Source organism: Vibrio breoganii (genome assembly GCF_024346795.1).
Lineage (GTDB): Bacteria > Pseudomonadota > Gammaproteobacteria > Enterobacterales > Vibrionaceae > Vibrio > Vibrio breoganii.
This window is the reverse complement of sequence record NZ_AP024864.1, coordinates 2647678-2705348: the sequence shown is the minus strand read 5'-3', so window position 1 is coordinate 2705348 and position 57671 is coordinate 2647678. Positions and strand designations below refer to the sequence as shown.

Here is a 57671-nt window from a genome sequence, read left to right as displayed (position 1 = left end):
AGATATGGGTATAGAACCCTTTCTTATCTCCTCATCATTGCTCGGTATCTTAGCTCAGCGTTTGGTACGTACTTTGTGCCAACAGTGTAAGCAACCCTTCCAAGCCGATGCTGAGCAAAAGAAACTGTTTAATCTGCAACCTGATGATGATCTGGTTTTGCATAGACCCAATGGCTGTGAGCACTGTAATCATAAGGGCTACAAAGGCCGAACAGGTATCCATGAGCTGCTAGTTGTGGATGAAAAAGTACAAGAGCTGATCCATGGCGAGCAAAGCGAACAAGAGATAGAACTGGCTATTCGTGCGTCTACCCCAAGTATCCGTCAAGATGGTCTGGATAAGGTGAGAGCCGGCAAGACCACCCTTGAAGAAGTAATGCGAGTGACTAGGGAAGAGTAATGGCGGCATTTGAATACAAGGCACTGGATGTCAAAGGACGCCAGAAAAAAGGTGTTATCGAAGGTGATAATGCCCGTCAGGTAAGACACCGCCTGAAAGAGCAGGGTTTGATGCCGGTTGAAATAACCGAAACCAAAGCCAAGCAAGAAGCGGCTAAGTCGAAAGGCTTTCAGCGTGGAATAAGCACCCCTGATCTTGCTTTGTTAACTCGCCAATTGTCCACCTTAGTGCAGGCAGGAATGCCACTTGAGGAGTGCCTCAGAGCGGTCGCTGAGCAATCAGAAAAAGCGCGTATTAGCAGCATGTTGGTGAGCGTCCGCTCTAAGGTTGTTGAAGGCTACACTCTTGCTGACAGCATGCGTGAGTACCCTGCCATTTTTGATGATCTCTTTTGTGCCATGGTTGCGGCTGGTGAAAAATCCGGACACCTAGATGCGGTATTAGAGCGTCTGGCGGATTATGCAGAGAAGCGTCAACAGCTTCGTTCTAAGCTTCAACAAGCCATGATTTACCCGATCATGCTGACCCTAATTGCAGTAGGTGTTATCGGCTTTTTGCTGGCGACAGTGGTCCCTAAGATCGTTGACCAATTTATCCAGATGGGGCAGGAACTACCTACCTCCACTCAAATTCTGATTAACGCCAGTGACTTTGTCCAAGACTATGGCGTGTTGCTGGTTGGGAGTATCTTAGCCTTAATTGTGGGTACTAAGATTTTGTTAAGAAAGCCCACGCTTAGGTTAAGCTGGGATCACAAAGTGCTCAAGGTACCGGTTATCGGCCGAGTGGCTAGAGGTCTCAATACCTCTCGCTTTGCTCGTACTCTCGCGATTTGTTCCGCTAGTGCTATTCCATTGCTGGATGGCATGCGAGTTGCCGCCGAGGTAATGGGTAATAAATTCTTTAAGAAGCAGGTTTATGAGGCATCTGATAAGGTGCGAGAAGGGGCAAGCCTTCGACATTCTCTGCAGCAAAGTAAGCTATTCCCACCGATGATGCTGCATATGATTGCCAGTGGTGAACAGTCTGGTGAGTTAGAGCAAATGCTGACTCGCGCGGCAGATAACCAAGACCAAGACTTCGAATCGCAAGTGAACCTGGCTTTGGGTATCTTTGAGCCATTACTGATCGTATTTATGGCAGGGATTGTATTGTTTATTGTGGTGGCGACTATGATGCCGCTACTTGAGTTGAATAATTTGGTTTCGGGCGCCTAATGTTTTTGCCCGAGTGTATGGAGAAAAAAATGAAATATAATAAGAAACAACAAGGCTTTACCTTGCTAGAGGTTATGGTTGTTGTCGTTATTCTAGGTATCTTGGCAAGCTTCGTTGTGCCTAACCTTTTGGGTAACAAAGAGAAGGCCGACCAACAAAAAGCGATTACCGATATCGTAGCGTTAGAAAATGCTCTTGATATGTACAAGCTAGACAATAGTGTCTACCCAACGACAGACCAAGGCCTAGACGCATTGGTAAGTCGTCCAACGGGGTCTCCTGAGCCGCGTAACTACCGTGGTGATGGTTACATTCGTCGTCTTCCAAACGACCCATGGGGTAACGAATACCAATACCTGAGCCCAGGCGATAACGGTAACATCGATATCTTTACTCTAGGTGCTGACGGTCAAGAGGGTGGCGAGGGAGCTGCTGCTGATATCGGCAACTGGAATCTACAAGATTTCCAATAATTCGTAACTATAGTGAGACGTGATAAACGACAGCGCGGCTTTACCCTCCTAGAGATCATGCTAGTCATGGTCTTGGTGTCGGTTAGCGCCATAGCGGTAGTGGTTAATTTACCCACTAGCAGTTCAGATGCCGCAGAGACTCGCGCGCAACAGCTTTATCAACGTCTCAACCTATTGCATCAAGACGCAATATTGAACGGTTGGGATCTGGGTATTCGCTTTGATCCCGCAGGAAATAAGTATCGACTTTTGCAACTGACTCGAGAGGGTTGGCAGGCACTAGAGCATCGCAGAATCCCTGCAGATACCGAGCTTGAAGATGGCCTAACACTCGCCTGGGAGCTGGGTGATGGTGTTTGGGGCAAAAAAGACAGCTTGTTTGAAGAGGGATCGCTGTTTGATGAGGAAATGTTTGCAGAGGAAGAAAACAAAGACAAAGAGGCGCCGCCTCAGGTCTTTATTTTGTCCAGTGGTGAACTGACACCCTTTGAGGTCTACATCCACCCAAGCTCAGAAGCACAAGGCGAGCAAAACTGGCGCGTGATGGCGCTAGAAAACGGTAGCTTTCGATTGCTGAAACCTGGTGAGGAGTTCGACGATGAAGTCCTCTAGAGGCATGACCTTGCTAGAGGTTTTGATTGCTCTGGCTATCTTTGCAACGGCTTCTATTAGTGTGGTTAGGGCTATTACTCAGCACATTAATAGTATCGGCTACCTTGAGCAAAAGACCTTTGCTGGCATGGTAGTGGACAATCAAATGGCATTGATGATGCTAGCCGAGCCTCCTAAGACAGCACGTAAAGGCACCTCTGAATTAGCCGGTTATACCTGGTATTGGTCTATTACACCAATATCAACAAGCACCGCTTATTTGCGAGCGGTTGATGTCAGTGTGGCCCTAGATGAAAAAATGGATAGCCCCCTAGTTACGGTAAGAAGTTATGTACCGTTATAAAAAGGCGAAAGGTTTTACCCTGATTGAGGTGCTGGTGGCGATTGCCGTGTTTGCTAGCCTCAGTATGGCAGCGTATCAGGTGGTATTTCAGACTCAGCTGAGCAATCAGCAGTCTCAAGAGAAATTAGGGCGCTTGCAGCAGTTGCAGGCAACCCTAGTCTATCTAGATAGTGATTTTCGTCAGATAGCGATTCGTCGTTTTCGTAATGACGGACAAGAAGCGGGTGAGTCGCTCATTTATTGGCAAGATAACCTGCTTGATTCCGATGAAAAAGGTGTGCTGTTTACTCGTTTAGGCTGGATTAATCCACAGCAGCAGTTCCCTCGCGGAGAAGTCACCAAAGTAGGCTATCGAATTCGAGATCATAAGCTTGAGCGAGTTTGGTGGCGATACCCAGACACTCCGGTTGGACAGCAAGGTATCGTGACCCCGCTTCTTGATAAGGTCGAGGAGTTTGATATTCGTTTTTATAACGGAGAAAGCTGGCTAGAAGAATGGGAAGACAATGGTTCATTGCCTAAGGCTGTGGCCGTGCATTTAACCCTAGAAGATTATGGCAAGCTTGAGCGTATCTACCTAACGGCTGATGGTCAGCTAGAGAGGATTAATGAAGATACGCCTCAGTAATTCGCAAAAAATGAAAGGACAAAGCAAGCAACAAGGCGTTGCCTTGCTAGTGGTATTGCTTCTGTTGGCTATTATGACCGCCATCGCCGCCACCATGTCAGAACGATTGGTTCTGGGGGTGGATAGGGCAAGCAGTCAGGTGGATAACCAACAAGCCTATTGGTATGCCATCGGCGTCGAGGCATTAGCCAAATACGGCATCGAGGAGAGCTTAGAAGACGGTGATACGGTCAATCTAAGTCAGCCATGGGCGTTAGAGGAGCAATCCTACCCATTGGATTACGGTGAGGCGAGAGGCGTAGTTAGGGATATGCAGGCGTGTTTTAACGTTAACTCACTGGCCGCAGTCACTATCGACCCTACTTCCAGTTCTCGTCCATACTTGTTGCAGGTGTGGCGAACCTTGCTAGAAGAGGTGGGACTCGACAGCTATCAAGCTGAGGTCGTTGCCGACTCCACATGGGAATACCTAGATAAAGACGATGGTGTGATGACTCAGGCAGGTGTGGAAGATGCCACTTATGAGGGATTGTCTCCATCCTATATGGCTGCCAATGGCCTGATTGCTGATTTGAGTGAGCTACGCAGTGTATATCAGATGGATGGCCCATCAATGAGACGCATCTCATGGTTAGCGTGCGCGCTGCCTACCGATGACTTGCGCATCAATGTGAATACACTTAGGCCATGGCAATCTAAGCTATTGGTCGCACTGTTTGAGCCAGCCTTGAGTGAAGATCAGGCCAAGCAGGTTATTGAAGATCGCCCATATGATGGGTGGGAGAGCACTGATGATTTCTTGGCTGAAGGCAATATCGCCGGTATCAGTGCCGAAATAAAAAACAAGGCGAAGGAATATCTATCTGTAGATAGCCGTTATTTTGAATTAGATGCAGAAGTATTTGTGCAGGATGCCCGAGTTCGCTTGAGGAGCCTGCTTTATAGTGAAAATCAAGACGAATCGCGAGTAGTACGCCGACGATTTGGAGGAATTAGTGAGCGAAATCCTGACAGTTCGGCTCAGTAGGCAGAATTTAAAAACAATTCCATGGTTGGTTTGGTCATCGACAGAGAACGAGATCATTGCCAGTGGTGAACTCGGTGGCTTAGAGGAATTAGAAGAACTCACCTCCTATGCGACCGAGCGAAGCGTTGCCCTATTATTAGATGGCCAAGATGTGGCTTTACGAGAAGTCGGAGTGCCTGCTGGTGCTTCACGCCAGTTCTCAACCATGTTGCCATTCCTCTTGGAAGAAGAGCTGGCTCAAGACATTGATGAATTGCACTTCTCGATACTCAAGCAAACAAGCGATAAGGCATGGGTAGCTGCAGTCGATAAAGATTATCTTCAGCAATGCATTGAACGTTTCCTCGAGGCGGGCATTGAACTTCATCGCGTCTTGCCTGATGTATTATCTTTGCCTTTGGATGGCAGCACTATCCCTATGCTTCCTTGGCAAGGCTACTGCTTGATTCGCCAAGATATCTATCAAGGCATAGTGCTACCAGAAGCGCTAGTGCCGTATGCATTGGCTCGCCCTCCTTTTACGGTGGATATCGAAGACGAGGAAGAGTCACCTTCTGAAGAACCTGTTCATATTCAATGTTTTGGTTCTATTCCTGAGTCATTACCTAGCATTGAAAATCCAAAGATTGAGGCCTTACCTGCAGAGTTACCTATGGCTCTACTGGCTAAGAATGCGCAGCTTTCGACGATCAACTTATTATCGGGCGAGTTCAAGCGACAGTCATCGTGGCTTAAAAACATCAAGCTTTGGCAAGCTCCGGCTATTGCCGCATTAGTGCTATTGGTTATTTTTGGTATTAATACCTATACCCAAGTCAGCCAAATAGAGACTCAGGCGACGGCGTATCGAGCCGAGAGTGAACGAATTTTTAGAGCGGTCTTTCCTGATAAAAATCGTATCCCAACAGTAAGCTACCTTAAGCGTCAAATGAGTGATGAAAAAACGCGCTTGAGCGGTGGAACTGTGGATGCGCCCTTAATGGTTTGGCTACTTGACGTGCAAGTTGCCCTTAAAGATAGCGATAAAGTTCAAATACAGAGCCTCAAGTTCGATAGTGATCGCGAAGAGTTGCGAATCCAAGCGCAAGCGAGTGACTTCCAAACCTTTGAGCAACTGAGAGTGGCCTTTTCTGAGAAGTTTTTGGTAGACCAAGGGCAGATCAACCGTAATGGTGATTTGGTCAGCAGCAGTTACGTATTGAAGGTGAAGTAATGCGAGGATTACAACAAGCTATCCTAGGATATTGGAGCAGTATTAGCCTTCGTGAACAGCGTATGTTGATTATCGCGATTGGCTTTGGTGTTGCAGGTTTGCTGTATTGGGGCGGCTTTGCGCCACTTAAGCAGAAGAACGAATTGGCACAGGCCCGCTTAATCAGTGAAACACAACTTTTGAGTTGGGTACAAAAAGAAGCAAACGCGATTACTGAGTTGCGTAAAACCAGTGGCGCACCTTCTATCTCCAATGAACCTCTAAACCAACTGCTGTCGACGTCTACAGGGCGATTTAATATCGAACTGATTCGCCTGCAACCTCGTGACGATATGGTTCAGGTGTGGGTTCAGCCAGTGGCGTTTAATCGTCTAATGAATTGGTTACTGTATTTGCGCCAAGAAAAAGGGGTAGACGTCGCCTTTTTTGATATCAACGAAACCGAAAAGAAAGGGGTCGTAGAGGTGAAAAGATTGCAGTTTAAAAGAGCAGGTAGTTAATGTTTGGTGTCAGTCTAAAGAAGATTTTTGCATACGGCTTTCTACTGTTAGCCGTATTCTTGTGTAGCGTTATCGTTCACCTGCCTGCCAAGTTTGCAATAGAGCAGTTGCCTCGAATCAATGGCCTGAGTATCTCTGGTATTAGTGGTACCTTGTGGCAGGGAAGAGCAAAAAGCGTTTCCTGGCAGCAGTATGGTTTTGGTGAGGTAAACTGGGATCTACAAGCTTGGAAACTGATTCAGGGAAAGGCCGAGCTTAATATCCGATTTGGTCGCAATAGTGAGTTGGGTTTAACAGGCAGAGGAACCGTAGGCTATGGCTTTAGCGGCCCTTACGCCAATAACTTGATGGCCTCTATACCTGCAGATCAAGCACTGAAGTACGTGAATATCCCAGCTCCTGTTACCGCTGACGGGCAGTTTGAACTCATCGTTAAAGATTATAAGTATGCGTCGCCTTGGTGTGAAACGGGCGAAGCGAATCTAGTATGGAATCAAAGTGTGGTTTCATCGCCATTGGGTAATCTAGATCTAGGGACTATTATTTCTGATATTAGTTGTACAGACAGTCAGCTGGCAGCGAAGGGCAATCAAGAAACCGCTCAGGTTTCTGGTGCGTTTACCGCTTCTCTACAGCCTAATATGACCTACGACTTGGATGCATGGTTCAAGCCGGGTGCAGAGTTTCCACAAAGACTGGGTGAGCAATTAAAATGGTTAGGTGAACCCAATGGACAAGGGCAGTACCCTTTTGTCTATTCAGGTAAGCTCTAACCAACTTATCATGTAGGAATGTTTAGCAGTTTTCATTGCGGGCTTTTTTCCATATAGTGGTTGAGGCTTATACAAATGAATGATTGAAGAGGCTAACTAGGATGGCAGGCGAGAAAAAGCCAAAGATTTTAAACAAAACCGAGGTTGCGCGTTCGCGCTTGTTTAGCATCGAGGCTTTGGATTTAGAGTTTTCTAATGGAGAACTTAGAACCTATGAGCGAATGCGCCCTAGTGGTCGCGATGCGGTTATGGTGGTTCCGCTCACAGCCGAGGGGGATCTTCTGCTGGTTCGAGAATACGCTGCAGGCACTGAAAGCTACGAACTAGGGTTTCCCAAAGGGCTTATTGATGCTGGCGAAACTCCAGTTGAGGCTGCCAATCGTGAATTAAAAGAAGAGATCGGTTTTGGTGCCAATCTCTTTGTCCCTTTAAAGCAAGTCGTTCTGGCTCCTTCTTATTTTTCCAGCAAGATGACTCTGTTTGTTGCTGAAGACCTCTATCCTGAAACCTTAGTGGGTGATGAGCCTGAACCTCTTACCTTGGTTCGTTGGCCTCTTGCTCAAGCAGACGAACTGTTAACGCATATGGACTTTTGTGAGGCTCGCAGTATCAGTGCCTTAATGTTGGCGCAGCGCTACTTCTCTCAGCAAAAGGGTGATTAATAATGAGACAAGACCTTTCCCACTTATTACCTAATGTTATAGAGATTGCCCGCTCTGCAGGCCAGCTTATTCTCGATATCTATCAAAAGCGAAACTACGAAGAGTTTACTAAGTCAGATGATACTCCGGTCACCAGTGCTGACTTGGCTGCACATAAACTGATTATGGAGCGCCTGCCTGAGCTCACGCCTGATATTCCTGTCTTATCTGAAGAAGACGCGGACATCAGTCTTGCTGAGCGTGAGCAGTGGGAGCGTTACTGGCTGGTGGATCCCCTAGATGGCACCCAAGAGTTTATTGCTCGCAGTGGCGACTTTGCGACCATAATTGCGCTTGTTGAACATAACAAACCCGTTATGGGGGTTGTGTATGCACCAGTGTCTGGGGTGGTTTATTACGCCTATCATGGAAAAGGCGCGTGGAAGATTCCCGATATGGATGAGAGCATTCGTATCAATACCCACACCCATGAATTGATCAAACAAAACGTTACCATCGCGATAAGCCGACGTCAGGATATCAACCGCATTACTGAATGTATGAGTAATGAATGGAATTACGAATTGATCCCGTTAGGCTCAGCGGCCTTAAAAGCTTGCTTGGTCGCGGAAGGAAGCGCTGACTGCTATCTGCGCCTGGGACCAACAGGTGAGTGGGATACAGCGGCCACACAATGTATTGTTGAAGAAGCCGGTGGCACTATCTTGGATACCAGACTTGAGCCACTTTCATACAATTTGCGTGAAACCTTAGAAAACCCTAACTTTATTGTCATAGGCGATCGCGACCTTCCTTGGAATAAGATCCTGACTCAGGATTAACCCCATTTAAAGCTGCTTTATCAAATCACAAAAGGCCTGTTTCTCGCTCATAAACGGAGCATGGGAAGAGGCCTTAAATATATGTGAACTCGTCTCTAACTCTTTATCCAACACTGATGCCACCTTAACTGGTACTAGACCGTCAAGACGTCCATAGAGGCGATGGATAGGCATAGTTAGGGTATTAAGGTATTCGCGGTAATCAATGGTAGCTAATAGTTCAAGACCAAGATGAAGAGCGTTTGGGTTCGGCATAGGGCGCGATAGCACGGCACTTTTCAATTGTTTTACATCTTGCCTCGCCGATGGGCTTCCCATTGCTTGTAAGGCCATGAAGCGCTCAATGGTGCCTTGGAAGTCTTCGGTGAGTTGCGAGGTAAAGTCATTAAGTACACTAGGCGCGATGCCTCTCCATGTGCGACCTTCAGCGGAGAAGCGTGGTGAGCTCGCTAGGGTTACCAGCTTTGTAACGCGCTCAGCTTGGTGCATAGCAACATGCGTTGCGATAAGGCCACCAAGAGACCAACCGAGCCATATGGCTTTCTCTGGCGCATCTTGCAGGACTCTATCGGCGATGTCAGCGATAGATTGGCTATGTACTTGATGACTATGTCCATAGCCAGGCAGGTCAACCACATGAACACGAAAGCTTTGGCTCAGCTCTTCAACCACTTGATGCCAAACGGCTCCATTCATTCCCCAGCCATGGATAAGAATGAGGTTCTCGCCCTCTCCATAAATATCCCAATGTAGCTTGGTCTCTGTGCTCATTTATTTCACCTGTATTTCATACCCTTTTAAGCCCTTTAGTGCTCGACCATGGGCTAAAAATAAGGGGTAGTAACTAAAGACAATGAGAGCAGATTATTGGAAATCGACGATTAACTCAATGCTTGCATCGTTTCTTGGGTTGGATACGACATACTGCGTATAAGGTGCTTGGCTCGAACTGTTACGGCTGCGAAAAGCCGTTGCAAGGTGATACAAACCCTATCTGGTGCCCAGAATGCTTAGATCTTTTAAAGCCAGTTTGTCGCTGTACGACGTGTGGCACCTGGATGGAAATGCCAGTGGAGCGCTGCGGTGGGTGTGTAAGCGACCCTCCTCCATGGGACCGATTGTACTGCGTAGGAGAATACAACCAGCCATTATCTCAATACGTGCAGGGACTTAAGTATCGACGTCAGGTGTGGCACGCCAGAGAGTTGGCATCACTGCTTGCCGAACGCTTAACATCGCCCGCGCTTATATTGTTACCCATTCCACTGCATTGGAGGAGGCAAAGTGTGCGAGGCTTTAATCAAAGTGATTACTTGGCCGAGTATCTTTCACAAAGCTTGAAAGAGAAGGCTGGTGTTGAGTCGCAGGTTTTGTCAAAAGCAATAAAGCGCATCAAAGTGACGAAAACACAGATGGGACTTAATCGTAGGCAACGCTTAGTAAATCTTAAGCATGCCTTTTCCTTGTCATCAGACTGCCTAACTAGAATACAAAATCAGCCACATATTGCGCTGGTGGACGATGTGGTGACTACGGGAAGTACGGTGGCAGAGGTGTGTTTGTTATTAAGAGAGCAGGGTGTGAAGCGAATCGATGTTTACTGTATTTGCAGGGCATCAAGGCCCATTTCATGACAATTACATGTTCATCTGTGTATTTTGACTGTCGTGTCACATTTGTGATTATCAAATAAATAGCGTTAATGGTTCATTGCTATTACATGTTTGAAAAAAAAATCTAACGGAGTAGAATACCGATAATAACCTACAGAATTACTCAGGTATTTATCGTGTCTAATACAATTACTATTACAGAAACTGCGCAATCGCACTTCGCTAACCTGCTGGCACAGCAAGCAGACGGAACCAACATTCGAGTATTCGTGGTCAACCCAGGTACACAGAGTGCTGAGTGTGGCGTATCTTATTGCCCACCAGAAGCGGTAGAAGCAACAGATACTGAATTCCCATACGAGGCTTTTTCTGCGTATGTGGACGAGTTAAGCCTGCCATTTTTGGAAGACGCTGAGATTGACTACGTCACCGATAAGATGGGCTCTCAACTAACGCTGAAGGCGCCAAACGCTAAAATGCGTAAAGTGTCAGATGATGCGCCGCTACTAGAGCGCGTTGAGTACGTGATTCAAACTCAGGTCAACCCACAACTAGCGAGCCACGGTGGTCATCTAAGCCTAGTGAAAATCACTGACGACGGTATTGCCCTAGTTCAATTTGGCGGCGGTTGTAATGGCTGTTCAATGGTTGATGTGACGCTAAAAGACGGTATCGAGAAACAGCTTCTTCAAGAGTTTTCTGATGAACTGGTTGCAGTTAAAGACGCAACAGAGCACGAGCAGGGCGCTCACTCTTACTATCAGTAAATTAAACACTTAAAGTAAAAAGCCGAATTTCATTATGAAATTCGGCTTTTTTGTATCTGAGAAAAGCTATTTACGATATGCATCAAAGGTGAGTTTAACCCTCAAGCCACCTTCTTTTCGGTTTGACATCTCTATGCTGCCGTTATGCTCGGTAACGATGCGCTTAACAATAGACAGCCCAAGACCTGTGCCCTCACTGCCTCGAGAGGTATCACCGCGAGTAAAGGGTTCAAATACCTTCTGCATCTGCTGCTCATCAATACCGGGCCCATTATCTTCAATGGATATCCATACTTTCTTGTTGTGGTCTGAGACGCCAGTTTTGATGCCAATCCATTTATCTCCGTAGCGCTTTGAGTTTACTAGCAGGTTGCTGAGTGTGCGTCTTATCGGGATATAACTGGCGTAGATATCAGGTAAATCTTCTTTTAAATCAATATCAAAGGTGTAGTTTAAGATATCTTGGTCAAGACCACTTTCTAACGGTCCACCTGCCTCGTAGATCTTAAGTGCGCGTCTTAGTTCTTCCACCATTTCATTGAGGCTGATGTTACTAAAGTCGGCGCGATCAACGGGCTTTAGATAGTCAATAAACTGAGCAATGATGTCATTACACTCATCGATGTCTTGGATAATCCCATCGGCGAGGTAGTTGTCGGTTTCTGACATCATTTCAGTTGCTAATCGAATACGAGTCAGTGGCGTTCGAATATCATGGCTCACGCCTGCAAGCATTAAGCGGCGATCGGTTTCGAGCTCTTCTATGCCTCTAGCCATCTTGTTGAAGGCGGTAGTTACAGCGCGTATCTCAGTGGTTCCTTTCTCGGGAAGGGGCTCTGGAATTACCCCATTGCCGACACTGATGGCAGCAGACTCTAGATTCTTAAGTGGCCGGTTTTGCCAGCGTATAAAGCCCCACCCACCCAGTATCAAGAAAATGGTGATCAGTAAGCTATTGATAAACAACGGCTTAAATTCATTGTGTGTGAGTTCTGTGAGAGGGACCCTTAGCAGCCAGTTCGGCATGGCGTCAAGCTTGATCCACAGTAAATAGCTTTCACTGTCTCGAGCAAGTCGAGCTTCTGCGGGTGAGCCTATTTCTTCGGTGATCTCATCGCTCATGAAATCAAGATAAAAGGCTTTTTGGTACTCTTCTTCAATGGTTCCTGCCAGTGGATGCACGCTAACGCCTAGCCTAAGCAGCAGGGCTTGCCTAAGTGGGGTCGTGCGTTCACTTTCAGGGATACCAAGCTCTGATTCTTGGCGAATTCGAGCATACTCTTCCATCACGAGGTTGATTTCGTAGGAAAGGATTCGGTTGAACTGCTTGAGGCTGGGAAGTAATGCGTAGTTAAAAATCGCGTAGTAAGAGAAGGCCTGACTGGCAATCAAAAGCGCTATAAAGCCAATGATTGTTTGGGTTATCGAACTACGCGATCGCATTAATAGATCCTAGTGTTTAAACTTTACGACCGTCTGGAACAAAGACGTAGCCTAGGCCCCATACAGTTTGGATGTAGCGTGGGTGGCTTGGATCTTCCTCTAGAATACGGCGCAGACGAGAGATCTGTACGTCGATTGAGCGCTCCATTGCCGAGTATTCACGACCACGAGCTAGATTCATTAGCTTGTCGCGTGACATTGGTTCACGAGCATTCGTTACAAGGATCTTTAGAACCGCAAATTCACCTGAGGTGAGAGGGATTAGCTCTTCGCCACGATACATTTCGCGAGTACCTAGGTTTAGCGCAAATTCGCCAAATTCTACGATAGCTTCTTCTGAGCTTGGTGCGCCTGGTGCTTCAACAGATTGACGACGCAATACCGCTTTTGCACGAGCTAGCAACTCTCTTGGATTGAATGGTTTTGGCAAGTAATCATCCGCACCGACTTCTAGGCCAACAATTCTATCGATCTCATCACCTTTAGCGGTAAGCATCAGAATAGGTAGCATGTTATTGGCACTACGCAAACGACGGCAGATAGATAGCCCATCTTCTCCCGGCAGCATAAGGTCCAATATCATTAAGTTAAAGTTTTCACGGGTTAGCAGGCGATCCATCTGATCAGCATTGGCAACAGAACGGACATGAAAGCCTTGCTCAGAAAGATAACGCTCTAATAGAGAGCGGAGGCGTGCATCGTCATCGACGACCAAAATCTTGAAATTTTCTTGCATTATAATAGACCTACTTAATCCAATTTTTTATTCTAAAAGTGGGAGTTGGCGAGTGCGATCAAGTAGTCCGTCACTATTTGCAAATTCGCTCCTTATCACACCTGACTGATAATACCCGTGGAAATGTAACAAAATTGGACTAATTATAGACAGCAAAAGTGTTAGATAATGTTAATAACACCTAATAATCATCATTTTAATTGATGTAACTGGTGGGTTTTAATCAGTTTTATATTGATCCGGTGATTGGTAACTGATTTTGTTAACAAACCACTCTTTGTTACCCTCAGGTGTTCTCACCACGACTTCGTCGTCAACTTCCTTTTTAAGCAATGCACGTGCCATCGGAGAATCGATGGAGATATAGTGTTTCACTTCTTCACCATAAATCTCATCAGGCCCTACAATACGAAAGTGCTTGGTATCGCCCTCTTCGTTTTCTATTTCCACCCAAGCACCAAAGAACACCTTACCGTCTTGAGCCGCAGCGTAGTCGACAACCTTAAGGTCGGGCATTCGCTTGCGAAGGTAGCGAACTCGGCGATCGATTTGTCGTAGCAAGCGTTTGTTGTATTGGTAGTCAGCATTTTCAGAGCGGTCACCTAGGCTGGCAGCCCAAGTGACTATCTTGGTGACCTCTGGACGACGTTCGTTCCAGAGGTAATCGTGCTCTTGCTGTAGTTTTTCAAAGCCCTCGCGGGTAATTAAATTTGTCTTCATTTGTGGTTATTGTTCATGCGTGATTACTTACCCAATAGATAAGTATTGTCGCTACCAACTACAACACCATTCTTCAAAAAGTTCTTTCCAAGAATCATGCTGTATTCAAAGCGACTTCGGTCCTGCAGGTTAACACGAACGGTTTTGCTCACCTCGCCAAGTGTTACGTTCATCATGACCACTGGGCGCTCATTCGGCTTTTCTCCGGCTTTTGCTCGGATGCGCATGATATCGACCACTTCCTTGGTGAAGCTCTGCTTCAAGCCTTCGGCATTTTCATAATCAAAGCTCACCATCTCCTTGCCATCTTTTTCAAAGCGTTTGATGTTTAGGGCATTCATTGAGCTGATATCAGCACCGGTATCCAGTTTTACTGAGAACTTAAGCCCTTCAACCTGTGCTTTCTCAATGTAACCCGTATGGAACAGTGGACGAGGGTCTAACAGGTCTTCGGTGCGCGTATTCACAAGCACGCCATCCTTTTTAAAGGCACGGCCGATGGCAAAGTGGGGTTCATCGCCCTTACCAATCGCTTCAAGAGCAAACTCAAGTGTCATCTCTTTTCCGCCGATAACCACTTGCTCTTTTAGGATTGGTCGAACGCTCTCACCCACGCGGATCTTACGCTCTACCTTTTTAATGACTTTTTTATCACTGCCGTCGCTACTTGGAATGTAGAAGCTGGCTTGCTCGCCATTTTTACCTTTGCTTAGCTCAAAGCCATCAACGAATAGCACTGGAGTGTTAATCGCAAAAGAAGGCTCGGCATTCACTGGCGTGCCGTCTAGATAAATGATTTCGTGGGTCGCAACAATCAGTGGGTCACGCTCACTGAGCAGGGTTTCTAGCGTCATGTTTTCTGCACGCAGTACATTCTTATCTTTAGTATCGATAATGAAGTACTTGTTAAGCGTATTTTTACCTAAACGTAATTGAGAACTGTATTTAGAGCGATCTTTTAGGTACGCCAAGATAGGCTTCTCGAAGTCGCCCGCCTTCACTGGAACAAATACCAGAGGTCGTTCTTCGCCACTCACTCTAAGCATGCGCTCTAGCGGCAGAGTCAGAGTTGTTTTGTCGCCGGCCTTATTTGCAGTATCAAAAGTCACTGTGCGCTTTTCTTCATCAATCTTGATGTCCATTGCGTGCATTTGACTGTAGCTGTTGCCTAGAGAGAAACTGGTTTTTAGCGAGACACCATCAACAAAAAATTCTTCGCTGCGTCCAACGATACGAGCGTCATTTTGTGATTGAAGGTAGTCGTAACCGGCAAACACCCATGCATTTTGTTTAAGGAAGGTTTTACCAATAAGGATAGGTGCCGAGAAGTTGCTACGGTCGGTCAGGTTAACATCAGTATTGACGGTAATGCCTGCTATCTTAAGTGGAATATTGATAACAGGGCGATACAGCGGGATCTCACTGGTGCGACTACGAATAACACTGGTACGTGCCAGTGGGCGCTCTAATGAGATGACTTCACCGGTTGTTGGGTGGCGAATATCGAATTTAACCACCCCTTGAATATTTCGCTCAGGGGTATCAAAGCTTTCAAGCCACCAATTGCTCTTAGGGCCACCAAACTCATCGACAATCGTCTGCATCAGTTCGGTATCTTGCATTCCTTCGTATTTCTCATTGTTGCTGTAGACGTGGATGTTTTCAGCATGCATTGAGGTGGTGTCAGCGCCGGTATCTATTTTGCCAATGAAAGGCTGTTCAGTCAGACCATCAATATCTTGGTAGTAGACGTTTTCCACGCGCCCCAGTATGACCTTATCTTGCCATTCAAGAGCCGGATCTGCAGTGGTGTAGGCCTGCTTGTCGTTTTTCATCATTACGGCAGTATCATTCCCGTCAGCCAACAGAGGTAGGCTGACCATAGAGGCGATGAGCAGAGAGAGAGACTTGGTTATCTTTTTCATTATCAACATCCATATCTACCCAACTATTAGCAGCTAGGTTTTTTTGTCGGGTTACTGGTTTTAATTCTAACTAATAATCAGTGGCTTGCAGGCAAATGTTAGGTTAATTCTTCAAATTAACTCATTGATCGTTGTTTATTCGAGCCATTGCCCCTTTAGCTATCTGGTTTTTCTGACATTTGCCCCCATAGTTAGTTTCAAACCCTAAGGAAAAACAAGTGAATTAAGATGAGTCAGACGATTTTTCAAGTTATCGCCGCTGAGCTAAATGTTGCTACGCAACAGGTGACTGCGACGGCGAACCTGATTGATGAAGGGAATACAGTACCGTTTATCGCTCGCTATAGAAAGGAAGTCACGGGAGGGCTTGATGATACCCAACTGCGTACCCTAGACAGTCGTTTGACTTATCTACGAGAACTGGCCGAACGTAGGCAGTCGATCCTTAAGTCCATCTCAGACCAAGGTAAACTAACCCCTGAGTTGGAAAAAGAGATCAATCAGGCCGATAACAAGACTCGTCTTGAAGACCTTTACCTTCCATATAAACCTAAGCGTCGCACTAAGGGACAGATTGCCATAGAGGCAGGTTTGGAGCCTTTGGCGGATGCGATTTGGGGTGATGCGTCCCTTGTACCTGAGGTAGAAGCTCAGAAATACTTGAATCCAGAGCAAGATATCTCCGACACCAAAGCTGCATTGGATGGCGCGCGAGCCATTGTGATGGAAAGAATTGCCGAAGATGCCGACCTGTTAGAAAAGTTACGCAACTACCTCAACAAGCATGCACAGCTTCAATCTCGAGTGATTTCTGGTAAAGAATCTGAGGGAGAGAAGTTTAAGGATTACTTTGAGCATGATGAAGCAATAAGCCGAGTACCTTCGCATCGCGCTCTAGCCATGTTGCGCGGACGCAATGAAGGTTTTTTGCAGTTGTCTCTCAATGCTGACCCAGCGCAAGACCCATCTATTCGCAGCTCGTACTGCGAAACCATCATCGCGGATCATTACCGAATTTCATTAAGTGATGCCCCTGCTGATACGTGGCGCAAGCAAGTGATTAGCTTTGCTTGGAGAGTAAAAGTCTCCATGCACCTTGAAACAGAGCTAATGTCTGCCATGAAAGAGCGCGCAGAGATAGGCGCTATTGAAGTGTTTGCCACTAACCTGAAAGACTTGCTAATGGCTGCACCCGCTGGGCCTCGCGCAACATTAGGTTTAGATCCTGGGCTAAGAACGGGCTGTAAAATCGCCGTAGTGGATGGTACTGGTAAGGTACTGGCAACGGATGTTATCTACCCACATCCACCTCAGAAGCAATACGACAAGTCGATGCAAACCATTGAGCGATTGATAAAACAGCACAATGTGGATTTGGTGGCGATTGGTAACGGTACGGCCTCACGTGAATCTGACACCTTTGTTGGCGACATCATCAAGAAGGGCGTCAAGGTACAAAAGATTGTGGTCAGTGAAGCGGGGGCTTCTGTCTATTCAGCCTCTGAATTGGCGGCCAAAGAGTTCCCGAATATGGATGTGTCTTTGCGTGGCGCGGTGTCCATTGCCCGCCGATTACAAGACCCACTTGCTGAGCTGGTAAAAATTGACCCTAAATCTATTGGTGTGGGTCAGTATCAGCACGATGTGAGTCAGTCGTCTTTGGCAAAGCGTTTGGACGCCGTGGTTGAAGACTGTGTAAACGGCGTAGGTGTGGATGTAAACACCGCTTCAGCGGCACTACTTAACCGCGTTGCGGGCTTATCCACCACTCTTGCCCAAAACATCGTGGCGCATCGAGATGATAACGGACGCTTTGAAAGCCGAGCTAGTCTTAAAAAAGTTGCCAGGATGGGACCTAAAGCATTCGAGCAGAGTGCGGGCTTCCTGCGAATCATGAATGGTCGCAACCCTCTGGATTCATCATCAGTACACCCTGAGGCATACCCTGTTGTCAAAACGATAGCGGAAAAAACCAGTAAGCCTATCTCAAACCTTATCGGTGATAGTGCCTTCCTAGGTAAGCTAAACGCTATCGACTTTACCAATGAGCAATTTGGTCTGCCTACGGTAACAGACATCATCAAAGAGCTGGATAAACCAGGTCGAGACCCAAGACCAGAGTTTAAAACAGCGACCTTTGCCGAAGGTATCGATAAGGTGTCAGACCTTGAAGTAGGTATGGTGCTTGAGGGCGTGGTTTCTAACGTGGCTAATTTTGGCGCGTTTATTGATATTGGCGTACATCAAGATGGTCTCGTACATATCTCTGCGCTCACAGATAAGTATGTCTCTGATCCGCGTGAAGTAGTGAAGGCGGGAGATATCGTTAAGGTTAAGGTAATGGAAGTGGATATCCAGCGTAAGCGTATCGCTTTATCTATGCGCCTTAATGATCAGCCTGGGCAGGATAACCGTGCGAGCAAACCACAAGGCAACCGAGACAACAAGCGACCAGTAAGAAATGAACGTCGCGATAATCGCTCGCCCGCAGATAATGGCTTGGGGGGCGCAATGGCGGCAGCCTTCGCGAGTGCTGGTAAAAAGCGACGTTAACTCCCGTTGCTAACAAAAAGAGCCCTACATATAATATGTGGGCCTTTTTGTTTATGCCCGAGTTTTATCTATGCCTTGGCATACTCATCACTGTTGACTATCCAGCGCTGAATGATGGCTTGTGCATTTTCTGGGTATTGTTCATGAATAAAGCGCGCCATTTTTTGCACTTGAGGCACGAGATGCTGATCTCTTACTAAGTCAGCGATCTTGAAGTCAGCAATACCGGTTTGTTTGGTCCCCAGTAGCTCTCCAGGGCCTCTTATTTCAAGGTCACGCTGCGCAATAATAAAACCATCATTACTCTCTCTTAATACTCCCAGTCGTTTCTGAGCCGTTTTAGACAGTGGTGCATGGTAGAGAAGCACGCAATGACTCGCTACTGTGCCGCGTCCCACTCGTCCACGTAGCTGGTGGAGCTGGGCAAGTCCAAGGCGCTCTGGGTTCTCAATGATCATCAAGCTAGCATTAGGCACATCCACGCCTACCTCAATAACCGTCGTAGCAACCAAGAGCTGAAGCTCATTGGACTTAAACTGTGCCATGATGGCTTGTTTTTCCGCAGGTTTCATACGGCCGTGAACGAGTCCAACCTTCAACTCTGGCAGCTTGGCGGTAAGCTCTTCTGCGATTTCTGCGGCAGCTTGCGCCTCAAGCACCTCTGATTCATCAATCAAGGTACAAACCCAATAGGCTTGTTTTCCTTCATGAGCGCAGGCTGCGCGAATGCGTTCAATAATATCGGCGCGTTTGGTATCGGGAATAGCCACGGTTTGTATTGGCGTGCGCCCCGGTGGGAGCTCATCAATCACAGAGGTTTCAAGATCGGCATAGGCCGTCATGGCAAGGGTTCTAGGGATAGGCGTTGCTGTCATTATCAATTGGTGAGGGTAGTGACCAGAAGCGGCCCCTTTCTCTCTTAGCTCAAGTCGCTGATGCACACCAAAGCGGTGTTGCTCATCGATGATAACCAGCGATAGGTTATGAAACTTCACCTGCTCTTGAAACAGGGCGTGTGTGCCAACGACCATCTGTGCCTCGCCACTAGCAATAGCTTCTAACTGAGTTTGTTTTGCTTTACCAGTAACCTTGCCCGCTAGCCAGCCGACGTTTATTCCTAGCTGTTCAAACCAAGTAGAAAAGTTGATGGCGTGCTGCTCTGCAAGCAACTCAGTAGGTGCCATCATGGCCACCTGATAACCCTGCTCAATGGCAGTTACCGCCGCAAGAGCCGCAACGAGAGTTTTACCAGAACCTACATCGCCCTGAACAAGACGCATCATAGGGTGGGGCTTGATAAGATCTCCCTCGATCTCTTTAACCACTCTCGACTGCGCGTTCGTTGGAGAAAAGGGCAGTAGCTCAAGTAACCCTGTTTTGAGGCGTGATGAAGCGGGTAAAGGAATCGCATTGTCTAATTGCCCCTTGCTTCTTAATGCCAGCATAGAAAGGTTCTGTGCCAGTAACTCTTCGATGATAAGTCGCAGTTGCGATGGATGACGGCCCAAATCAAATTGCTCTAGGTCAATCTCAGGCTCAGGGCGATGAACAATATGCAGTGCTTGATTAAGAGACAGCTGAGCATCATACAAGCCACTCGGTAATAGTTCATTGACCGCTGACTTGTCCAGCAGCTCTAACGCTTGATCGGTAAGAGTGCGCAGGGTCAATTGACGCAGGCCATCAGTAGTCGGATAAACAGGGGTGAGGCTGGATTCAGTCGCGACGGTTTTGCCTTCGTTGAAGAACTTAAAGTCGGGATGAACAATCTCTAAACCTTGATTACCCCTTTTTATCTCACCATAGGCATGCACTAACTTGCCTTCACTGAAGTTATTTTTCATTCCAGCGGTAAAGTTAAAAAATCGCAGAGTGATGGTGCCATTGCCGTCGCTAATCTTAACGGTCAGCATTTTTCGTCTAGCAAATACAGTATCGACTGACATTACCTTACCTTGTACTCCAGCCCATAGTCCTGCGTGCAAACTGGCCATTGGATAGACGCGAGTTCGGTCTTCATAGCGATGAGGAAGGTGAAATAAAAGGTCTTGAACGGTAATTAGGCCTATCTTAGCCAATTTTTCGGCAACTTTAGCACCAACGCCATTTAGGGATGTCAGTGGGATTGCAGATAGGAGTTGCGACATTCTGACTCCGATAAGTGAATGATTTATATCAATATGGTGGCAGGCTTTACGTTATCTTAGGTTATCAATTTAACCTAGCCAAACACAAATAATCGCCCAGCATAATTAAATATAGGGCGGATGGAGAATTAGTAGTTGTAGGGTGTAGGATTTCTGGTAACATACGCGCACTATTTTTGAACAATAATCAGCTCTGCTAAAAAAAGATCAGCGATTTATGCAAAAAGGATCTGTTCGGGTCTTGAGCAATTGCGATCAACTTAGTATAATGCGCGACCTTTGATAGCCTTGTATGGGTTTTCCATAACGGTTTTTGACCTCATAAGAGAGGTTCGGCCACCAAGGTTGATATCGAGCTGAAACGATTTGGAGAAGACATTCATGTCCCGAGTATGCCAAGTAACTGGTAAGCGTCCTGTAACGGGTAACAACCGTTCTCACGCACGCAACGCTACTAAGCGCCGTTTTCTGCCGAACCTACAAACTCATCGTTTCTGGGTAGAGAGCGAAAAACGTTTTGTTAAACTACGTCTAACTGCTAAAGGCATGCGTATCATCGACAAGAAAGGCATTGATGCTGTACTTGTAGATATTCGTGCACGTGGCGAAAACGTTTAAGAGGAATTGAGCAATGGCTAAAGGCATTCGCGAAAAAATCAAACTTGTTTCTTCTGCTGGTACAGGTCACTTCTATACTACAGATAAAAACAAGCGTAACATGCCGGGCAAATTTGAGATCAAGAAATTTGATCCAGTTGTTCGTCAGCACGTTATGTACAAAGAAGCTAAAATCAAGTAATTGATACTTCTTTAAGCAGAACATAAAAACCCAGCACTTGTTGCTGGGTTTTTTTGTGCCTGAAAAACGCTACAATCAAACTCCGTATGATTAATTTGAGCCACTCATGCCCGAGTTACCCGAAGTAGAAGTCTCCCGAATGGGCATCAGCCCGCACATCACTGGTCAAACAATAAAGAAGCTGGTGGTGCGTCAGCGACAGCTGCGATGGCCTGTGCCTGAAAAGCTAGAGCAGTTACAAGGCGTGGTGATTGAAGCGGTTGAGCGTCGAGCTAAGTATCTACTGCTAAGAACGGAGCAAGGAAGCATAGTGGTCCACCTTGGGATGTCTGGCTCCCTTCGTATTCAAGATTCAAGTCTAGAACCAACTAAGCATGATCACGTGGATCTGGTGCTAGAAAATGACAAGATGCTACGCTACAACGATCCCCGCCGCTTTGGCTCATGGCAATGGGTGGGTAATGACGAGTCGTTAGCGCTTTTAGACAACCTAGGTCCCGAGCCTCTCTCTGATGAATTCTGCACTGAACATATTATTCCACTAGCGGCAAAGCGCCGTGTGGCAGTAAAGCAGTTCATAATGGATAATAAGGTGGTAGTGGGTGTCGGTAATATCTACGCCAATGAATCTCTTTTTAATGCTAGAATTCATCCGTTAAGACCTGCAAATTCATTGACTTATGATGAGTGGGGATTGCTGGTGGACGCGATTAAGCTAGTGCTGGCGAACGCCATTAAACAAGGCGGCACCACGTTAAATGACTTTGAACAGCCAGATGGCAAGCCAGGCTACTTTGCTCAGCAGTTACAGGTATATGGTCGTGCAGGCGAGGCATGCCCTGTCTGCAAAACAGAAATTAGCCAGAAGATGATCGGGCAGAGAAATACCTTTTGGTGTGAATCCTGCCAACAACAGATAGAAGAATGATATGAAATATTTAGTAACTGGAGCTGCAGGCTTCATTGGAAGTGCGGTTGTTGAACGTTTAACGGATGCAGGTCATGAGGTTGTCGGTATCGACAACATGAATGACTATTATCAGGTTTCGTTAAAAGAAGATCGCTTGAAGCGTATCGTTCACGATAAGTTTGTGTTCAAGAACTTAGACTTAGCCGATCGTGAAGGGATCGCAACATTATTTGTCGAAGAGCAATTCGACAAGGTTATTCACTTAGCCGCCCAAGCTGGCGTTCGTTACTCTATTGATAACCCTCTGGCATATGCAGACAGTAACCTAGTCGGGCACCTAACCATTCTTGAAGGTTGCCGACATCATAAGATTAAGCACCTTGTTTATGCCTCTTCTAGCTCAGTTTATGGCCTTAACAAGAAGATGCCTTTTGATACAGCAGATTCGGTGGATCATCCTATCTCACTGTATGCTGCGACCAAAAAATCTAATGAGCTAATGGCACACACCTATTCTCATCTTTACGGCGTGCCAACTACGGGTTTGCGTTTCTTCACTGTCTATGGTCCTTGGGGGCGTCCTGATATGGCGTTATTCAAGTTTACCAAGGCAATCTTGAATGGTGATGAGATTGATGTGTACAACAATGGCGATATGCAACGTGATTTCACCTATATCGATGACATTGTTGAGGGTATTATCCGAATCCAAGATGTGATTCCAGAAACGAACAATGATTGGAGCGTAGAAGCAGGCTCTCCAGCAACTAGCTCAGCACCTTACCGTGTTTTCAATATCGGTCACGGCAGCCCAGTCAAGCTGATGGAGTACATTGAAGCCCTAGAAGATGCTCTAGGAGTAGAGGCTAAGAAAAACTTTATGCCAATGCAACCAGGTGACGTATACGCGACCTACGCAGATACTGAAGACCTGTTTAAGGCTACAGGGTATATACCTCAGGTTAAGGTTAAAGAGGGTGTCAAAGCCTTTGCCGATTGGTATAAGGCTTATTATAAGCTCTAAGGTTAAGAAGGTTTAGCGCAAGCTAAACCTTTTCTTTTATGCGCTTAAAGACAGATGTAGGTACAAAGCCTTCAACATCGCCACCATGAATTGCAACTTCTCGAACTATGGTTGAAGATAGAAAAGCAAACTCTTCTGAAGGCGTTAAGAATATACTTTCGAGATCAGGCAGTAGTTTTCGATACATGCTGGTCAAGCCGAATTCATATTCGAAGTCCATTGTTGTGCGTAAACCACGAACAAGAAGGTTCGCTTTCTTTTCCTTCGCAAATTCAATTAATAACCCTGAAAACCCTTCCACATAGACGTTATCTAGATGAGCTACGGACTCTTGGAGCATAGCTACACGCTCGTCTAAAGAGAACATAGTGTTTTTGCTTGGGCTAGCCGCCACACAGACTGTCACTTTTTCAAATAGGTTTGCGGCACGCGTGATGATATCTAAATGACCATTGGTTAGTGGATCAAAAGTGCCGGGATAGAGGACGTGGTTTTTCATAGATTAATTCTTCTCTACTGCTTTATTGAGTAATAGGCAAACTTGTTCAACGCTAATCGATGCCATTAGGTCATCACCTTTAGCCCGAGTCCCCCAAGGTATATCCTTTAACGCTTTACCTGTTTGCTTTTGAATGTGTTCATCATAGGCATTAGCAACCAAGTCAAGGTTATTGTAGGGGCCAGTTCGGCGTGGGTCACTATGAGCATACAGCCCAATAACGGAAGTTCCTTGAGTCGTAGCCAAGTGAGCTGGACCTGAATCTGGTGCAAGCACCACTGTCGCTTCAGAGAGAACAGCGGTTAACTGCTTCAATGACGTTTTACCCACAAGGTCTGTCACAGAGCCTTTGGTGAGATTGGTAATATCTTCAGCTAGCTTAACCTCTCTTTCAGCAGGAGAGCCACATAGTATAACTTGCATGCCCTGCTCTATTGCATAGTCAGCCAGCAATGCGTAGCGCTCCGTTAACCAGTTGCGAGAATCTTTACTTGCGGCAGCTGATATCACTAACGTAGTCTTATCCCCAATGATTTCTTTAGCAAATTGTCGGTCTTCATCAGACACTGGGATATTCCAGCTAGGTTGAGAAAAAGGCACGCCTAGATATCGAGCAAAATCAGCAAAGTTATCCAGTACATGAAAGCTTTCCGACTCCGGTAAGTGCTTGTTAGTAAAAAGCCATTGTCCCTCTTTTGTGCGGTTTTTACCAAAGCCCACCTTGTACTTGGCCTTAATACCAAAGGATAAAGCACTAGCTCTTAGTGCCGCTTGCATATGCAACAGCACGTCAAATTTAGTTGAAGAGAGCTGTTTCCAAACAGCCTTCATGCCTTTTAGCCCAAGCTTTTTATCAAAAGCAATTACATGAATGCCGGGTAAGTCGCCAATTAACTGTGCTTCGATTTTTCCGCAGATCCAGGTGATTTCCGTTTCTGGCCAGTGTTTCTGGATAGCTTGAACTATGGATATGGCATGGCAAACGTCACCGATAGCAGAAAGACGAAGAACACAGAGCGATTTTGGTGCTGATTTGAACAGTGTCATGCAATTAACTCGTAAATTAGATGGATAAATTATGCAGGTGCTAGAGTTAATTGTAAAATTGGGAAGCTATTGATTTTTATCGAGGTTACAGATTGGAAACACTGCGAAGTAAGACAGAGGTGATTTGGTTTGAACCAGAGCTTCTTAATATGCCTCCTGAGATGTGCTTTGAAGCACCGTATTGGCTTGTACAAAATAAAGTGGTAGGCAGTGCTAAGGGGCGTGGGACGACTTGGTTTGTACAACTAGAAGGGCTGCAAGGGGCACTTCGTCATTATCGCCGTGGTGGTCTGTTTGGCAAGTTGATTAAAGACCAATATTGGTTTTCTGGTTGGGAAAAAACGAGGAGCTTTCAAGAGTTTACTCTTTTGCAGCATTTGCGAGAGCAAGGGGTTAATGTCCCTAGGCCTATCGCGGCTCGAGCCAGTAAGTTTGGTCCTATTTATACCGCTGACTTGTTAAGTGAAAGAATTCCCAATGCACAAGATCTCGTCGCAAAATTGCAAAGCACCTCTCTATCTCGAGATACCTATAAGGCAATAGGCCGACAAATCAAACAGTTACACTTGGCTCAGGTGAATCATACCGATTTGAATATTCATAATATCTTGCTAGATGAGCACGATAAGGTGTGGATTATTGATTTTGATAAATGCTCAGAGCAAGCCGGTTATGATTGGCAAGAGAATAACTTGGCAAGATTAAAGCGCTCTTTTCTTAAGGAAGTTGAGCGCTTTGGTATTCATTGGAAGGCAGACGAATGGGAGCATTTACTTAGCGGATACAATACTCTCTAGCGCATCGACCGTTTTTGCTACGGCACCCTGATTGCGCTCGACTACTCGATAGGCGTTTCGTCCCATTTCTTTGCAAGATGAAGGGTCTTTGAATAAGCGAATTAGGCTCTCGCTAATTTCACCATCTGACGCGCAAATCGTTAGTGCCTTTTCATCGATAAGTTGCTGGGTAATATCTTTAAAATTAAAAAAGCTAGGGCCGTTGAGAATTGGTTTTCCAAGTGCTGCGGGCTCAAGCATATTGTGCCCTCCAACTTTTTCGCCGATAAGACTACCCGCCATAAAGCAAATATCAGAAGCACTAATAAGAGTTAACATTTCTCCCATTGTGTCTCCGAGATAAACTTGAACATCTGTCGTGACTTGCGATTTATCAGTTCGAGATACAACATTGAGACCGAGTTCTCCACCTACTTTGGCTACAGCAGAGAACCTCTCAGGATGACGAGGTACCATAATCAGCAATGCGTCAGGGATAATCGTTAACAGTTGTTGATGGGCCTTATAGATAGTCTCATCTTCACCTTCATGAGTACTAGCTGCTATCCAAACGGGCCTTTTAGCTCCCAATTGTTTACGTAGTGTTTTGCCTTCTGTTTGAACGGTTTCAGAGATCGATATATCGAACTTTAAAGAGCCAGTGACGGCCGTTTTACTTGATAGTAGGCCCAATCTTCTAAACCTTTTAGCATCATCATCATGCTGACATAACACTTTATCTAAGCAGTTTGCGATAAGGTTGAATACCGATTGAAACTTTTGATAGCGCAGACAAGAACGTTCAGACAGCCGAGCATTAATCACAGCTATTGGGACCTCAGCGTTTGAAACAGCAGTTAAAGTATTTGGCCATAACTCCGTTTCCATGATCAGCATACACTTAGGCTTAGTTACCTTCAGAAAGCGTTTAACGCACCAAGAAAAATCAACAGGCATGTATCTATGTTCTGCAATATCTGAAAGCTTCGACGCTTGCTCAGCGCCAGTAGTGGTGGTGGTCGTGATCAAGATGTCTTGCTGCGGATACCTCTCCTTGATGGCACGGATTAAAGGAGTCGCTGCGATGGTTTCACCCACGGAAGAGCAGTGAATCCAAATAGGTTTTTGAGCGTTACATTTGGTAGGAAAGCCAAAGTATTCTTTCCAACGACGTCCTATTTTTGGGTTTCCTTTCTTCCTTTTTAGAAGCACGGTTAGCAAAATAGGGCTTAGCAATGTTAGCACTAGGGTATATATTGACTTAATCATTCTTTACTGTGTACTCAGTTTCTCTAAGTATAAGTCCAAAACTCAATCAGATTTTGATAAAATTGGCCTAGGAATTAATAGGAACGCATAGCTATGTCACAAGATAACGTTACGAGTAAATATCGGTTTATTTTATATGTTGAACAGAATTACTCATTTGATATCTTAAGGCCAATTTATGACTTGGCAAGTAAACTCGGTCATGATGTTCGATGGTTACTGGTTGGTTCTGATGCATCATCACACTTGCTTAAACTTTCTGAAAAAAGACTAGATTCAATAATTGGGGCCAAAAATTTTTCAGCAGATGCGGTTTTTGTTCCCGGAGATAGAGTGCCATCTTTTCTTTCAGGATTAAAAGTTCAAGTCTTCCATGGGTTGAATGAGAGTAAAAGAGGGAATATTTATCCTGAGCGAGGAATGTTTGATCTATATTGTACTGAAGGACCAGAACGAACGAGTACACTATCGCGTTTGGCTGAGCGGAAAAAATATTTCAAAGTTATAGAAACCGGTTGGGTGAAGTTGGATACTTTGTTTTCTCATCAAGATAAAATAACCAGAAAAGAAAAGCCTACAATCTTTTTTGCTTCTACATTTTCACCAAGTTTATCTTGTGCTGAGTTTATATATGATGAAATCGCGAAACTCAGTAATGAAGGTGATTGGGAATGGATTGTTACGTTGCACCCAAAAATGGACAAGAAAACAGTTAAAAAATATCAATTACTAGAAAGTGATGAATTATCATTTATTGATAATGAAAACGTGATTGAGGCAATGCATGTGTCTGATGTAATGGTTTGCGATAACTCATCAATATTTCAAGAGTTTCTACTGCTTAATAAACCAGTGGTGACAGTAAATAATAGAGAACCACAACCGAGTTTTATTAATATCACAAAACCATGCGAACTTAAAAATGCCATTTACGATGCTCTCAATCCATCAACCGAGTTAAAGGAAAGTATTGAAGAATATGGCTTAAGTATTACACCTTATTTGGATGGCCATTCAGCTCAACGCATAATCAATGCAACAATAGGAATGATAAATTCTGGCTGGAAAGATAAAAAGCCTATAAATATAATTAGAAATTTTAAAATTAGAAAGTCACTCAATTTCTGGAAAATATAAGAATAGCCATATGAAAAAACATACTCTCTCAGCGATTATTATTACAAAAAATGAAGAAGATAGAATAGAGCGTTGTTTGCAATCGCTTACTGGTGTTGTCGATGAAATAATTATTCTTGATAGTGGTTCGACGGATGCAACAGTTACAATATGTGAAAAGTATACTAATAATATTGAACATACAGATTGGCCAGGGTTCGGAAAGCAAAAGCAAAGAGCGCTTGCAAAAGCAAAAGGAGATTGGGTTTTATCCATTGATGCTGATGAAGCATTAGATGATGAAATGAAAGACTCAATATTAGAGTTGCTTCATTCCAACGCTATAGATAAAACTGCATTTAAGCTACCTTGGGGTGTTACGCTATACGGTAAAACGTTAAAGTATGGGCGAAGCGCTAGATCTGTTTTGCGTTTGTTCCAGCGCAGTGGAGCTAGTTATACTCCAGATGAAGTACACGAAACCGTAATCCCTGCAGAAGGCAAGGTTGGTGAGTTGAATGGGTACTTACTCCATTTCACACATCGTGACTATGGGCATGGCTTAGATAAATCAGCTCAATATGCTTGGTTAGGAGCACAGAAATATCATCGAAAAGGAAGGCGTTCAGGAGGTTTGTTTTTAGCTTTAGTACGAGCTATGTGGACTTTTTTCCATATCTACATATTACGTCTCGGGTTTATGGATGGTAGTGTGGGATTCATAATGGCTATGACTTATGCACAAGTTAATTTTAATAAATATGTTGGGTTATGGCTGTTAGAAAATGGAAGGTCATAACCCACCTTGCAACATATATGATTAGTTTTTTATCATAAAAGGATAGTCACTCATAAAAGCATTATAATATCGGTCGTTTTTTTGATAAGAATTATCATTTAGAAATATCTGTTTTCCTAATAATGCTGAAAGCAGATATCCGTGTAATCTGTTTGTATAAACGGCCTCATGATAATGGAAATGATTTATAGATTTGAATACAATATCATCAGCTAATTTTTTCCATTCTCTGATTTCTTTATCTTCATTGAAAATAGTGAAAATATTTTCATTTATCTTGATTTTTCTTTTTAACTTCTTTCTTGCTAATATATCATGAGATGAAACTATCTGATTCCAATCGAAACTACCTTTATCCGCTCTTCTTTTTAATGTACTTGCTTCTTTATCGACGCGTTCCATGTTTAAAATTTTAGTACTCTCTCCAAGAGATAAAGTACACTCGTTACTATCAATTAATGGGTGTAAACTGTGAGCCATGTCAGGCATTAACTTGGCGTTATTTGTAAATGTCCTCGCTATTTCTAGGCTTTCTATATCTCGAACAAAAAAATGGAAGTCATTATGCTGTGAAAAAATATCTCTTGATTTACGTTGATTTTCCATACTGTCGAAATGAATAGACTGTGGTAGACAAACTATAGTTTTATTAGGGTACTTACGTATGATATTTTCTCGAAGATTTTGATGTTTTATATACAAATCACCAAAGTTTCCCCCCCCATGAAAGAGTATAACATCAGAGTTTTTTAGCTTAGAATGGTTGATTGATTGGAATGCTCGATAAACAATGTTGATTTGATTTTCTTCAAATAGTGTTTCAGTACCCTGCCATATTAGTAAATCACCGACATTAAAGTGAAACGGAATGTCTACATATGCAACTCTCTTATTTGATAATAACTTGACGAGTTCAGAATGGCATGACTTTAACTCATTCATTAGTGATAACCACTGGGTTTTACTATTTAACATATTGATTTGCATAATCCTTTTCTAAAGGGATGATTTTAAATGCTGATAACCATTTAGCACAGTGTTTTTTATTTTATAGATAGAGCAAATCAGACTAAGATATAAACCTTTTTTTAGTCTTGATCTTTTTCCAATAATGGTATCGCCATCGCTATTAGCCTCAAGTGCATAAGGTGTTAAGCCATATATCTTTTGTTTATGAATGAATATATTGCGTATGAAAACATCTACGGGAAAAATTATTTCTTTACTATTTTTAATAAATGATTTAGCTACGCTTGGAGATATAGAGTAACCAGTTGTACACTGGGGAACTTTCAAGTATCTATTTAATTTATACCTACCATCTTCAAACTCTAATATACTTGGTTTCGGTTTGGTTTTTTCCAGTCTAATATAACCATACTTATTGGCAATACAATCAGCATATTCAAGTATTTTTTTTGATTTGTTATTTAAAATTAAATCATCTTCTAACACTATAATTGGCTTGTTTATAGAAATACATTTCTCCCAAGCTAATATGTGTGATGCGTAGCAACCTAACTCACCAGGCATTGCTTTTCTTTTGTGATTATAAATGAACAGTTTTTCATTGTATCGAGATAAATAAGGATGTTTATCTTTTCTACCATCAATAGCATCTATAAATTGAAAATCTATATTGTGCTCAGCCATTATATTTTTTATTCTTTTCCTTCGCTTTATTGAAGTAGGTAAACTTAAGACAAATATCAACATGGCTTGCTACCTTTACTTACTAATTTATCAAAGAAATCAACATGTTTATCCGCAGTTATCGAACTGCTAAATTCATTTTCAAGCTTCTGTTTCGCCCTTTTTCCAAATTCTTTTATTAGCAGAGGATTGTTAATGAATTTTTCAATAGCATCTGAAATTTCATGGCTATTATTTACCGGAACAATATATCCCGTTCTTTCATTATCGACTAATTCTGGAGAGCCGCCTGTAGTGGTAACTATAGATGTAGTGGCATTTGCCATCGCTTCGATTATTGTTCTTGGTAACCCTTCGCCACTAATAGATGGTTGTATTTGTATATCTGCCATTGCCATTAGTGAAGGAACATCATCTCTATGACCTAAAAAGTGTATGTTCTTTTTAACAGAACTACCTTCCAACTTTTCTAAATAGGGTTCAAAACCACTACCGACAAGTATTAGGTGAAAACTGCTACAGTTTAAGAGCTTCATAGCTTCAAGTAATATAGGGATACCTTTGCTGGGTCTAACGTGTGCTGCACAAATACCTAAAATAGCATTTTTGTCAGCTACAAAATCCTCTCTATTTGCAGGTGGTTGAGTGTACCAGCTAGTTGACTGTCCTTTATAGATAGTTACTATATTGTTCTTGTTTTTCCAAACTCTTTTCTTTACATCTTTTTCTACCGCTTTAGATACACATATAATGCCATCTATGCGTGGGTGAAGATGAGTTAAATAAGCGCTTGGGTCATGTCGATATAAACCACCAGTAGTACCTCTATAGGTGATAAGTTTAACTTTAGTGCCTATACTTGCAAAAGCTGCGTTAGGGATTGTTTTGGAGTTGAAAGCATAGAAAATATCATAATTATCAGAGGTTAGTTCCTTTCTGTAAGTCTTTATTGTTTTTATGCATATTTTCTTTGATGGATAGCATTCTATTACTTTAATACCAGCCGCTTCAAATTTAGATTTATATTCTATGTTTTTTTGTGTAAGAATAGTTATAGAGTGCCCTCTATTTTGCAATTCAATAAATAGCTCAGCTTCCGGTCTAACGCTGTTCCATGCATGTTTATATGATGAAGCGACCAAGATCTTCATATAATTACCTATTAAAAATATTAAATGAGATACGACGAAAATTCTGGATTAAAGAATAGAATTCTCGTTTTAAACTATGAGAGAGAGAGCGTTTGTTTTTTTGTTCGTATCCTATATCGGACTCAAACTCATCCTGAGTACTTACGCATGCAGGTAATGTTCCATAAGGTATGACCTTGTTAATCCAAAAACTGTCCATGTAAATATCTACCGGGAGGAACCATTCTTTAGACTCTGAAATTAACTTACTAGCACCTCTAGGTGTAATATAATAACCTTGAGTACCCATCAATCCCTTGTTGTACCTAACTAGATAATAACCGAAAAACTTTTTCTCCTGCTTGTATGTGACACTTCTTCGTCTATTGTTAAAAAGTCGTATGCATTCATAATTTTCAAGATCGCCTTTTTTATATGATTCGATGAAGTTATTCATTACAGGTGTGTGGATGATAATGTCATCTTCGATTATTAATATTGGTTTGTTTATCTCTATACATTTGTTCCATAAATTATAATGACTAGAGAAACACCCTAATTGTCCCTTATTTAGTTCTCTTTTCCTGTATTTTTTGCTTTTTTTCGAGTTATACTTATCAAATTGACTTATATCTAACATATGTCCATTCGTGGCAGAAAACCTGTGGACGTTGCATTCTACATTTTTGAGTTGATTCTCTATATGCTCTTTTCTTTCTATGGATTTATCCAAGTTTATATAGTAGATGTCAATCATTTTCTTTGCCTGTTGTGTGTGATGCGTTCAATAAAGGACTTGCGAGGATAACCAACATTAAACAATAATAAATTATACCTGAGTTATGATTAAAAACAGATTGTGACAAGCAGTATCCCATCATCATAATTATATGGATGAAACCAAGTTGGTTTATAATGGAGTCATTTTTGTCCGATTTTTTTGTGAAGAAATATAAAGGATATAAAAACAATAACAACAGTGTAATTAATCCAACGATGCCATACACTGATAAATTCTCTAGGAATTGATTGTGAGCATGATAGCGCAATTTACTTGTTCGGATGTTAATTAATCCAGATTCACCTTGTAATTTTCTAGATTCAATTCTTTCTTCAGTACCAGCGCCTAAAATAGGGTGATCATTAAAGGTTACAATAGCACTTTTCCAGAGATCCATACGTATACCGAAAGATGTGTATGTGTTGATACCTTCACTATAATCTTGGATGTTATTAATTCCAAGATCTAATCTTTCTTGTATAAGTTTCGTCTGAACTAATGCATTAAAAATAAGAGAAAGTACAATGATTATAAATGCAAATATTTTTTTGTTTAGTAGGTCTCTATTTATATAGAACAAATAAATAATTGCTATTGGAATGAAAATCCATACACCTCTAGAACCAGACATGGCGCTTCCAAATATAGCTAGAAGGAAACTAATTATGCTTATAAAAACTAGTTTAAAATTATTTCTGCGATAATAATAGATAGATAAGGCTAAACAGCTCATTGCTAAGGTTGTAACCATAGCACCAGTTTGAATTTGCATGTATCCATCTAGCCACCAACCTCCAACAGCTGCATCGAAAGCGCGAATATCAGGAAAGTAAATGAAATAATAAAGACCAATCGCACCAGCAGCTAGAGACCCCAAAAAAATGCTAATGGCAATGTACTTTATTTTAGGTGGATAAATAACAAGGGACAGCAATACTGGGATTGCAAGTATTGCTCGACTTGGTCTATCTAGATCTGATATGGAATTTCCAGTGTATACTACAGTAATAACGAAACTGAAGAAGTATGCTAATAATATTAAAATGAAATTTCGAGTTTCACGATTTATATTTATAGAGCCTCTATTTGCAATGCATGCAAACAGGGCTGGGATAAAAGCAAGAACAGCACCGTAGTTATATCCGCTACCTATAAACACAGAAATAACGGGGTACATTGCACTCGTAGCAGCTGTGATTTTAAGCATTGATAACTTTGAATTACTGATCATAAATACTACTTTTATTTTGTTGAGATGCCAATAACTTCAAGTTCCACATATACTGCTCAGGCTTGTCTTTGCAACATTTCTCAATAAACTGGTTCATCGCAACAGCATCACCTTCAGGTGAATCAGTAGGGAACCCATCCAATGCTGGATAAACATCAATAACGAATTTACCTGTTTGAGCATCAAATTCAGTCCACAATGGAATGACTTTACTTTTAGCCGCCTTAGCTAGAAACCCCATTACAGGAAGCGTTGCTTTGGTTGTGGCGCAAAAATCCACAAAGACACTCTTTTTCGGCCCATGGTCTTGGTCTGGTAAAAAGTATCCTGTGTAGCCATCATTGATAGCCTTAATAAAAGGCTTAATGCCTCCTGCTCGTTCGTATAATCTGCCACCATAGTGCTTTCTTTGCTTGGACATGGCCCATTCACTCAACGCATTCTTTTGGCTTTTTACCATTGTGCACATCGGGTGGCCTTGGGAGGCGAGTAACATTGCAAATACATCAACCGACCAGGTATGAGGAACAAGAAAGATGATGTTTTGTCCTGTTTCTTTTACCGTTGTAAAGTTTTCAAGTCCGTTAACTGTGGTGTTTTGTGCTAACCACTTTCTGCTGCGTAATGTAAGCAGGGGAAAGCGCATCAAGTAGGTACCTGCAGTAACCAGCATCTTCTCAATAATGGCTTCTCGTTTGCTTTCTGGCATATCAGGGTAGCAATGAGTGAGATTTACGCGAGCACGATGAGCCTGCCCGCGAGTCTTAGACATGATCTTCTTTGTTGCACGGGTGGCCAGCCATCGATGAAGTGAGATCGGCATAAAGCTAAATGGAATGGCAAACAGAATACCAAACCAAGTGCTCCAATATTTGGGTGCTAAGAAGCTTTTTTGGAACCTAGGGTTATAAGCCTTAGGATCAAAGTCATTGCGAGTATTTTTCATCGATGAAGCTGCTATTTATTGATGATGTTTAAATATTCAGCAACGCCTTCGGCTACTGATTTAAATGTATGATCGCATCCCGTAGCTCGAAGCTTAGTGAGATCGGCCTGTGTGTATTCTTGATACGCACCTTTTAGATGCTCAGGAAAGGGAATAGTTTCAACCTGCCCTTTTCCATGATGCTGAATCGCAGCTTTTGCTACCTCTTCAAAGGATTCTGCATTGCCAGTACCCAGATTGAAGATGCCAGAAACAGGGTTCTCAAGGAACCACAAGTTAACTGCTGCCACATCACCAACATATACAAAGTCTCGTTTGAAGTGTTCACTGCCCGCAAATAATTTTGGATTTTCGCCTGCATTGAGTTGGTTGTTGAGGTGGAAGGCGACTGAGGCCATTGAGCCTTTGTGCTGCTCTCTTGGACCATAGACGTTGAAGTAACGAAAACCCGTAATTTGAGAAAGAGTTTCTCCGTGAGCATCGGCATCTGCAACAAGGCGGCGCACATAGTTATCAAATTGCTGTTTCGAGTAACCGTAGACGTTCAATGCACCTTCGTACTCTCTTTCTTCGATAAATGTATCCGTTTCGCCATAAGTGGCAGCAGAGGATGCATAAAGAAATGGGATTTCACGCTCTAGACAGTAGTGAAGAAGTTCTTTTGAATACTCATAGTTATTGAGCATCATGTATTTTCCGTCCCACTCTGTGGTTGCAGAACAAGCACCTTCATGGAATATGGCATCAATCGGGCCAAAGTCATCTCCGGCCATAATTTGTGTCAGAAAATCATCACGATCCATGTAATCGGTAATGTCGAGATCGACTAGGTTGACAAATTTTTTGCCGTTCTTCAGGTTGTCGACAACCAGAATGTCGTTGATCCCTTTATCATTCAACGCTTTGACAATATTGCTGCCAATCATGCCTGCGCCACCGGTTACTATGATCATTTTGCACTTTCCTTCAAATTTGATTAACTCAGAGTATAACAAGGAACTAAAATCTAGGGAATTAAACCTACATTTATGAGAAACTTAGACTCAATAGTAACGGATTATCTACCTTGTATTGATACCGTTTATCCATTTATGAAAAAGCAGTAGATAAAGTTATAGAGGAATGAACTTGAATCAGTCTAAACAATCAGTGTCATCACAGCAAAGTCCTATGGGTGAAGCCTACTATCAGGATGATGAGATTGACCTAAGAGAATTATTCATCGCGCTTTGGAAGGGCAAGATTTTAATTGTAGCGACTACTTTTATTTTTGCTGCTGTTGCTGTTGTGTATGCCCTGAATGCACAGGAATGGTGGAGCTCTAAAGCGAGAATCGTTGAACCTCAGGTTAATGATTTTGCAGTTTATCGTCAGCAAGTAAAATCCTTTCAGCCTATCTTTGATACCTATCAGGATGATGGCACGGTGCTAGTAAGTAAAGAACTGGATGACTTAGTTGAACCGGATAAAATCTTTGCTCAATTTATCCGTTCATTCAATGCAACAGCTAACAAAAAACGTTTTTTTGATAACAACGAAACCTTTTTGGCCTTTAAAAAAGCATTGAGAGAAGATGCGGATGAGAGCGCTGATGCTCAAGTTGCCCAAAGACGCCTTTACAGTGAATGGTATCAAAAGATCTCTGCCGCTCCTGCAGAGAAGAACCGCAGGGATGAATACATTATTTCCCTTCAAGCTACCACTCAGATGGATAGCTATAATCTTCTTAACGACTATATTGCGATGATAGAGAAGAAGGTTCAAGCGGATGCAATCAAGAACATAGAAGCAACATTGGATGCCAAAGAAATACAGCTAAAGCAACAAAAAGTCATCCTTGAAAGTCAGGCTAAACAAGTGCTTGAAGTTGAATTACAGCGTTCAAAGTATGCTTATGATATTGCTGAAGCAGCATCAGTGAATGCACCTATACAAAATCTTGGTGATAAAGAACTGTTTGCAATCAACCTTGGGGCAAAAGCAATTAAGGCTAAGATTTCTGCGCTAGAAGACGTTAAGAATCTGGCTGTTATTGAGCCGAGGCTTCAACAGATTGATGCTAAGTTAGGTTTAATGGCTAAACTCGAGATCAATGAAAATGTTGAACTTAATGCATATCGCTTTATCGAAGAGGTTGAGCAACCAATTAATCGTGACGCTCCGAAGCGTGCTCTTATTGCTGTGTTAGGTGCATTGTTTGGCGGCATGCTAGGTGTTGGTGTCGTTTTAGTGCGCTTTGCATTTGGCCGTAATAAAGAAAATTAATCCAAGAGAAGAATAATGAAAATAGCTATTGCAGGTACGGGCTATGTAGGTCTGTCAAACGCGGTGTTGTTGGCGCAGCATCATGAAGTTGTGGCGGTGGATATCATCCCTGAGAAAGTCGAGCTTCTTAACAATAAAAAGTCTCCGATTGTGGATGTGGAGATTGAACAGTTTTTGGCAGAGAAAGAACTCAACTTTACCGCGACTCTAGACAAAGAGTTGGCTTACAAAGATGCCAAGTATGTTGTGATTGCCACCCCGACGGATTACGACCCACAAACAAACTACTTTAATACCTCTTCTGTAGAAGCTGTGATAAAAGAAGTGATGAGCATTAACCCTGAAGCTGTGATGGTGATTAAATCCACTGTGCCTGTTGGTTATACTGAACGTATCAAGCAAGAGCTAGGTTGTGAAAATCTCATCTTCGCTCCAGAGTTTTTGCGTGAAGGCCGTGCGCTGTATGACAACCTTCATCCATCTCGTATTATTGTGGGTGAGCGCAGTGAGCGTGCTAAGGTGTTTGCCGAGCTATTGGTTGAAGGAGCTCAAAAGCAAGATATCGATGTTTTGTTTACTGACTCGACTGAAGCTGAAGCCGTTAAGTTGTTTTCAAATACTTACCTTGCGCTGCGCGTTGCTTACTTTAATGAGCTGGATTCTTATGCAGAGGCTCATGGCTTAGATTCTCGCCAGATTATTGAGGGTGTTGGTTTAGACCCTCGTATTGGTAATCACTACAATAACCCTTCGTTTGGTTATGGCGGTTACTGCCTGCCAAAAGACACCAAGCAATTGTTAGCGAACTATGCGGATGTGCCGAACAATATCGTGGGTGCTATCGTTGATGCGAACCGTACTCGTAAAGACTTTGTTGCGGATTCCATCTTGAAGCGTAACCCTAAGATTGTAGGTATTTATCGCCTGATCATGAAGGCTGGCTCAGACAATTTCCGTGCATCTTCGATTCAGGGCATCATGAAGCGTCTAAAAGCGAAGGGTATTGAGGTTGTGGTTTACGAACCTGTACTTGAAGATGAGCATTTCTTCCATTCTCGCAATATTCGTGACCTAGAAGAATTTAAGCAGGTATCTGATGTGATCGTATCTAACCGTATGGTTGATGAGATCAAGGATGTAGAAGCGAAGGTGTATACTCGTGACTTGTTTGGTAGTGACTAGTAATCGGTATTAATAAATGAAAAGGAGACACACTGTGTCTCCTTTTTTGTTTTGTGCGAGCTAAGATGCTTATAGGATAAAGCGACTTAAGTCTTCGTCATCCACAAGCTTACCAAGCTTACTCTCGACGTAATCTGCGTCGATGGTTAGCTCGGAGCCCGTTTTCTCAGTGGCTTCGTAAGAGATTTCGTCCATTAGACGCTCCATTACGGTATGCAAACGTCGAGCACCGATGTTTTCGGTGGTCTCGTTAACTTGCCAGGCCGCTTCTGCGATGCGCTTGATGCCATCTTCAGTAAACTCTACGCTCACTTCTTCGGTTTTCATTAGCGCAACGTATTGCTCCGTTAGGGATGCGCGAGGCTCCGTTAGAATACGTTCAAAGTCGTGACTAGATAGTGCTTCAAGCTCAACGCGAATCGGTAAGCGACCTTGCAGCTCTGGGATAAGATCAGAAGGCTTCGCGACTTGGAAAGCACCTGATGCAATAAACAAGATATGGTCAGTTTTCACCATGCCGTGCTTAGTTGAAACGGTGCTGCCCTCAATCAATGGCAATAGGTCGCGCTGTACACCCTCACGAGAGACATCAGGACCAGAGCTTTCACCGCGCTTACAGATTTTATCGAACTCATCGATAAACACGATGCCGTTGTTCTCAACATTAAAGATGGCGTCTTCTTTTAGCTCTTCTTGGTTGACTAGCTTAACGGCTTCTTCTTCAACAAGGGCTTTGAAGGCATCTTTGATCTTTAGTTTGCGGCTTTTCTTGGTATTGCCAGCCAAGTTTTGGAACATACCTTGAAGTTGGTTGGTCATCTCTTCCATGCCAGGAGGGGACATGATCTCAACGCCCATTTGCGGCGCAGCAACTTCGATATCGATCTCTTTGTCGTCTAGCTTGCCTTCGCGTAATTTCTTGCGGAACACTTGACGAGTATTAGAGCTAGCCTCTTGAGGCTTTTCGTTTTCGCCCCACGCGTCGCGAGCAGGAGGCAGTAGGGCATCAAGGATGCGTTCTTCTGCTTGCTCTTCGGCGCGGAATTTAACCTTTTCAGTGGCTTGCTGGTGCGTCATCTTCACCGCAACATCCGTAAGGTCACGAATGATGGTCTCCACTTCTTTACCAACGTAACCTACTTCAGTGAACTTGGTTGCTTCAACCTTGATGAAAGGGGCATTGGCAAGTCTTGCCAATCGGCGAGCAATCTCGGTTTTACCTACACCCGTTGGACCAATCATTAGAATGTTTTTTGGGGTCACTTCTGCACGTAGGCTTTCTTCAAGTTGCATGCGGCGCCAGCGGTTACGCAGTGCAATAGCCACTGAACGCTTAGCGTTTTCTTGGCCGATGATGTGTCGGTTTAGTTCGTGAACGATCTCACGAGGAGTCATTTCAGACATATTTTTTCCTTAGTACTCAAGCTCATCAACAGTGTGATGATGGTTGGTGAATACACAGATATCGCCAGCAATATTCAATGATTTTTCTGCGATTTCTTTTGCGTCTAATTCGGTGTTTTCTAACAATGCGATTGCTGCAGCTTGGGCAAAGTTGCCGCCAGAGCCAATTGCGATAAGGTCATTCTCCGGCTGAACGACATCGCCGTTGCCCGTAATGATCAGAGAGGCGGTTTCATCAGCCACGGCTAATAGAGCTTCAAGGCGACGAAGAGCACGGTCACTGCGCCAATCTTTAGCCAGTTCAACGGCAGCACGAGTCAGGTGGCCTTGGTGCATTTGTAGTTTGCTTTCAAAGCGCTCAAATAGCGTGAATGCATCGGCGGTACCACCAGCAAAGCCTGCCAGTACCTTGCCATTGTAGAGTCGGCGAACTTTCTGTGCGTTGCCTTTCATGACGGTATTGCCTAGAGATACTTGTCCATCACCAGCGATGACGACTTTATTATTTCGGCGTACGGATACTATGGTAGTCACGAGGTTTCCTTCTTATTTCACCAGTGAGATAGAAATAGAATGGGGATCGTCGCAAGCAAATTCAAGGTAAGTGGGCTGTAGAGGTAGTACGAGATGGTTCTCTCGTCAGAAAAAAGCCCCAGTGACTACTGAGGCTATAAGGGATTTAGTTACCGGTGTCTTTCCAAATAACACAAGGCTCAATCTTGGCGCGTTGCAGTTTATGCTTATCGCGCTCAGCGTCTCGCTTGCGGTCATAAGGACCTAACACTACGCGATACCAGCTACTGCCTTCTCGCTGTTTAACCTGGCTATTTAGGCCTTGGAAGGCAATGTCCATCTTTCTTCCATCTGCCTGAGAGCGAGTCTTGTAGGCACCGCATTGCATCACATAAGGGATCTCTGAAAGCACTTCTTCCTTAGGAACGACCTTTACCTCACGCTCGGGAAGAGTCTTCACATACTCCCACTGTTCTTCGGGAGGCGGTGGAAGAAGCTCTGAGTTATCTACTTCAGGAGCTTTGGTTTTTGAGCTGTCTACCTTGACCGGCTTTGGCGGCTCAGGGTCTTGGCTTAATATGTAAAGCCCATAGCTAAACCCTCCCAGCATTAGGCCTGCTAGGATGATCGCTTTCCAAGGTTTTTTTGATGGGGCAGGTTTACGCGTATTCTTTGCTTGCGTACGGCCACCCTTCACATAGTCTTTTCTTGCCACTCGATTAGTCTATTCCGTTGTTAACCATATCTATGTTAATGCAGAAGTCGCCCAGATAATAGAGCTTAGTAACTCGGCGGTAAGGTACTTTCTCTTACCACTAGCTCTGTATCGAGAAGTCGTGAGCCTGAATTGATCTCATTGCCATTAAGAAGTTCGAACAGCATTTGAGTGGCTTGATAGCCGATATCGTAGCGAGGCTGGGATACTGTGGTCAGTGGTGGATCGCAGTATTCGGAAAACTCGATATTGTCGAATCCGATAAATGAGATGTCTTGTGGAACTCTCAGCCCCATATTTTTGGCTTCTTTGATTGCGCCAATCGCCATCATATCGTTGTGACAAAACACAGCGCTGGGTGGAGAGCCGGCGCTCATCAGTTTACGCAGTGCCAGTGCCCCAGATTCGAAGCTAAAGTCACCACTGGCAGAATTAGTTAAGTCAATGCTAAGGCCTGCACGTCGCAGTGCTTGCTGGAAGCCCTGGCTTCGGAAGCTAGATAGCGGCGCATTGTCTGGACCACGGATCTCGCCAATGCGCTTATGTCCTAATTTAGCCAGATAGTTCACCGCCTGAAAAGAAGCGGTGAGGTTGTCTATATGCACGGTAGGCAGTTCTAGCTCAGGCGCGTATTCGCAAGCCATCACCATAGGTGGAAGGTTTCTTTGTTCTGATTTACTGGCATCGATAGGTAAATCGGTGCCAAGCAAGATCAAGCCATCCGCTTGCTTTGAATAGATGAGATTGACTAGTGAGTTATCTCGACATTTTTGCTGCGAGCTGTCGCCGTGCAGTATTAGGTAGCCTTGCTCTGAAGCCGCCGCTTCGATGCCACGAATGATCTCAGAAAAGTAAGGGTCGCATAAGTCAGGAACTATGACTACGAGGGTTCTTGATTCGTTACGTTTCATGCTACGCATCATAGCGCTTGGGCAGTAACCCGACTCGATAACCGCTTCTTCTACTCGCTTACGAGTTGAGGAGGAAACCTTTTCTGGGTTCATTAACGCTCTTGATACTGTCGCAGTGGAAACGCCAGCGAGTTCAGCAACATCCTTCATGGTCGCCATAGTACACCTATCCTCTATGATAATTTTTGCGTGCTTGATTCAATCCGTGAAACAAGATGGTATTAAATACTCACGTCTTAATGTATGTGAAAAATAAGTGTAAACATTTTTTTCCGTACAGTTTACGGGACATGTAGCAAAAATGAACAACTTGGTGTGAGATGACTCTCATTTCGTCATATGCACGCAGTTTAACTTAAATCTTGTGGCTCGACATCTATGTTCCAACGTACTTTTTTTGAGTTGGGTAGCATTTCGATTGCAGGTTTTGCACTCATTAGCAGTTTTTGCATGGTCGAGCGCAACTGGCACTGCAAAATAAGTTGCCAACGTGATTTTCCTGCGCGCTTGGCCATTGGGGCTGGAATTGGCCCTAATACCCAGCAATGTTCATCAAACAATGGGTGGGCTTCAAGGGTATGACGCACCTGCCTCAAGAAGTCTTCAGCGAGTTGGGAGTGGTTGGATTCTGCACGAAATAGTGACAGGCTGGCGTAAGGTGGCAATTGCGCCACTCGCCGTTCCATGAGCGCCCCTTGTGCAAACTCCGGGTAGCCCTTGTGAAGTAGTGCCTGTAGCAATGAATGTTCGGGGTGGTGAGTTTGCAACACCACATGCCCAGGCTTACTGGCGCGTCCTGCACGACCTGCCACTTGGATGAATAGTTGCGCGAGCTTCTCTGAAGCTCTGAAGTCACTGCTGTATAGAGATGAGTCGACATCTAACAGCGCAACTAAAGTGACATCAGGGAAGTGATGTCCCTTTGCTAGCATTTGGGTGCCAATGAGAATTTGGTATTCCCCTTTGCGGATAGATTCAAGCGCGGCCTCTAGACTGCCTTTTCGGCGCGTGTTGTCTCTATCAATACGTATGGTCTTGTATTCAGGAAATAGGGTCTCAAGGTGGGTTTCCAGCTGCTCTGTGCCCACACCTACCGTCACCAAATGAGTGGAACCACAGCTTTGACATTGGTGTACGACGGGCTTTTGCGAGCCACAGTGGTGACAGCGCATCTCACTGCTGCCTTGATGGAAGGTGTAGTAGGCATCACATCGATGACATTCTGCAATCCAGCCACATTCATGACACATCATGGCAGGAGAGAACCCGCGACGGTTCAAAAACAGCATGACCTGGTTTCCCTGCTGCAAGTGCTTTCGCATCTGTGCAATTAAGGGAGCACTCAAGCCGCTCTCTAGGTATAAGCCTTTAACGTCTATAACGCTGTTCTTTGCCGGTTTTGCGCCGCCAGTTCGCTCTGTCAGTGGCAAGTGCAGATACTTGTTAGATAAAGCGTTGTTCAGGGTTTCTAAAGACGGTGTCGCAGAACCCAACACAATAGGGATGGATTCGGAATGAGCGCGCATTATCGCCATGTCTCGCGCATGATAACGTAAGCTGTCCTGCTGTTTATAAGAGGAGTCGTGCTCTTCATCGACAATGATAATGCCAAGGTTGGCAAATGGAGTCAGCAGGGCAGAGCGGGTGCCAATAAGGATCCCACATTCTTTATTCTTTGCTGCAAGCCAGGCATTCAATCGCTCAGTGTCATTGAGCCCTGAGTGAATGGTTGCGATAGGAACATTAAAGCGTCGCTTAAATCGATTGATGGTTTGTGGTGTCAGGCCTATTTCTGGGACTAGTACCAAGGCTTGCTTGCCTTGGTTGACCACTCTTTCAATCAACTGCAGGTAAACCTCGGTCTTTCCTGAACCCGTTACGCCATCTAATAAAGCACATTCGTAGCCATCGATATGGTTAACCGTCACTACCGCTAGCATTTGCTCGTGATTAAGCTCTCGCTTGTCGTCTTCGTTGACTCGAATCTCTTGCCATTGGTCGTTGATCTCAAGGACTTCTGAAGACGTTACCCACTCTTTATCTTGTAATGCTTTTAAAACCGAGCTCGATATTTCCATATCTACTAGCTCGTGATGGGGTAAAGGACAATGTTGTAAGGCGTTCATTACCTTGGCTTGCTGCACCGCTCGTCCAAAGCCTTGCATCAATTGATTGCGACCAGACTCCGTAAGTTGCCAAGTTTTTTGAGGCTGCTTTTGTGCAGGCTTGCCTTTGCGCAGTGCGCCGGGCATTGCTCCGTTTAAGGTATCGCCCAAAGGATATTGGTAAAATCGGCTGCCCCAATGGATTAATCGATACAGCTTCTCTGGCCATATGGGTTCTTGGTCAAGGACCTCCGTTAAAGGTTTAAGCTTGTTAATATCGTATTCTGATTGATGGGTGAGAGCGGTGATCACACCAAGGAGCTTCTTTGGACCAAATGGAACCCATACGCGCACACCCACCACGGGAAATAGGTGGGCAGGAATGATGTATTCAAATTCTTTATCCAGAGGTACAGGTAGGGCAACTCTGGCAATGGTTGGTCGCATGAGATCTCTTTGGGGCTTTGCAGTCAAGAACGGATAGTCATGATAATACTAGAGAAAAGCCCATAAGATTACGATAATTGAATATAGGTGAATCAAGCTCACCTTCGTAACTCTTTAATATAAAGAGTTACGGTGAAAAAAGTGGCGAAAAAAGGGACAAATAAGTTGATCCCAACAGACTATTTCATTAGTATACTGCGCCTTGAAGATGTCGTATTAAACGATATCACTGTTAGAAACTACGTGTGGTGTTCAGCATAGAACTGGATAGCGACACGGCCTATAAATGAGGTTTTCCCATGAAAGCAGGTATCCATCCTGAGTACAAAGCAGTTACTGCAACATGTTCTTGCGGCAACACTTTTGAGTTCAACTCAACTCTAGCTAAAGAATCTATCCACCTAGACGTATGTGACAAATGTCACCCGTTCTACACTGGTAAGCAACGTATCGTTGATACTGGCGGCCGTGTTGATCGCTTTAACAAGCGTTTCGGTGCTCTTTCTTCTAAGAAGTAATCTTAGTTGTAAAGAAACAGAAAAAGGTCGCTTAGGCGGCCTTTTTTGATCTCAGCTGAAAGCAAAGATTACAATTCATAGTGTTGCTACTATGTAGCACATTAACTGATTTTTATTTACACTAACACTTCTATTATTTCCCTTAAACCCTAAAGGATTTTCCTTCGATGTCTGATGACCAACCTGTAAACGATTTTCGCCAGCAAGCTCTTGATTATCATGAGTTCCCTAAACCGGGAAAGATTGCTGTTGAGTTGACTACTCCTGCTGATTCTGTGCATGACCTTGCTTTGGCTTATAGCCCAGGTGTTGCTGAGCCAGTGCGTGAGATTGCTCAAAACGTGGATAACGTTTACAAGTACACTGCGAAAGGAAACATGGTTGCGGTTATCTCAAACGGCACCGCGATTTTGGGGCTAGGTAATCTAGGTCCTATGGCTTCAAAACCAGTAATGGAAGGTAAGGCGCTACTGTTCAAGCGTTTTGCTGGTCTAGACTCAATCGACATTGAAGTAAAGCACCGCACTATCGATGAATTCGTTGATACGGTAGCGGCAATTGCCGATACCTTTGGTGGTATTAACCTAGAAGACATTAAAGCACCAGATTGCTTTGAGATTGAAAGCCGCCTGATTGAACGCTGTGACGTGCCTGTTTTCCATGATGACCAGCACGGTACTGCGATTGTTACCGCAGCGGGTATGTTGAATGCCATTGAGCTTCAAGGGAAGCAACTGTGCGACTCTACCATTGTCTGTCTAGGTGCGGGTGCAGCGGCTGTTGCCTGTATGGAGCTGCTGATTAAGTGTGGCGCTCAGCGTGAAAAAATCTACATGCTAGATCGCAAGGGTGTGATTCACACGCGTCGTGACGACTTGAATGAATACAAACAGCTGTTTGCTAACAATACCGACAAGCGTACGCTAGAAGATGTGATTGAAGGAGCCGATCTGTTCTTGGGTGTATCAGGGCCAAACTTATTATCTCCAGAAGCACTGGCACTAATGGGCGACAAGCCTGTGGTATTCGCTTGTTCAAACCCAGATCCAGAGATTAAGCCGGAGCTTGCGCACAAAGTACGTACTGACCTTATCATGGGTACAGGCCGTTCTGATTACCCAAATCAGGTCAACAATGTTATCTGCTTCCCGTTCATCTTCCGTGGTGCATTGGACGTTCGTGCCAGTGAAATCAATATTGAGATGAAGCTTGCGGCAGTAGAAGCGATTCGTCAGCTGGCGAAAGAGCCTGTTCCTGCAGAAGTATTGAAAGCGGCGGGTGTCGAGTCTTTAGAATTTGGTACGGGTTACATCATTCCAAAACCTATGGACCCTCGTTTGCTTCCTCGTGTGGCAAGAGCGGTAGCTGAGGCTGCGGTTGAATCTGGTGTGGCACGCATTGAGCTACCAGAAAGCTACATGCAGGGATAAATCCCAAATATGTAAAAAGGGGGTTAGAGTACGCGTACTCTAACCCCCTTTTGCTATTTACTCACTGGTATATCAAATTACCAAGCTAATTAGTCATCAAATACTTCTAGCTCAATACCTAAATCAGACATGATTTGCTGAGCTTCAGCAGGGATCTCATCGGGGTGGTCTTTTCTTAGGTCTTCGTCAGTAGGTAGAGGCTGTCCTGTGTAGGCATGCAAGAATGCCTCACAAAGCAGTTCGCTATTGGTTGCATGACGCAGGTTGTTCACCTGGCGACGAGTGCGCTCGTCAGTCAGAATCTTAAGAACCTTAAGCGGAATAGACACAGTGATCTTTTTAACTTGAGTACTTTTTTTACCGTGCTCAGCATATGGGCTGATGTAATCGCCATTCCAGTCTGCCATTGGAAACCTTTTATTACCTAATATAAGAGTTAATACCCAATTCTAGCGATATTGACTGCTATATGTAAAGGCATTTAGACGTCTAGATGTGTTGATGTCTGATGGTTATCGGGGTAATCTATGAACAGAATTAGATTAATTTGATTGGTATCAAACTCCACCAGTCATTGTCAAAGGAAAGGACAAGAAAATGAGCAGTAAACACAAGTCATCGACGATTGCCGTTCGTACCGGTATCGAATCTGATACCCAACACCATGCTGTTGTTCCCCCAATTTATCTGTCCACCAACTATGGTTTTCCTTCATTCGGAGATGTACCAAAGTACGACTATACCCGCTCAGGAAATCCAAATCGAGGATTACTAGAGACGGCCCTGTTTGAGTTGGAATCGGGTAAAGGTGCGGTGGTGACAAACTGTGGCACGTCGGCTCTTAATTTATGGGTTTCAGCATTTTTAGGCCCTGATGATTTAATTGTTGCGCCACATGACTGCTACGGCGGCACCTACCGTCTATTCAATACACGCTCGTTAAAGGGTGACTTCAAGGTAGAGTTTGTTGATCAATCTGATGAACAAGCACTTGCCGCAGCAATAGCAAAAAAACCTAAGCTTATTCTTATCGAAACGCCGTCTAACCCGCTGGTTCGCGTCGTGGACATCGCAAAAGTATGTCAGCAAGCGGCTGAAGTTGGTGCATTAGTGGGCGTCGACAACACCTTTTTGACTCCCATATTCCAAAAGCCTCTAGAGCTGGGCGCGGACTTCGTTATTCATTCAACCACCAAGTACATTAATGGTCACTCTGACGTTATTGGCGGTGTGGTGATCACCAAAACCGAAGAGCACGCTGAAGAACTTGGCTGGTGGGGAAACTGCATCGGCGCGACAGGCACTCCATTTGATAGCTACATGACGCTGCGTGGCATTCGTACCTTGGGTGCCCGAATGCGTGTTCATGAAGAAGGCTCACAGCAAATCCTAAGCTACCTTCAATCGCAAAAGCACGTTAAGACTATCTACCACCCAAGCCTTCCTGAGCACCCTGGGCATGAGATTGCCAAGCGCCAACAGTCTGGCTTTGGCAGTATGCTGAGCTTTGAATTTGATGGCAGCATGGAAGAGCTAAAAACCTTTGTGGGTGGATTGAAGCTATTCTCTTTGGCAGAGTCTCTAGGTGGAGTAGAAAGCTTAATTTGCCACCCAGCGACTATGACGCACCGTGCTATGGGTGAAGAAGCCCTAGCCGAGGCGGGCGTTTCTCATTTCTTGTTGCGTTTGTCTGTGGGTCTTGAAGACGCTGATGATCTGATTGATGACCTGATCCAAGCGTTCGACCTAGTGGAGAAATAAGCATGGGAAACCTAAAGCAGCTTCATAAATTTGGTGGCAGTAGCCTTGCCAATGCTGAGTGTTTTAGTCGCGTAGCCAATATCTTGGCGGAATACTCTAATGTGGGCGATCTGGTTATCGTTTCAGCCGCGGGTTCAACCACAAACAATTTGCTACGTTGGTTGGCTGCATTAGAGAAAGATGGGCGAATTGCTCATGAGATCTTGCTTGAGCTGCGAGCGTATCAGAACCAATTGATTGTAGATTTGCTCCCAGAAGACAAAGCCGAGCCAATGCAAGAAGTGCTGAACAATGAATTTACAGCCCTTAGCGCCTTAAACGCACCGATGAGCGAATCACAGAAATCGGCAGCGCTTGGTCATGGTGAGGTGTGGTCATCTCGCCTGCTGGCCGCTCTTCTTAGCGATAAAGATATGGACAGTGTGGCTATTGATTCTCGTGATTTCTTGCGCGCTGAAATTGGTACACAGCCAGAGATTGACCGAGGATTGTCGTGGCCGTTAGCGAAATCAGTGGTCGCACAGCACCCACATAGACGACTAGTGGTTACTGGCTTTATGGCTCAGAACCAAGAGGGCGAAACCGTTCTGCTTGGGCGCAATGGCTCTGACTATTCGGCAACGATTGTCGGTGCATTGGCCGAAGTCTCTAAGGTTACTATTTGGAGTGATGTGGCGGGTGTTTACAGTGCCGATCCGCGCATTGTCGGTGATGCTTGCTTGCTGCCATTGCTTCGTCTTGATGAAGCGAGCGAATTGGCACGCTTAGCTGCGCCAGTATTGCACAGCCGCACATTGCAGCCGGTCGCACAGAGCACTATGGATATGGAACTGCGCTGCAGCCACCAACCTGAATCTGGCTCAACGCGTATTGAGCGCGTGCTCGCCTCTGGGCGCGGTGCGAAAATTGTTACCTCGCTCGATGACGTTAACCTTATTGAGTTAACCCTAAGCCACGCGCATGACTTTGAGCGCTTAGAGCCTCAAGTGTTATCTTTGCTGAACAAAGCTCAACTTGCACCGCTAGCCTACGAATCTCAATCGGATAACTATTGTCTGCGTCTGGCTTACACCAGTGAGTTGCTTGCTGGCGCGCTAGAGTGCATTGAATCTGCTCACCTTGAGGTGGGAGTGGAGGTCAAATCAGGCATGTCCCTGATCGCCGCCGTTGGCGCAGGCGTGACGAATAATGCCAATCACTGCTTTGGTTTCTATCAAACGCTTAAGGGAGTACCCGTTGAGTTCATGTTTGAGACAGACTCAGAGCTGAGCCTGATTGCCGTGGTGAGAACCAACAAAGTACCTGAGCTACTTGAATCTTTGCACAGTCAGCTGTTCCAAGCGCAAAAGCGTGTTGGTATTGTGCTGTGTGGCAAAGGTAATATTGGTTCGAATTGGATTGAGCTATTTGCACAGCAAAAAATCGAGTTAGAAAAGCGTCGAGGCATGAGCTTTGATCTGATTGCTGTTGTGGCGAGTAACCGCTATTGGTTTGATGAGAATGGCATTGACGCTGGTACGCTAAATACGCATTTTGCTGAAGAGGCGGTGGTCGATGAAGAAGACTGGGTTTCTTTAGTCAGAAAGCAATCGAGCTATGATGAGATTGTGGTACTGGATGTCACCGCGAGCCAAGAGGTATCGGACCGTTATCTTGAGTTTGCTGAGCATGGCATGCATGTTATTTCTGCAAACAAGCTAGCCGGTTCCGCGCCAAGTGAGTTTTATCATCAAGTACAAGATGTCTTTGCTAAAACAGGACGTCATTGGCTGTACAACGCAACAGTGGGTGCAGGCCTTCCAGTAAACCATACCGTGCGAGACTTGCGCGAAAGTGGCGACCAGATTGTGGCGATCTCAGGGATCTTCTCTGGCACACTCTCTTGGTTATTCCAGCAGTACGATGGTTCGATTCCATTTAGTGAACTGGTTGATCTTGCATGGCAGCAGGGACTCACTGAACCAGACCCTAGGGCTGATTTAGATGGTACTGATGTTATGCGTAAGTTGGTTATCTTAGCGCGTGAATCAGGGCTAGATCTTGAGCCCGAGGGCGTTAAGGTAGAGTCTCTGGTACCAAAGGAATTATTGCATTTATCAGTGGATGATTTCTTCCATCAAGCACATGTTCTCAATGAGTTGTTAGCTGAGCGCCTAGATAAGGCTCAGAGCGAAGGTAAGGTGCTTCGTTATGTTGCACGCCTATCGAAAGATGGAGAGGCTACAGTGGGCGTAGAGGCGCTTGATGAGCGCCATGCTCTGGCCAATCTGCTCCCTTGTGACAACATCTTTGCTATCGAGAGCAAATGGTACAAAGATAACCCATTGGTTATCCGCGGACCTGGCGCTGGTCGTGAGGTGACTGCAGGCGCATTGCAGTCTGATCTTAATCGACTCTCTGGTTTGCTATAAATCTACCTGCCAAAACATCCAGTGCCTGTGGGCATTGGATGCCTTCCCTCAAAAAATCACTCAAAGTTTGCACGAATTTTTGTTGACATCCCCCTCATAAATTTACATTATCTAGACATATAGACGTCTAAACGTTCAAGGTTATGAGATTGTGCTGACGCACAGGGAGAATAAATATGGGATACACACACGCAAGCCACATCGATGCATTGAATCAAAATATCGCTGAGCTTTCCGACAACATCAATGTCTCTTTTGAGTTCTTCCCTCCAAGTAGTGAAAAAATGGAGGAGACTCTGTGGAACTCCGTGCATCGCCTTAAAACCTTGCAACCTAAATTTGTCTCCGTAACCTATGGCGCGAACTCTGGTGAGCGTGATCGCACACACTCAATCATCAAAGAAATCAAAAGCCAAACGGGTTTGGTTGCGGCTCCGCACTTAACCTGCATTGATGCCTCTCGTGAAGAGTTGATTACTATTGCTGATGACTACTGGAAGAATGGCATTGAGAGTATCGTTGCACTGCGTGGTGATATTCCACCGGGTGGCGGTCACCCTGACATGTATGCATCAGACCTTGTTGAACTGCTGAAAGCGCGTCATGACTTTGATATCTCAGTAGCGGCTTTTCCTGAGGTTCACCCTGAAGCGAAAAGTGCACAGGCAGACCTATTGAACCTGAAGCGTAAAGTCGACGCAGGCGCAAACCGTGCAATCACACAGTTCTTCTTTGATGTAGAGAGCTATCTTCGATTCCGCGACCGCTGTGCGGCAACAGGTATTGATGTAGAGATCGTTCCGGGCATTCTGCCAGTATCAAACTTTAAGCAGGCATCACGCTTTGCGGCGATGAATCATGTGAAGGTACCAGGCTGGATGGCGCAGCAGTTCGAAGGTCTAGATGATGACCCAACCACTCGTCAGCTAGTAGGTGCAAGTCAAGCGATTGATATGGTGCGTACTTTGAGCCGAGAAGGGGTTAAGGACTTCCACTTCTACACTCTAAACCGTGCTGAAATGACTTATGCGCTTTGCCACACGCTGGGTGTGCGTCCTCAGCAAGTCGCTGTTTAAACTTTAGAAACTAAATAAAAACAAAGGACCTAGTGCATAATGTGCTAGGTCCTTTTGTTTGTCAGCTAAGCAATCTCGCCCAGCACTTCTTCTGCCCATTCATTCCACGCTTCGCGAGTAAGAAGGTTGCGGCGCAGTGTTAGGCGCTCAATCTTTTCTTTTTGGTTCAGAAGGCGAGTATCGGAGTATTGAGTACCCTCGATCTCTTTGTAAAACTGAACCAGCTTACGAGAGTCGTTTAGTGCATGTTGCAGCTGGTCTGAAAAACCTTCCGCAGGCTGAACTTCACAAGCGTAAAGTTTAGCGGCAAATTCATCTCGCACCGTTGGATGTGAGATAGGTTGATCAAACCACTTAGCTAGAGCCTCGCGGCCGAGCTCTGTGATGGAGTAAATCTTTTTATCTGGTTTTCCTGATTGAGGTTGTAACTCACAAGTCACTAACTCATTTGCGGCCAGTTTGTTTAGCTCACGATAAACCTGCTGGTGGCTCGCTTTCCAGAAATAACCGATGCTATAAGAAAACTCTTTTGTAATGTCGTAACCGGTAGCATCTCGTGTGCTTAGTACGGTCAATATAACGTGTGGTAATGACATGTTTTTCTTCCATATACTGCATATAAAAAACAACGCACCGTTCTGACTCTAAATTGGTCTTAATTGAAGAGTGCGAGCCACTCAAGATTGCCTTGAGCGCATGTATTACCTTTTAAGCCATTCTCACCTGAGAAAATTGATTTTATTATGTTCAATAGACAGGGGTATTGTGTCTCTGGTTTTGTTGTTGAAACCCAAGATGCCCTATCTATAAGCTAACAGTTTACTATGATTTGGTAACGTTAGATTAACGCAAAATAAGTATTACAAAAACATGTTTACGGCTTCTAGTCTCATATTGCCAACTGGATCATAAAGACGAAAAAAAGCCCCAGCTTAAAAAGCTGGGGCTTGGATAGCTATCACAATATGCGGTTGAACAATTAGCCTGTGTTGCGCATGCCGGCAGCTATACCTGCAATTGTTATCATAAGCGCTTCTTCTAGGTCAGGATTATTTTCTTCCGTTTTCCTTGTGCGCTTAAGAAGCTCCACTTGAAGCATGTTCAATGGATCTACGTAGATGTTACGCAGACGAATTGACTCAAGGCCCCATGGGTCGCTTTGCATCAGGTTCTCGTTGTTCTCAACCTTCAGCACCGCTTGGATGTCTTTTTGCAGCTGTGTACGTAGGCTCTCACCTAGGCGCCATAGAGAAGGGTCTGTCAGTTTCTCATCGTACAGCTTTGAGATATCCATGCTGCACTTGTAGTACACCATCTCTAGCATGCCTAAGCGTGTAGAGAAGAATGGCCACTCGCGACACATCTCTTCTAGTAGCTCAAGATGGCCCTCATCGATAGAGTACTGAATGGCTTCACCGGCACCTAACCACGCTGGAAGTACCAGACGGTTTTGGCTCCATGAGAAGATCCATGGAATAGCACGTAAGCTCTCAACGCCACCATTCGGGTTACGCTTTGATGGACGAGAACCAAGAGGCAGTTTGCCTAGTTCAAGCTCTGGGGTAGCTGCGCGGAAGTAAGGGACAAAGTCAGGTTCGCCGCGAACAACGCCACGATAGGCCTCACAAGAGACCTGCGACAGCACTTCCATTAGGTCACGCCAATCTTTTTTCGGCTCAGGTGGTGGAAGCAGGTTCGCTTCAAGAATCGCACTGGCGTATAAGTTCAGGCTGTTTACCGCTACCTGAGGAAGACCCAGCTTAAAGCGAATCATCTCGCCTTGCTCTGTTACACGTAGGCCGCCTTGCAAGCTCTTTGGTGGCTGAGAAAGCAGTGCAGCGTGCGCTGGAGCGCCACCACGACCGATAGTACCGCCACGACCGTGGAATAGAGTCAGGTCGATATTCTGCGCGTCACACACCTTAACCAGCTTGTCCATCGCATCATACTGAGCCCAACCAGCCGACATAACGCCCGCATCTTTCGCTGAATCAGAGTAACCGATCATGACCATCTGCTCGCCTTGGATAAATCCACGGTACCAGTCGATATTGAACAGTTGCTGCATAACCGCTTCAGAGTTGTTCAAGTCATCCAGTGTTTCAAACAGAGGACAAACCCCTAGGCGGAACTTACAGCCTGCTTCGCGAAGCAGTAGGTGAACCGCTAATACATCTGAGGCTGTGCGCGCCATTGAGATAACGTACGCGCCAAAGGCTTCAATTGGGTGCTCAGCAATAGTCTTACAGGTGTCAATCACCTCTTTAACTTCAGCTGAAGGCTCCCAGTTGTGCGGGATAAGAGGGCGGTTCGAGCTTAGCTCTTTAACTAAGAATGCAACCTTGTCTTGTTCGCTCCATTGGTCGTAGTCACCCAGACCAAGGAAGCGAGTCACTTCAGAGAGTGCATCTGAGTGGCGCGTGCTTTCTTGACGAATATCCAAACGAACTAGATGGACGCCGAAACACTTGATGCGTCGCAGGGTATCAAGCAGAGAACCTTCTGCAATTACACCCATGCCACACTCATGCAAAGAGGTGTAGATGGTGTGTAGCGGGTTCCAAAGTTGATCGGCACTTTCAAGGATTGGTAGGTTAGGAACCGTAGAGCCTAACACCTTAGCGTCAATAACTTGCTGTGTATTGCTGAGAAGCGTACGAAGCTCTTTAAGGATTGCACGGTACGGTTCATGGCTGTCACCGGCAAGCTCACGTACAGTTTCATTGCACTTAGTCATTGAAAGCTCAGTGATCAGCTCTTCAATGTCAGCATGATAAAGGTCAGCCGCCTTCCAGCGAGATAACCACAATACTTCTTGAGTAATGTTGTGAGTAACAAATGGGTTGCCGTCTCGGTCGCCACCCATCCATGAAGAAAAATGCACTGGGCGAGCATCGATAGGCAGGCGTTCATCGAGATGTGTTGAGACACGGTCGTCCAACTCACGTAAGAAGTCTGGAATGGCTTCCCAAAGAGAATTTTCTACTACCGCAAAGCCCCATTTAGCCTCATCAAGAGGGGTAGGGCGCTGCTGGCGAATAACGTCTGAGTGCCAGCTTTGAGCAATAAGCTGCTCTAGGCGACGCTCTGTTTTAACGCGTTCGGAGTGGCCAATATCGCTAAGTTCTAGCTTAGATAAACAGTCGTTTATCTTAAGAAGCTTGTTGATCATGGTACGACGCGTCACTTCAGTAGGGTGAGCAGTCAATACCAATTCGATGTTGAGGTTGTTGATGGCCTCTGACGCTTCAGCTTTTGAGATGTCTTGAGAATTTAACTTGCTGAAAAGGGTTTGAATGACATCGGGTTCACAAACCTGCTCTTCGCAATGACGAGAAATAGTGTGGTACTGATCGGCGATGTTAGTCAGATTCAAAAATTGGTTGAATGCGCGCGCTACAGGAATGAATTGATCATCCGGCAGGTTTTCAATCTCATTGATTAGGGCTTGTCGATCTTCTTGGTTGCCACTGCGAGCTGACTTGGACAGTTTACGAAGGGTCTCAACTTTGTTGAGAATGTCCTCTCCGTGGGCATCTTTGATGGTTCTGCCAAGTAGATTGCCAAGCATCTTAACGTTACTTGTGAGTGCAGAATATTTCTTGTTCATTACATTGAGCCTCGTAAATAAATTACATACCGTTCCTTGAGTTGGTATCCAATCTATCCAAGAAAAGGGGCAAGAGTCAAACTTTGAACAAAATTGTTTGAAAAACCAGCGTTGAAATTGATTTCAATCATAACTGCTGGTTTTTGTAAACTTAGTGTTGAAAGTTTATTTCATAAATTGTTACGACTTGTCTGAAAAACAGTACTGATTTATGGATTTCTTGAGTATTGCAATCGTTGGGTCAATAAAATCTAAGCTTAGATACTCATCAGGTTGATGAGCTTGATCGATAGAACCTGGCCCCATAACTAAGGTCGGGCACAACTCCTGTAAAAACGGTGCCTCGGTGCAATAGTTGACGGTTTGAGACTCTGTTTCGCAAATGTCCTGCATCTCATGAATAAAATGATGCTCAGCGTGGCATTCATAGCCGGGTATCGGCTCGTGCAGAGGCGTAATATCCAAACGGCCCGGCCACTTTTGCATGATTGGTTGCAGATACTCTTGAAGAAGCTGATCAAGGCTCTCAAGGCTTAGCCCTGGCAAAGGCCTTAGGTCATAGTGCAGTTCACAGCAGCCACAGATACGGTTGGCACTGTCACCACCATGAATGTGCCCAAGATTCAGCGTAGGGCTTGGGATGGCAAAGCCAGGGTGATGGTAATCCTTTACCAGTCTCTGCTTCAATTGCATTAACGAATACATCACCTCATGCATGATCTCAATGGCATTAATACCTAGGGCAGGATCAGAGGAGTGGCCTGATTTACCCGTAATACGAATGGAATTAGCCATATGCCCTTTGTGACCACGCACGGGTACCAAGCTAGTCGGCTCGCCAATGATGCAATAATCAGGCTTAAATGGCGCTTCTTTGGTGAAATGCCTTGCCCCGAGCATAGTGGTTTCTTCATCACAGGTCGCAAGAATGTATAGGGGCTTGGTTTGTGCGCTCCAATCTGTGCCACTGGCTTTCATCTGTTTTACCGCATCAAGAATAAAGGCAAAGAAGCCTTTCATATCCGCAGTACCTAAACCGTAGTAGCGATTATCCGCCAACGTCAGTTGATGTGGGTCGAAATTCCAGCGTCCTTCATCAAAGGGCACAGTATCGGTATGTCCAGCGAGAAGAAGTCCTCCCTCGCCGCTGCCCAATTGAGCCATCAGGTTCACCTTGCCCGGTTCGATTTCTTCCGTGGTGACGGTAAAGCCTAGGTCCTCAAACCAGGTGGCCAGTTTCGCGATAACTTGAGCGTTACCTTCATCCCATTTTAGGTCACTTGAACTAATGGAAGAGGTGCTTATCAAGCCTTGGTAAATATCAACAAATTTAGGTATTGGCATATTATCTTCGTATCCACTATTGACAGATAACTGATGAAAGGTTAAAACACATAATAAGTCACAAGAAATGAATAAAAAAGCACAATAAGTATTTTTTATTACATTTATAATCAAAAATGCAGAGTCGGTTGATGAGTAACGAAAAACAACTAAAAGTAGCGATTATCGGAGCTAGCGGCTACACAGGCGCTGAACTCGCAAATATGGTGTTTAAACATCCTAGCCTCACGCTATCAGGTTTGTACGTGTCAGCCAACAGCCTAGACGCAAATAAGCCTATTAGTCAGTTACATGGCAAGTTATTAGGCAAGATTGATATGCCGTTATTGCCTCTAGAAGATGTAGAAGCAGTGGCTCAATCGGTAGATGTGGTTTTCCTTGCTACGGCGCACCAAGTGAGTCACGACCTAGCGCCACTGTTTTTAGCCCAAGGTTGTCAGGTGTTTGATCTATCGGGTGCTTTCAGAGTTCAGACTGAAGGATTCTACCCAGAATATTACGGCTTTAAGCATCAGCACTTAGCAGAGCTTGATAATGCCGTGTATGGCCTAGCGGAGTGGAACAAACAGCAGATTGCGAAAACCGACCTTGTTGCTGTGGCAGGCTGTTATCCAACCGCTTCACAGCTGGCCATCAAGCCAGTTCTAGAAGCAGGTTTGGTAGATACTCATCAGTGGCCAGTGATTAATGCGGTCAGTGGTGTATCAGGTGCTGGCATCAAAGCGAGCCAAGTGAACAGCTTCTGTGAAGTGAGCTTGCAGGCCTATGGCGTATTTACTCATCGCCATCAACCAGAGATTGCCAGCCATTTGGGTCAGGAGGTTATTTTTACTCCGCACCTCGGTAACTTTAAGCGTGGCATCTTAGCGACCATCACCATTAAGTTGGCTGAGGGCGTATCGGCTGAGCAGGTTGAGCAAGCATTTGAAGCCGCGTATGGCGATGCTGAATTAGTAAGACTAAAACACCAAGTAATGCCAAAGATTCAGGATGTCGAGCATACCCCGTTCTGTGATATCGGCTGGAGCGTTAAAGGCTCTCACTTAATCGTGACATCTGCTATCGACAATCTATTAAAGGGTGCATCCTCACAGGCGATGCAGTGTTTGAATATTCGTAACCAATTCCCAGAAACAACGGCGTTGTTTTAAGCGATGGCAAAGGAACCAGCTATGAGCACATTACCATTAGTCATTAAATTAGGTGGGGCCGCACTGGAGTGCAGTGAGACTCTATCTAAATTGTTTAAGGCCATTGAGCAAGCTTCGCAACAGTCTCAGCGTTCAATTGTGATCGTGCACGGTGGTGGCTATTTAGTGGATGAGTTGCTAAACAGCCTGCAATTAACCTCTACCAAGAAAGATGGATTGCGTGTCACGCCTGTTGAGCAGATCCCACTTATTACGGGCGCACTAGCGGGTACCGC

The 57671-nt window shown here is 44.7% G+C and carries 56 protein-coding genes (2 of these 56 only partly in view); 31 read left to right on the top strand and 25 right to left on the bottom strand.

Going from position 1 to position 57671, the window contains the following annotated elements; translation table 11 throughout:
* The 12 genes from gspE to cysQ all read left to right on the top strand — a co-directional run.
* Positions 1-400: the final stretch of a type II secretion system ATPase GspE gene (gene gspE / locus OCU35_RS12585; protein WP_261825449.1), read on the top strand. 1109 nt of this gene lie to the left of the window's left edge; only the last 400 of its 1509 coding nucleotides appear in the window; its start codon lies off the left edge, out of view; its stop codon occupies positions 398-400.
* The gene (gene gspF / locus OCU35_RS12580; RefSeq protein ID WP_017029363.1) at positions 400-1617 is read left to right on the top strand and encodes a type II secretion system inner membrane protein GspF; all 1218 of its coding nucleotides are present in this window, start codon (positions 400-402) and stop codon (positions 1615-1617) included. The genes gspE and gspF overlap by 1 nt, the downstream gene beginning before the upstream one ends.
* 29 nt (positions 1618-1646) lie before the next feature.
* The gene (gene gspG / locus OCU35_RS12575; protein WP_017029364.1) at positions 1647-2090 is read left to right on the top strand and encodes a type II secretion system major pseudopilin GspG; all 444 of its coding nucleotides are present in this window, start codon (positions 1647-1649) and stop codon (positions 2088-2090) included.
* A gap of 12 nt (positions 2091-2102) precedes the next feature.
* Positions 2103-2702 carry a type II secretion system minor pseudopilin GspH gene (gene gspH, locus OCU35_RS12570; RefSeq protein WP_017029365.1) on the top strand — a complete coding sequence of 200 codons (600 nt, stop codon included), beginning with the start codon at positions 2103-2105 and terminating at the stop codon, positions 2700-2702.
* Positions 2689-3045 (top strand): type II secretion system minor pseudopilin GspI, encoded by a 357-nt coding sequence (gene gspI / locus OCU35_RS12565; RefSeq protein ID WP_261825448.1) that lies wholly within the window; start codon positions 2689-2691, stop codon positions 3043-3045. The genes gspH and gspI overlap by 14 nt, the downstream gene beginning before the upstream one ends.
* On the top strand, positions 3032-3673 hold the full coding sequence (gene gspJ, locus OCU35_RS12560) for a type II secretion system minor pseudopilin GspJ (RefSeq protein ID WP_017029367.1): 642 nt from the start codon (positions 3032-3034) through the stop codon (positions 3671-3673). Before gspI ends, gspJ begins: the two co-directional genes overlap by 14 nt.
* The gene (gene gspK, locus OCU35_RS12555; RefSeq protein WP_017242708.1) at positions 3654-4700 is read left to right on the top strand and encodes a type II secretion system minor pseudopilin GspK; all 1047 of its coding nucleotides are present in this window, start codon (positions 3654-3656) and stop codon (positions 4698-4700) included. The genes gspJ and gspK overlap by 20 nt, the downstream gene beginning before the upstream one ends.
* Positions 4669-5913, top strand: coding sequence for a type II secretion system protein GspL (gene gspL, locus OCU35_RS12550; RefSeq protein ID WP_261825447.1), 1245 nt, complete (start codon positions 4669-4671; stop codon positions 5911-5913). The genes gspK and gspL overlap by 32 nt, the downstream gene beginning before the upstream one ends.
* Positions 5913-6413 (top strand): type II secretion system protein GspM, encoded by a 501-nt coding sequence (gene gspM / locus OCU35_RS12545; protein WP_017032999.1) that lies wholly within the window; start codon positions 5913-5915, stop codon positions 6411-6413. The genes gspL and gspM overlap by 1 nt, the downstream gene beginning before the upstream one ends.
* The gene (locus OCU35_RS12540; RefSeq protein WP_065599253.1) at positions 6413-7186 is read left to right on the top strand and encodes a type II secretion system protein N; all 774 of its coding nucleotides are present in this window, start codon (positions 6413-6415) and stop codon (positions 7184-7186) included. Before gspM ends, OCU35_RS12540 begins: the two co-directional genes overlap by 1 nt.
* Positions 7187-7287: 101 nt before the next feature.
* Positions 7288-7848, top strand: a complete 561-nt coding sequence (gene nudE, locus OCU35_RS12535) for an ADP compounds hydrolase NudE (RefSeq protein ID WP_017029372.1) — start codon at positions 7288-7290, stop codon at positions 7846-7848.
* Positions 7849-7850: 2 nt separating this feature from the next.
* Positions 7851-8669: a 3'(2'),5'-bisphosphate nucleotidase CysQ gene (gene cysQ, locus OCU35_RS12530; RefSeq protein ID WP_261825446.1), complete on the top strand. Its 819-nt coding sequence runs from the start codon at positions 7851-7853 to the stop codon at positions 8667-8669.
* A 6-nt stretch (positions 8670-8675) separates the two neighbouring features.
* Here the strand turns inward: cysQ and bioH are convergent, their stop codons facing one another.
* Positions 8676-9440: a pimeloyl-ACP methyl ester esterase BioH gene (bioH, locus tag OCU35_RS12525; protein ID WP_102321918.1), complete on the bottom strand. Its 765-nt coding sequence runs from the start codon at positions 9438-9440 to the stop codon at positions 8676-8678.
* A 287-nt stretch (positions 9441-9727) separates the two neighbouring features.
* Between bioH and OCU35_RS12520 the strand changes: the two genes are divergently transcribed.
* Positions 9728-10303 carry a ComF family protein gene (locus tag OCU35_RS12520; protein WP_261825445.1) on the top strand — a complete coding sequence of 192 codons (576 nt, stop codon included), beginning with the start codon at positions 9728-9730 and terminating at the stop codon, positions 10301-10303.
* 155 nt (positions 10304-10458) lie between these two features.
* Positions 10459-11049, top strand: coding sequence for a Fe-S biogenesis protein NfuA (nfuA, locus tag OCU35_RS12515; protein ID WP_017029376.1), 591 nt, complete (start codon positions 10459-10461; stop codon positions 11047-11049).
* A 66-nt stretch (positions 11050-11115) separates the two neighbouring features.
* Here the strand turns inward: nfuA and envZ are convergent, their stop codons facing one another.
* The 4 genes from envZ to OCU35_RS12495 form a co-directional block, all read right to left on the bottom strand.
* A complete protein-coding gene (envZ, locus tag OCU35_RS12510; protein WP_102446541.1) occupies positions 11116-12492 on the bottom strand; it encodes a two-component system sensor histidine kinase EnvZ in 1377 nt (458 codons plus the stop codon).
* A 16-nt stretch (positions 12493-12508) separates the two neighbouring features.
* Complete coding sequence (ompR, locus tag OCU35_RS12505; protein WP_017029378.1) at positions 12509-13228, bottom strand: osmolarity response regulator transcription factor OmpR; 720 nt, start codon at positions 13226-13228, stop codon at positions 12509-12511.
* 219 nt (positions 13229-13447) lie between these two features.
* Entirely contained in the window at positions 13448-13948 is a 501-nt protein-coding gene (greB, locus tag OCU35_RS12500) for a transcription elongation factor GreB (RefSeq protein ID WP_017242716.1), read from the bottom strand.
* Between the two features lie 23 nt (positions 13949-13971).
* Positions 13972-15873: a putative ATP-dependent zinc protease gene (locus OCU35_RS12495; RefSeq protein WP_261825444.1), complete on the bottom strand. Its 1902-nt coding sequence runs from the start codon at positions 15871-15873 to the stop codon at positions 13972-13974.
* A gap of 228 nt (positions 15874-16101) precedes the next feature.
* Here OCU35_RS12495 and OCU35_RS12490 point away from each other — a divergent pair, with 228 nt between their 5' ends.
* Positions 16102-18426 (top strand): Tex family protein, encoded by a 2325-nt coding sequence (locus OCU35_RS12490; protein WP_261825443.1) that lies wholly within the window; start codon positions 16102-16104, stop codon positions 18424-18426.
* Between the two features lie 68 nt (positions 18427-18494).
* Here OCU35_RS12490 and recG read toward each other — a convergent pair whose 3' ends face one another.
* Entirely contained in the window at positions 18495-20573 is a 2079-nt protein-coding gene (gene recG / locus OCU35_RS12485; RefSeq protein WP_261825442.1) for an ATP-dependent DNA helicase RecG, read from the bottom strand.
* 381 nt (positions 20574-20954) lie between these two features.
* Between recG and rpmB the strand changes: the two genes are divergently transcribed.
* The 4 genes from rpmB to OCU35_RS12465 all read left to right on the top strand — a co-directional run bounded on the left by rpmB (position 20955) and on the right by OCU35_RS12465 (position 23306).
* Positions 20955-21191: a 50S ribosomal protein L28 gene (rpmB, locus tag OCU35_RS12480; protein WP_004728407.1), complete on the top strand. Its 237-nt coding sequence runs from the start codon at positions 20955-20957 to the stop codon at positions 21189-21191.
* Positions 21192-21204: 13 nt separating this feature from the next.
* Positions 21205-21372, top strand: a complete 168-nt coding sequence (gene rpmG / locus OCU35_RS12475) for a 50S ribosomal protein L33 (RefSeq protein WP_017029383.1) — start codon at positions 21205-21207, stop codon at positions 21370-21372.
* Between the two features lie 106 nt (positions 21373-21478).
* On the top strand, positions 21479-22300 hold the full coding sequence (gene mutM / locus OCU35_RS12470; protein ID WP_261825441.1) for a bifunctional DNA-formamidopyrimidine glycosylase/DNA-(apurinic or apyrimidinic site) lyase: 822 nt from the start codon (positions 21479-21481) through the stop codon (positions 22298-22300).
* Position 22301: 1 nt separating this feature from the next.
* Complete coding sequence (locus OCU35_RS12465; protein WP_261825440.1) at positions 22302-23306, top strand: NAD-dependent epimerase; 1005 nt, start codon at positions 22302-22304, stop codon at positions 23304-23306.
* Positions 23307-23328: 22 nt separating this feature from the next.
* On the opposite strand, the gene coaD is transcribed toward OCU35_RS12465, so the two are convergent.
* The gene (coaD, locus tag OCU35_RS12460) at positions 23329-23805 is read right to left on the bottom strand and encodes a pantetheine-phosphate adenylyltransferase (protein WP_261825439.1); all 477 of its coding nucleotides are present in this window, start codon (positions 23803-23805) and stop codon (positions 23329-23331) included.
* Between the two features lie 3 nt (positions 23806-23808).
* A complete protein-coding gene (locus tag OCU35_RS12455) occupies positions 23809-24852 on the bottom strand; it encodes a glycosyltransferase family 9 protein (protein ID WP_102429434.1) in 1044 nt (347 codons plus the stop codon).
* Positions 24853-24944: 92 nt separating this feature from the next.
* Here OCU35_RS12455 and OCU35_RS12450 point away from each other — a divergent pair, with 92 nt between their 5' ends.
* On the top strand, positions 24945-25649 hold the full coding sequence (locus tag OCU35_RS12450) for a 3-deoxy-D-manno-octulosonic acid kinase (RefSeq protein ID WP_102429435.1): 705 nt from the start codon (positions 24945-24947) through the stop codon (positions 25647-25649).
* On the opposite strand, the gene waaA is transcribed toward OCU35_RS12450, so the two are convergent.
* On the bottom strand, positions 25623-26897 hold the full coding sequence (gene waaA / locus OCU35_RS12445; protein WP_261825438.1) for a lipid IV(A) 3-deoxy-D-manno-octulosonic acid transferase: 1275 nt from the start codon (positions 26895-26897) through the stop codon (positions 25623-25625). The genes OCU35_RS12450 and waaA overlap by 27 nt on opposite strands.
* A gap of 93 nt (positions 26898-26990) precedes the next feature.
* On the opposite strand from waaA, the gene OCU35_RS12440 reads away from it, so the two are divergent.
* The gene (locus OCU35_RS12440; protein WP_261825437.1) at positions 26991-28034 is read left to right on the top strand and encodes a UDP-N-acetylglucosamine 2-epimerase; all 1044 of its coding nucleotides are present in this window, start codon (positions 26991-26993) and stop codon (positions 28032-28034) included.
* Between the two features lie 10 nt (positions 28035-28044).
* On the top strand, positions 28045-28812 hold the full coding sequence (locus OCU35_RS12435) for a glycosyltransferase family 2 protein (protein ID WP_102460564.1): 768 nt from the start codon (positions 28045-28047) through the stop codon (positions 28810-28812).
* Between the two features lie 21 nt (positions 28813-28833).
* Here OCU35_RS12435 and OCU35_RS12430 read toward each other — a convergent pair whose 3' ends face one another.
* The 7 genes from OCU35_RS12430 to rfaD are packed head-to-tail and all read right to left on the bottom strand — an operon-like array spanning position 28834 to position 35506.
* Positions 28834-29799: a polysaccharide pyruvyl transferase family protein gene (locus OCU35_RS12430; protein ID WP_102460563.1), complete on the bottom strand. Its 966-nt coding sequence runs from the start codon at positions 29797-29799 to the stop codon at positions 28834-28836.
* A 9-nt stretch (positions 29800-29808) separates the two neighbouring features.
* On the bottom strand, positions 29809-30528 hold the full coding sequence (locus OCU35_RS12425; RefSeq protein WP_261825436.1) for a glycosyltransferase family 25 protein: 720 nt from the start codon (positions 30526-30528) through the stop codon (positions 29809-29811).
* Positions 30522-31616: a glycosyltransferase family 4 protein gene (locus OCU35_RS12420; RefSeq protein ID WP_102460561.1), complete on the bottom strand. Its 1095-nt coding sequence runs from the start codon at positions 31614-31616 to the stop codon at positions 30522-30524. Before OCU35_RS12420 ends, OCU35_RS12425 begins: the two co-directional genes overlap by 7 nt.
* A 4-nt stretch (positions 31617-31620) precedes the next feature.
* A complete protein-coding gene (locus OCU35_RS12415) occupies positions 31621-32352 on the bottom strand; it encodes a glycosyltransferase family 25 protein (RefSeq protein WP_261825435.1) in 732 nt (243 codons plus the stop codon).
* Positions 32345-33607 carry an O-antigen ligase family protein gene (locus OCU35_RS12410; RefSeq protein ID WP_261825434.1) on the bottom strand — a complete coding sequence of 421 codons (1263 nt, stop codon included), beginning with the start codon at positions 33605-33607 and terminating at the stop codon, positions 32345-32347. The genes OCU35_RS12415 and OCU35_RS12410 overlap by 8 nt, the downstream gene beginning before the upstream one ends.
* Complete coding sequence (gene lpxM / locus OCU35_RS12405; protein ID WP_261825433.1) at positions 33597-34553, bottom strand: lauroyl-Kdo(2)-lipid IV(A) myristoyltransferase; 957 nt, start codon at positions 34551-34553, stop codon at positions 33597-33599. Before lpxM ends, OCU35_RS12410 begins: the two co-directional genes overlap by 11 nt.
* 11 nt (positions 34554-34564) lie before the next feature.
* Complete coding sequence (gene rfaD / locus OCU35_RS12400; protein WP_261825432.1) at positions 34565-35506, bottom strand: ADP-glyceromanno-heptose 6-epimerase; 942 nt, start codon at positions 35504-35506, stop codon at positions 34565-34567.
* Between the two features lie 169 nt (positions 35507-35675).
* Here rfaD and OCU35_RS12395 point away from each other — a divergent pair, with 169 nt between their 5' ends.
* Positions 35676-36818, top strand: a complete 1143-nt coding sequence (locus tag OCU35_RS12395; protein WP_261825431.1) for an LPS O-antigen chain length determinant protein WzzB — start codon at positions 35676-35678, stop codon at positions 36816-36818.
* A 15-nt stretch (positions 36819-36833) separates the two neighbouring features.
* On the top strand, positions 36834-38000 hold the full coding sequence (locus OCU35_RS12390) for a nucleotide sugar dehydrogenase (protein ID WP_261825430.1): 1167 nt from the start codon (positions 36834-36836) through the stop codon (positions 37998-38000).
* A 69-nt stretch (positions 38001-38069) separates the two neighbouring features.
* On the opposite strand, the gene hslU is transcribed toward OCU35_RS12390, so the two are convergent.
* The 5 genes from hslU to priA all read right to left on the bottom strand — a co-directional run bounded on the left by hslU (position 38070) and on the right by priA (position 44095).
* Positions 38070-39404, bottom strand: a complete 1335-nt coding sequence (hslU, locus tag OCU35_RS12385; protein WP_065599352.1) for an HslU--HslV peptidase ATPase subunit — start codon at positions 39402-39404, stop codon at positions 38070-38072.
* Positions 39405-39413: 9 nt separating this feature from the next.
* Positions 39414-39938: an ATP-dependent protease subunit HslV gene (gene hslV / locus OCU35_RS12380; RefSeq protein WP_017029410.1), complete on the bottom strand. Its 525-nt coding sequence runs from the start codon at positions 39936-39938 to the stop codon at positions 39414-39416.
* Positions 39939-40083: 145 nt separating this feature from the next.
* The gene (locus OCU35_RS12375) at positions 40084-40632 is read right to left on the bottom strand and encodes an SPOR domain-containing protein (protein ID WP_261825429.1); all 549 of its coding nucleotides are present in this window, start codon (positions 40630-40632) and stop codon (positions 40084-40086) included.
* A gap of 65 nt (positions 40633-40697) precedes the next feature.
* Entirely contained in the window at positions 40698-41702 is a 1005-nt protein-coding gene (gene cytR, locus OCU35_RS12370; protein WP_017031415.1) for a DNA-binding transcriptional regulator CytR, read from the bottom strand.
* A gap of 191 nt (positions 41703-41893) precedes the next feature.
* Complete coding sequence (gene priA / locus OCU35_RS12365; protein WP_261825428.1) at positions 41894-44095, bottom strand: primosomal protein N'; 2202 nt, start codon at positions 44093-44095, stop codon at positions 41894-41896.
* A 299-nt stretch (positions 44096-44394) separates the two neighbouring features.
* On the opposite strand from priA, the gene rpmE reads away from it, so the two are divergent.
* Positions 44395-44613 carry a 50S ribosomal protein L31 gene (gene rpmE, locus OCU35_RS12360; RefSeq protein WP_004737142.1) on the top strand — a complete coding sequence of 73 codons (219 nt, stop codon included), beginning with the start codon at positions 44395-44397 and terminating at the stop codon, positions 44611-44613.
* 167 nt (positions 44614-44780) lie between these two features.
* The gene (locus OCU35_RS12355) at positions 44781-46043 is read left to right on the top strand and encodes a malic enzyme-like NAD(P)-binding protein (protein ID WP_102452034.1); all 1263 of its coding nucleotides are present in this window, start codon (positions 44781-44783) and stop codon (positions 46041-46043) included.
* A gap of 89 nt (positions 46044-46132) precedes the next feature.
* Here OCU35_RS12355 and metJ read toward each other — a convergent pair whose 3' ends face one another.
* On the bottom strand, positions 46133-46450 hold the full coding sequence (metJ, locus tag OCU35_RS12350; RefSeq protein ID WP_017029415.1) for a met regulon transcriptional regulator MetJ: 318 nt from the start codon (positions 46448-46450) through the stop codon (positions 46133-46135).
* Between the two features lie 190 nt (positions 46451-46640).
* On the opposite strand from metJ, the gene OCU35_RS12345 reads away from it, so the two are divergent.
* The 3 genes from OCU35_RS12345 (at position 46641) to metF (ending at position 51291) form a co-directional block, all read left to right on the top strand.
* Positions 46641-47804 (top strand): O-succinylhomoserine (thiol)-lyase, encoded by a 1164-nt coding sequence (locus OCU35_RS12345; RefSeq protein WP_102452033.1) that lies wholly within the window; start codon positions 46641-46643, stop codon positions 47802-47804.
* 2 nt (positions 47805-47806) lie between these two features.
* The gene (locus tag OCU35_RS12340; protein WP_102334719.1) at positions 47807-50215 is read left to right on the top strand and encodes a bifunctional aspartate kinase/homoserine dehydrogenase II; all 2409 of its coding nucleotides are present in this window, start codon (positions 47807-47809) and stop codon (positions 50213-50215) included.
* Positions 50216-50391: 176 nt separating this feature from the next.
* Positions 50392-51291, top strand: a complete 900-nt coding sequence (metF, locus tag OCU35_RS12335; protein WP_017029418.1) for a methylenetetrahydrofolate reductase — start codon at positions 50392-50394, stop codon at positions 51289-51291.
* 65 nt (positions 51292-51356) lie between these two features.
* Here metF and OCU35_RS12330 read toward each other — a convergent pair whose 3' ends face one another.
* The 3 genes from OCU35_RS12330 to argE form a co-directional block, all read right to left on the bottom strand.
* Complete coding sequence (locus OCU35_RS12330; RefSeq protein WP_102359923.1) at positions 51357-51887, bottom strand: PadR family transcriptional regulator; 531 nt, start codon at positions 51885-51887, stop codon at positions 51357-51359.
* 383 nt (positions 51888-52270) lie between these two features.
* Positions 52271-54901 (bottom strand): phosphoenolpyruvate carboxylase, encoded by a 2631-nt coding sequence (gene ppc, locus OCU35_RS12325; RefSeq protein ID WP_065209398.1) that lies wholly within the window; start codon positions 54899-54901, stop codon positions 52271-52273.
* A 180-nt stretch (positions 54902-55081) separates the two neighbouring features.
* Positions 55082-56245: an acetylornithine deacetylase gene (argE, locus tag OCU35_RS12320; protein WP_017031409.1), complete on the bottom strand. Its 1164-nt coding sequence runs from the start codon at positions 56243-56245 to the stop codon at positions 55082-55084.
* A gap of 131 nt (positions 56246-56376) precedes the next feature.
* Between argE and argC the strand changes: the two genes are divergently transcribed.
* Both argC and argB read left to right on the top strand, forming a co-directional pair.
* Complete coding sequence (gene argC, locus OCU35_RS12315; protein ID WP_261825427.1) at positions 56377-57396, top strand: N-acetyl-gamma-glutamyl-phosphate reductase; 1020 nt, start codon at positions 56377-56379, stop codon at positions 57394-57396.
* Between the two features lie 21 nt (positions 57397-57417).
* A protein-coding gene (argB, locus tag OCU35_RS12310; RefSeq protein WP_017029423.1) for an acetylglutamate kinase crosses the window boundary here: on the top strand, positions 57418-57671 show its 5' portion. 529 nt of this gene lie beyond the right edge of the window; only the first 254 of its 783 coding nucleotides appear in the window; the start codon lies at positions 57418-57420; the stop codon falls past the right edge of the window.

Excerpts from the sequence above, each read along its gene's own strand:
- gspF (WP_017029363.1), top strand. The coding sequence starts at position 400 with ATGGCGGCATTTGAATACAAGGCACTGGATGTCAAAGGACGCCAGAAA.
- gspG (WP_017029364.1), top strand. The coding sequence starts at position 1,647 with ATGAAATATAATAAGAAACAACAAGGCTTTACCTTGCTAGAGGTTATG.
- gspI (WP_261825448.1), top strand. The coding sequence starts at position 2,689 with ATGAAGTCCTCTAGAGGCATGACCTTGCTAGAGGTTTTGATTGCTCTG.
- gspJ (WP_017029367.1), top strand. The coding sequence starts at position 3,032 with ATGTACCGTTATAAAAAGGCGAAAGGTTTTACCCTGATTGAGGTGCTG.
- gspK (WP_017242708.1), top strand. The coding sequence starts at position 3,654 with ATGAAGATACGCCTCAGTAATTCGCAAAAAATGAAAGGACAAAGCAAG.
- gspM (WP_017032999.1), top strand. The coding sequence starts at position 5,913 with ATGCGAGGATTACAACAAGCTATCCTAGGATATTGGAGCAGTATTAGC.
- OCU35_RS12540 (WP_065599253.1), top strand. The coding sequence starts at position 6,413 with ATGTTTGGTGTCAGTCTAAAGAAGATTTTTGCATACGGCTTTCTACTG.
- nudE (WP_017029372.1), top strand. The coding sequence starts at position 7,288 with ATGGCAGGCGAGAAAAAGCCAAAGATTTTAAACAAAACCGAGGTTGCG.
- cysQ (WP_261825446.1), top strand. The coding sequence starts at position 7,851 with ATGAGACAAGACCTTTCCCACTTATTACCTAATGTTATAGAGATTGCC.
- bioH (WP_102321918.1), bottom strand. The coding sequence starts at position 9,440 with ATGAGCACAGAGACCAAGCTACATTGGGATATTTATGGAGAGGGCGAG.
- OCU35_RS12520 (WP_261825445.1), top strand. The coding sequence starts at position 9,728 with ATGGAAATGCCAGTGGAGCGCTGCGGTGGGTGTGTAAGCGACCCTCCT.
- envZ (WP_102446541.1), bottom strand. The coding sequence starts at position 12,492 with ATGCGATCGCGTAGTTCGATAACCCAAACAATCATTGGCTTTATAGCG.
- ompR (WP_017029378.1), bottom strand. The coding sequence starts at position 13,228 with ATGCAAGAAAATTTCAAGATTTTGGTCGTCGATGACGATGCACGCCTC.
- greB (WP_017242716.1), bottom strand. The coding sequence starts at position 13,948 with ATGAAGACAAATTTAATTACCCGCGAGGGCTTTGAAAAACTACAGCAA.
- OCU35_RS12495 (WP_261825444.1), bottom strand. The coding sequence starts at position 15,873 with ATGAAAAAGATAACCAAGTCTCTCTCTCTGCTCATCGCCTCTATGGTC.
- OCU35_RS12490 (WP_261825443.1), top strand. The coding sequence starts at position 16,102 with ATGAGTCAGACGATTTTTCAAGTTATCGCCGCTGAGCTAAATGTTGCT.
- recG (WP_261825442.1), bottom strand. The coding sequence starts at position 20,573 with ATGTCGCAACTCCTATCTGCAATCCCACTGACATCCCTAAATGGCGTT.
- rpmB (WP_004728407.1), top strand. The coding sequence starts at position 20,955 with ATGTCCCGAGTATGCCAAGTAACTGGTAAGCGTCCTGTAACGGGTAAC.
- rpmG (WP_017029383.1), top strand. The coding sequence starts at position 21,205 with ATGGCTAAAGGCATTCGCGAAAAAATCAAACTTGTTTCTTCTGCTGGT.
- mutM (WP_261825441.1), top strand. The coding sequence starts at position 21,479 with ATGCCCGAGTTACCCGAAGTAGAAGTCTCCCGAATGGGCATCAGCCCG.
- OCU35_RS12465 (WP_261825440.1), top strand. The coding sequence starts at position 22,302 with ATGAAATATTTAGTAACTGGAGCTGCAGGCTTCATTGGAAGTGCGGTT.
- coaD (WP_261825439.1), bottom strand. The coding sequence starts at position 23,805 with ATGAAAAACCACGTCCTCTATCCCGGCACTTTTGATCCACTAACCAAT.
- OCU35_RS12455 (WP_102429434.1), bottom strand. The coding sequence starts at position 24,852 with ATGACACTGTTCAAATCAGCACCAAAATCGCTCTGTGTTCTTCGTCTT.
- waaA (WP_261825438.1), bottom strand. The coding sequence starts at position 26,897 with ATGATTAAGTCAATATATACCCTAGTGCTAACATTGCTAAGCCCTATT.
- OCU35_RS12440 (WP_261825437.1), top strand. The coding sequence starts at position 26,991 with ATGTCACAAGATAACGTTACGAGTAAATATCGGTTTATTTTATATGTT.
- OCU35_RS12435 (WP_102460564.1), top strand. The coding sequence starts at position 28,045 with ATGAAAAAACATACTCTCTCAGCGATTATTATTACAAAAAATGAAGAA.
- OCU35_RS12430 (WP_102460563.1), bottom strand. The coding sequence starts at position 29,799 with ATGCAAATCAATATGTTAAATAGTAAAACCCAGTGGTTATCACTAATG.
- OCU35_RS12425 (WP_261825436.1), bottom strand. The coding sequence starts at position 30,528 with ATGTTGATATTTGTCTTAAGTTTACCTACTTCAATAAAGCGAAGGAAA.
- OCU35_RS12420 (WP_102460561.1), bottom strand. The coding sequence starts at position 31,616 with ATGAAGATCTTGGTCGCTTCATCATATAAACATGCATGGAACAGCGTT.
- OCU35_RS12415 (WP_261825435.1), bottom strand. The coding sequence starts at position 32,352 with ATGATTGACATCTACTATATAAACTTGGATAAATCCATAGAAAGAAAA.
- OCU35_RS12410 (WP_261825434.1), bottom strand. The coding sequence starts at position 33,607 with ATGATCAGTAATTCAAAGTTATCAATGCTTAAAATCACAGCTGCTACG.
- lpxM (WP_261825433.1), bottom strand. The coding sequence starts at position 34,553 with ATGAAAAATACTCGCAATGACTTTGATCCTAAGGCTTATAACCCTAGG.
- rfaD (WP_261825432.1), bottom strand. The coding sequence starts at position 35,506 with ATGATCATAGTAACCGGTGGCGCAGGCATGATTGGCAGCAATATTGTC.
- OCU35_RS12395 (WP_261825431.1), top strand. The coding sequence starts at position 35,676 with ATGAACTTGAATCAGTCTAAACAATCAGTGTCATCACAGCAAAGTCCT.
- OCU35_RS12390 (WP_261825430.1), top strand. The coding sequence starts at position 36,834 with ATGAAAATAGCTATTGCAGGTACGGGCTATGTAGGTCTGTCAAACGCG.
- hslU (WP_065599352.1), bottom strand. The coding sequence starts at position 39,404 with ATGTCTGAAATGACTCCTCGTGAGATCGTTCACGAACTAAACCGACAC.
- cytR (WP_017031415.1), bottom strand. The coding sequence starts at position 41,702 with ATGGCGACCATGAAGGATGTTGCTGAACTCGCTGGCGTTTCCACTGCG.
- priA (WP_261825428.1), bottom strand. The coding sequence starts at position 44,095 with ATGCGACCAACCATTGCCAGAGTTGCCCTACCTGTACCTCTGGATAAA.
- rpmE (WP_004737142.1), top strand. The coding sequence starts at position 44,395 with ATGAAAGCAGGTATCCATCCTGAGTACAAAGCAGTTACTGCAACATGT.
- OCU35_RS12355 (WP_102452034.1), top strand. The coding sequence starts at position 44,781 with ATGTCTGATGACCAACCTGTAAACGATTTTCGCCAGCAAGCTCTTGAT.
- metJ (WP_017029415.1), bottom strand. The coding sequence starts at position 46,450 with ATGGCAGACTGGAATGGCGATTACATCAGCCCATATGCTGAGCACGGT.
- OCU35_RS12345 (WP_102452033.1), top strand. The coding sequence starts at position 46,641 with ATGAGCAGTAAACACAAGTCATCGACGATTGCCGTTCGTACCGGTATC.
- OCU35_RS12340 (WP_102334719.1), top strand. The coding sequence starts at position 47,807 with ATGGGAAACCTAAAGCAGCTTCATAAATTTGGTGGCAGTAGCCTTGCC.
- metF (WP_017029418.1), top strand. The coding sequence starts at position 50,392 with ATGGGATACACACACGCAAGCCACATCGATGCATTGAATCAAAATATC.
- OCU35_RS12330 (WP_102359923.1), bottom strand. The coding sequence starts at position 51,887 with ATGTCATTACCACACGTTATATTGACCGTACTAAGCACACGAGATGCT.
- ppc (WP_065209398.1), bottom strand. The coding sequence starts at position 54,901 with ATGAACAAGAAATATTCTGCACTCACAAGTAACGTTAAGATGCTTGGC.
- argE (WP_017031409.1), bottom strand. The coding sequence starts at position 56,245 with ATGCCAATACCTAAATTTGTTGATATTTACCAAGGCTTGATAAGCACC.
- argC (WP_261825427.1), top strand. The coding sequence starts at position 56,377 with ATGAGTAACGAAAAACAACTAAAAGTAGCGATTATCGGAGCTAGCGGC.